Here is a 55,171-nt window from a genome sequence, read left to right as displayed (position 1 = left end):
CGGGGGCGGTGGGCCGGGCGGGCTGCACGCCGCGTTCGATCAGCGGTTCGTAGAAGCGCTGCATCAGGGCGAGCACGGCCTCCACCGTATCCGTGCGGTTCACTTCCGCCCGGAACTCAGCCGAACCCGGCAGGCCCTTGGAATACCAGGAGACATGCTTGCGCGCGAGGCGCATGCCGGGATCCCTGCCATGATGCTCCAGCATCGCCGCGTAATGCGCGAGAAGCGTTGCATATTGCTCGGCCAGGGAGGGGTCGGGCCGCAGCACGCCGGTGGCCAGGTAGTCCGCCACCTGCTTCGGCAGCCAGGGCCGGCCGTAGCAGCCGCGGCCGATCATCACGCCATCGGCGTTGGACTGGCGCAGCGCCTCCGCCGCGTGTTCCGGCGTCAGGATATCGCCATTGACGATGACGGGGATGGAGACGGCGGCCTTCACCGTGGCGACGAAGGCCCAGTCCGCGGTGCCGTTGTAGAACATCTGCCGGGTGCGGCCATGCACCGTGACCAGGCGGATCCCGCATTCCTCCGCGATCCGGGCCAGCTTCGGGGCATTGAGGGAGTTGTGGTCCCAGCCCATGCGCATCTTGAGCGTGACGGGCACCGGGACCGCCTTCACCACCGCTTCCAGGATGCGGGCGGCGCCGATCTCGTCCTTCATCAGGGCGGAGCCGGCGGATTGGCCGAGCGCCACCTTCTTCACCGGGCAGCCGAAATTGATGTCCACGATCGCGGCGCCATGGCCGACGACGAGCTTCGCGGCTTCCGCCATCACGGCGGGGTCGCAGCCCGCGAGCTGGACGGAGGAGGGGCCGCCGAAGCCATCGACCTCCACCATCTTCAGGGTGGTCCGGTTCTCCCGCACCATGGCGTTGGAGGCGATCATCTCGCTGACCACCAGGCCGGTGCCCTGGGCACGGGCCAGGCGGCGGAAGGGCAGGTCCGTGACGCCGGACATGGGGGCGAGGACGACCGGCACATCGATGACGGCGCCGCCGAGGTCGATCGGGCGCAGCATCGGGCCGGTCCAGGCCCCCTGGGAAGCGGTGTGCATGCTCATGATTTGGGCAGGGTATCGTTAGATTGACCCTTGGGCAATGCGCAGAGCGGCCTGGCGGGGGTTCCTGCTGAAAAATCCAGCAATGGCGATGGGTTGGGGGGTCGGCTGGGCGGCGCCCCGGGGCTGGGCTAGACCTTGCGCATGCGATGCGTGGCGCTGCTGATGGCAGCGGGCAGCGGCAGCCGCTTCGGCGCGCCGCTTCCCAAGCAATACTCGATCCTGGCGGGCAGGCCCGTCATCCGCCATGCGGCGGAGGCCCTGCTGCGGGAGGGCGGCATCGATGCGCTGCTGCCGGTCTGCGCCCCCGACATGATGGCGACGGTGGCGGCGGCGCTGGAGGGCCTGCCCTGCCTGCCGCCCGTGGCCGGCGGCGCGACCCGCCAGGCCAGCGTGCGGGCGGGGCTGGAGGCGCTGGCCGCCGATCCGCCGGGCCTCGTCATGGTGCATGACGCGGCCCGGCCCGTGGTGCCCCCGGGTACCGTGGCGGCGCTGCGGGCGGCGCTGGCGGCCCATCCCGGCGCCATCCCGGCCCAGCCGGTGAGCGACACGCTGAAGCGCGGCGAGGCGGGGCGGATCCTGGAGACGGTGCCGCGCGCCGGGCTGTTCCGCGCCCAGACGCCCCAGGCCTTCCGCTTCGGCGCGCTGCTGGCGGCGCATCGGGACGCGGCGGCGGAGGCGACGGATGACGCGCAACTGCTGGAGGCCGCGGGGCTGGCGGTGGCGCTGGTGCCGGGGCACGAGTCGAATGTGAAGATCACCTGGCCGGAGGACCTGGCCCGGATGGAGGCGATGATGAACGCCACGATGATCCCGCGCGTCGGCACGGGCTTCGACGTGCACCGGATCGTGGAAGGCCGGCCCATGGTGCTGTGCGGCGTGGTGGTGCCGGGGCCGCTGGGGCTGGACGGGCATTCGGACGCCGATGTCGGCATCCACGCGCTCTGCGACGCCATCTATGGCGCGCTGGCGGAGGGCGATATCGGGCGGTGGTTCCCGCCTTCCGACAACCAGTACAAGGACGCCGACAGCGCGCGCTTCCTGGTGCATGCCGCCGGGCGGATCGCGGCGCGGGGCGGCGTGCTGGCCAATGCCGATGTCACGCTGATCTGCGAACGGCCGAAGATCACCCCCCATGCGACGGCGATGCGGGAGCGGCTGGCCGGGCTGCTGGGCGTGCCGGTGGACCGGGTTTCCGTGAAGGCGACGACGACGGAGCGGCTGGGCTTCGCGGGGCGCGGCGAGGGCATCGCGGCGCAGGCGGCGGTTTCGGTGCTGGTGCCGGGCTGAGGCGGGCCGGCCCGGATCACTGCCGCGTGAGCGGGCATTCCCGCATGTGCTTCGCATAGTGGTTCGCATTTTGGGAATCCCGGGGCGGGCGCCGAAAAGGCGGGCAGGGCCGCGGCGGGTGCCTCGGGCGGGGTTTTCGGCGACTGGCCCAGCGATTTCGCGCGGAACGGGCCGGAAAGGCGGGCCAGTTGGCCGCCCGGGCGCGGGCCAAAAAAAATGGGCCGGTCCTTTCGGACCAGCCCAAGGCAAGGTTGAGGAAGGCTAAGCTGCCAGGGCGGACAGGGCCGCCACATGACGAGGGGGATAGAGCAACCCCCGTGCCAGAGCCTGGCAGCCATCGCCCAGGCGGCAGGGCGAGCGGCCCGGGAGGGGTGGCTAGACCCGTTCCAGGATGGAGCAGTAGTTCGCCACCGCCGCGCCGCCCATGTTGAAGACGCCGGCGCGATCCGCCTTGGGCAGCTGCATGTCGCCGGCCTGGCCGGTGAGCTGCATGGCCGCCAGGACGTGCATCGAGACCCCGGTGGCACCAATGGGGTGGCCCTTGGACTTGAGGCCGCCGGAGGGGTTCACGGGCAGGCGGCCATCCTTGGCGGTCCAGCCCTCCAGCGCCGCGCGCGCCCCCTGCCCTTCCGGCGCCAGGCCCATCGCCTCGTATTCGATGAGCTCGGCGACCGTGAAGCAGTCATGCGTCTCGACGAAGTTGAGGTCGGAGAGGCTGAGCTGCGCGTCCGCCAGCGCGCGGGACCAGGCGGCGCGGGCGCCCTCGAAGCGGATGATGTCGCGGGATGCGATGGGCATCATGTCGGTGGCGTGGACGGCGGCGCGGAAGCGGACGGCCTTCTGCATGGACCGCGCAGTTTCCTCGTCGGTCAGGATCAGGGCGGCGGCGCCGTCGCTGACCAGGCTGCAATCGGTGCGCTTCAGCGGCGGCGCGACGAAGGGGTTCTTCTCCGACTCAGCGCGGCAGAAGGCGAAGCCGAGGTCCTTGCGCATCTGGGCATAGGGGTTGGCGACGCCGTTCCGGTGGTTCTTGGCGGCGATGGCGGCCAGCGCGTCGGACTGGTCGCCATGGCGCTGGAAATAGGCCTCCGCGATGCGGCCGAAGACGCCGGCGAAGCCCGCGGGGATGTCGCCTTCGGTGCGGCGGTGGGAGGCGCTGAGCAGGATCTCGCCCACCTGGGCGCCGGGGGTGGCCGTCATCTTCTCCGCCCCCACCACCAGGGCGAAGCGGCCGCGCTTCGCGGCGAGGAAGTCCATGGCGCCATGGATCGCGGCGGTGCCGGTGGCGCAGGCGTTCTCGTAGCGCGTCGTCGGCTTGAAGCGGAGTTCGGGGATGGTCTGGAGCAGGAGGGAGGCGAAGAAATCCTGCTTGGTGAAGCCGCCATTGAAGACGCCGACGAAGGCGCCGTCCACGTCATCGGCCTCGATGCCCGCATCCTCGATCGCCGCGCGGGCGACGCGGCCGAAGAGGCTTTCGATGTCGGGGTCTTCCAGCTTGCCGAATTGGGTATGGGCCCAGCCGACGATGCAGGCGGTCATGGCGGTGTCTCCTCGATGGGGGCCAGTATAACGCCGGTCAGGCGGCGGGGGACCAGGAGGGCTTGCGGCGTTCCTTGAAGCTGGCGATCCCCTCCTTCGCCTCGGGATCGGCGGCGCGGCGGGCGAAGGCCTGGGCGCCGGCCTCGGCATAGGCCTCCGTCGCCACGGGGCCGAGGGCGGCGAGCAGGGCCTTGGTTTCCGCGAGCGCGCCGGGGGCGCCTTCGAGGATGTCGGCGATCACGCGGGAAAGCTCCGCTTCCAGCGCGGCGGCGTCGGGGAGGACCTGGTGGACCAGGCCGGTGCGCGCGGCCTCCGCGGCGTCCAGCACATGGCCCTGCAGGCAGATGCGCGTCGCCTCGCTGCGGCCCATGCGGCGGACCAGCCAGGGGAGGATCTGGGCGGGCACCAGGCCGCGACGGACCTCGGGGGCGGAGAAGCGGGCATCCGCGGAGGCGAGGGCGATATCGGCGGCGGTGACCAGGCCGAGGCCGCCCGCGAAGGCGGAGCCCTGGATGGCGGCGATGACGACCTGCGGCAATTCGGAGATGGCGGCGAAGCGCTGGCCGGTGGCGCGGTTGCGGGCCTGCTGGCGGGCGAGCTTGGTGGCGGGGTCCTCCGGCGCGCCGACCTCCGTCAAATCGAGCCCCGCGCAGAAATGGCCGCCGGCGCCGGTGAGGACCACGACGCGGATGGCGGTGTCGGCGCGGAGTTCGGCGAGCAGTTCATCGAGGCGCGCGACCAGCGCCTCGCTCATCGCGTTGCGGCGATGCGGGCGGTTGAGGGTGATGCGCATCACGGGCCCGTCGCGGGTGGCCAGGACGGGGGTCTCGTCAGTCACAGGGCAGTCTCCGTGCCGAGGTGGAAGAGGCAATCGCCGCGGGCCGTCATGCCGGGCCAGCGCTTCACCAGGACGACGCCGTCGATGGCGAAATGGACGGGCGTGGGGTCGCGCCAGGGCGTCTCGGTGTGGTGGATGAGGCCGGCGATTTGGCCCCGCGCGACGGTGTCGCCGGGCTCGGCGAGGGGCTGGAAGACGCCGGGGTCGGGCGCGAAGACGTAGTAGTCGGGCCCGCCGAGGTCGAGGATGCGGGTCGGCGGGCGGGGCGGGCCGGCGTCCCAGTCGAGGTCGCAGACACCGAGATGGCGGAGGGCGCCGGCGACGCCGCGCTCGGCCACGCGGATCGCCGCTGGCCCCGCATGGCCGCCGCCGCCGAGTTCGGTACCGAGATGCAGCACGCCGGCGCGATAGGCGGTGTCGGAGAGGGTGCGGCCGCCATTGGTGCCGGGCTGCACGATGTAGGAGAGCGGCGCGCCGAAGGCTTTCAATAGCGCCAGCGCTTGCGCGAACCGCGCGGGGTCGTCGCCGCGGCGGATGAGGGCGGAGGGCGCGTAGATCAGCGAGGATCCGCCGGAATGGAGGTCCAGCACGGCGTCGCAGCGGGGCAGCAGGTCCTCCGTGATGTGGAAGGCGATCTGCTGCGTGATGGTGCCGAGCGGGTCGCCGGGGAAGAGGCGGTTGAGGTTGCCGCCATCGATGGGGCTGGTGCGCAGCCCCGCGTGGGCGGCGGGGAAGTTGGCGGCGGGGAGGATGATGAGGCGGCCCGTCACCTGGCTCGGCGCGACCTCCCGCAGCAGGCGGCCGGCGACGATCTGGCCTTCGTATTCATCGCCATGGTTGCCGGCGACGATCATCACCGTAGGGCCGGGGGCGCCCACGATCACGCCGATCGGGATGGGGATGAAGCCATAGGCGCTGGCATGGGTGGAATGCGGCAGGCGGAGGAAGCCGTGGCGCTTGCCGGGGGCGTCGAGGTCGATCTCGCAGGACAGGGTGCTGCGCGTGGTCATTGGTTCCCCTTGGCGGTTTCCCCCGTGCCGGCGCAGGGTCGGGCGGGCGGGCGATGGGGTCAAGCCGGGGGAATGGGCCTGGACAGAGCGGGGGAAAAACGATGCCATCACGGGGTCAGGTCCCTGCCCCTCCCCATGCGGATCCATCCCAGGAGTGGTCGCCCATGCCGTTCATCGCCACCGGCTACACGAAGAACCTGAACGCCCCGGTGGGGAAGTGGGTCTGCACGCGGACCTCGCCCCTCAAGCCCTATGACACGGTGCCGCCGCTGGCGAAGCGGAGCGGGCCGGATTTCTGCGGGCAATGCGTGTCCTTCGTGACGCGCGCCTGCTCCACCCTGCCGGTCAGCACGGCGCAGTGGAAGAAGGGCGCGCTGGTGAAGGAGGCGACGGAGATCGCGGACGGAACCGTGATCGCGACCTTCAACGCGCAGGGCCGCTACGAAGGGCACGCCGCCATCTTCGTGAAGAAGGACACCCAGGGCATCCATGTCTATGACCAGTGGGTCACCGGGACGAACCCCAAGGCGATCGGCCCGCGCCTCATCCGCTGGACCGGGACCGGCGTGTCCAACCGCGGGGATGGCTTCCATGTCGTGGAGCCGCTGTAGGCGCCTGGCCGCCGCGCTGCCGCTGGCGGCGTCGCTGGCCGCGCCGGCCGTGGCGCAGGCCCCCTCCGCCTGCCCGGCCCGCGCGGGCGATCCGGTGCAGGCCATCGACGTCTTCGATGGGCCGCCGGCCGACCTGGCCTATCTGATGCCGGATGGCAGGCGGGCGGGGGCGAGCGTCTTCACCCTCGGCCCGATCTATGCCGAGGGGCGCACCGTCACCATCCGCTGCAAGTACCGCAGCGGGGCGGCCACGGATGTCGAACTCGCCGCGCGGGTGGAGGCCTGCACGGCGCGGCAGGAGCCTTCCGGCAACGTCGCGGTGGCCTGCCGGTAGCGCGCCTCGCCCGCCGGCGCCCTCCCGCTTTGGCCGCGGTGAACCGGCGCCGTGCCGGGCCGTTGCGGCCCCCGGGTGGCGCGGGGGAGCGGCGGGGTGACGGCGGCGCGGTTGCGGCAAGGGTGGGCGGATCTCCGCGCCGCCTTCTGGCTTCGCCCCGCGGTGATGACCGCGTCGGCCATCCTGCTGGCGCAGGCGCTGGTGCGGCTGGAGGGCGCGGTCACCCTGCCCGCCGGGCTCGATGACCTGGTCTATGGCGGCGCCGCGGCGGGGGCGCGGGACGTGCTGGGGGTGCTGGCGAGCGCGACCATCGGGGTGGCGGGGACCACCTTCTCCATCACCGTGGCGGCGCTGACGCTGGCGTCGAACCAGATGGGGCCGCGGCTGCTGCGCAACTTCACCAGCGATGCGGGCAACCAGTATGCGCTGGGCGCGCTGGTCGCGACCTTCGCCTTTTCGCTGGTGGCGCTGCGGTCGGTGCATGAGGGGGATGGCGGCGGCTTCGTGCCGCAGCTCGCCGTCTCCGTCGGGCTGCTGATGGGGTTCGGCTGCATCGGCGTGCTGATCTGGTTCCTGCACCATGTCGCGGCCTCCATCAGCGTGGACCGGGTGGTGGCGCTGGTGGCGGCGGAGCTTGACCAGGCCCTGGACAAGGCCTGCGGGGATGGGGCGGGCCCCGGGGCGGCGCCCGGGCCCGCGCCCGATGCCGCGCCGCTGCGCGCGCCGGGCAGCGGCTACCTGCGGGTGCTGGACGATGCGTCCCTGGCGGATTGGGCCGCGGGCTGCGGGGCTGTGCTGCACCTCGACGTGCGGGCGGGCGGGTTCGTGCTGCCGGGCAGCGTCGTGGGGCGGGTCAGCCCGCCGGGGATACGGGAGGAGGCGCAGGCGGCGCTGGCGGAGGCGATGGTGCTCGGCCAGGCCCGGAGCGTGGAGCAGGACCTGGAATACGCCGTGCGGCAGCTGGTGGAAATCGCGTTGCGCGCGCTGTCACCGGGCATCAACGATCCCTTCACCGCCATCGGCGTGCTGGACCGGCTGGGCGCGACGCTGGCCGGGCTGGCGGGGCGGCACCTGCCCGATGGGGTATTCCCGCGCGACGGCACCGTGCGGCTGGTGCGGCCGGCGACGGATTACGCGGGCCTGGCCGATGCGATGTTCCACATGCTGCGCCAGGCTGCCTCGGGCCAGCCCGCGGTGATGATCCGGATGCTGGAGGTGCTGGCGGCGGTGGCAGCGGTGGAGCCGGATTCCGGGCGCCGCGCGGTGCTGGCGCGGCATGCCGATCTGGCCGCGGCCGCGGCACTGCGCGGCACGCGGGATGCTTCCGCGCGGCGCGCCATTCGGGATCGACTGGCAAGTGTGATAAGGGACTGACGCTTTCGCGCGCGCTTGCGTGACGTGTGCAGGGCGGCGGTGTCCGCTCGCATCGGATGCGGGCCGCGTGGACGATCGCATGGAGCGACGCAGCGAAACGCTCGATGATCGGCCAAGCCTCGGGAATGTGGGTCACCGCCTCGTCGCCAGCAATCGGCAACAGCGACAGGGGACGTCGCGTGATGGTCAGCCTCAGAACGTCGTCGTGGAGGGGTCTCGCCAACGCAATCGTCGCGACAGTCGCTGCTTCCGGTAGGCCTTGAACACGACATCAGACACGAAGATCGAGTAACGCTCGACGTGATCCCTGAATATGCGCGCCGTCGCGGGGATATCCTTGCGCAGGATGTACGGACGCCGGATGTCGGGTTGATACCGTCGGGAGCCCGGCAGGCCGGCGATTGTGACGACTGTGAGGTTCATGGCCTCCGCGTCGATGGCGGGTGCCCGCAGGGTGGCATCGACGAAGGCGTATTCACCCGCCGGCACGATGTGACCGCCCTTCAACTCGACCTCGATCGGCAAGATGTCGATCCCATCGGGCTGCCATTCGCGCAGGAACTCCGCCAGCGACCGCGAGCAGATGATCCAGCTTGGGCCAGCGAAGTAGGTCGCTTGGCCGAGCTTGGAGGCCTCGGTATACGCCACGCGAAAGCGTGGCGGCGGGCGGCCCTTGAAATAGCCGAAGCCCCTGCCGGCGCCGTAGAGACTCCCGACGTCAGGAGTCACGCCGGACACCGGGTCCATGACCTGCTCATGTTGGGGGTCATTCACCCAATCGATGCCTCGCCAGCGGTAGTTGGCACTGGCATTCAGCACCCAGTACCCACATTGCGTGATGTTCCTTGCGCGCCGCACCTGCGCGAGCCAATCGCGACCTGGGTCGGCTGGCCGGCGCTGATCGATCATGCGGCTCCCATCGGCATCATGGTCTCGGTGCTGGTCATGTTACTTCTCAATGGCTGGCGGTCCAGGGTCCCCTTGGACCCTGGCGAGGGGGTAAAGGGGGAGCAGAGCTCCCCCTTTGAGCCACTACACCCCCTCCCGCTGCGCGTTCCTCAACGCGCCGAGTTCCGCGCGCAGCAGCGCGATTTCCGCCCGCATGGCCGCGAGCTGTTCGCCCACGGGGTCCTCATCCGCCGTGCCGAGGCCGTAGCCGATGGAGGGGTCCTGGCAGGGCTGGCCGCGGGGCGGGCGGGCGGGGATGCCGACGACGGTGCAGCCCGGCGTCACATCCGCCACGACCACGGCATTGGCGCCGACGCGGGCGCCGCGGCCGATGCGGATCGGGCCCAGCACCTGCGCGCCGGCGCCGATCGTCACCTTGTCCCCGATCGTCGGGTGCCGCTTGCCGGGCTGGCCGGACAGGCCGCCGAGCGTCACGGAGTGGTAGATCAGCACGTCGTCGCCGACCTCCGCCGTCTCCCCGATCACCACGCCCATGCCGTGGTCGATGAAGAGGCGGCGGCCGATGGTGGCGCCGGGATGGATCTCGATGCCCGTCAGGAAGCGAGCGATGTGGGAGGAGAGCCGCGCGACGCCGCGCAGCCCCATCCGCCACAGCGCATGGGACAGGCGGTGCCACAGCACGGCGTGCAGGCCGGCATAGCAGAGCATCGCCTCCAGCCATCCCGGCCGCGCGGGATCGCGTTCGCGGATGGTGCGGGCGAGTTCGACGATTTCGAGCGCCATGGCCGCGCTACTCCAGCCAGGACGGCACGGGCAGGCCGCGTTCGCGCAGGAAGTCCGGGTTGAAGAGCTTCGACTGGTAGCGCGCGGCGCCGTCGCAAAGGATGGTCACCACCGTGTGGCCCGGGCCGAGGTCGCGGGCCACCTTGATGGCGGCGGCGACGTTGAGGCCGGCGCTGCCGCCGACGGAAATGCCTTCATGCATCTGCAGGTCGAAGACCTCCGCCAGCGCCTCCGCATCGCTGACATTCACGGCGTCATCGATGAAGTCCCGCGCGGCGGCGAGGTTGCCGGGGGCGCGGGCGGCCTGGCCGATGCCTTCCGTGATCGAATTGCCTTCCGCCTTGAAGGTGCCGGTGCGGACCCAGGAGGCGAGCGCGCTGCCATCCGGATCGGCCAGGGTGATGCGGAGCTTCGCGTTGCGCGCCTTCAGCGCGCGGGCCACGCCGGCCAGCGTGCCGCCGGTGCCGCAGGCGCAGGTGAAGGCATCGATGCGGCCGCCGGTCTGGTCCCAGATCTCCGGCCCCGTGGTCGCCTCATGCGCCGCCGCGTTCGCCTGGTTGTCGAACTGGTTGGCCCAGACCGCACCCATCTCCTCCGCCAGGCGCTTCGAGACATGGACGTAGTTGCCGGGATCGCTGAAGGGCTTGGGGGCGACCAGGCGGAGGTCGGCGCCGATCATGCGGAGGTAGTCGAGCTTCTCCCTCGACTGCGTCTCCGGCACCACGATCACGCTGCGCCAGCCCATGGCATTGGCGGCGAGTGCGATGCCGATGCCGGTATTGCCGGCCGTGCCTTCCACGATCGTGCCGGGCTGGCCGGGCACCAGCTGGCCGCGCGCCACGGCATCCTGCAGGATGCCGAGCGCCGCGCGGTCCTTCACGCTGCCGCCCGGGTTCATGAATTCCGCCTTGCCGAGGATCTCGCACCCCGTGGCGGCGGAGGCGCGCTTCAGGCGGATCAGGGGCGTGCGGCCGACCGCGCCCCAGAAGCCGTCAGCCACGCCGGTTTGCGCTGCGCCCCCGTCCATGACCGGTCCCCTTCCCTACTTCACATCCACCCAACGCAGATAGGGGCGGTCCGTCTTCCAGCCCTGCGGGAAAAGGCCCTTGGCCTGTTCGTCGCTGATGGCGGGCGGGATGATGGCCTTGCCGCCCGGCCGCCAGTTCACCGGCGTCGCCACCTTGGCGCGGTCGGTCAGCTGCAGGCTGTCGATCACGCGGATGATCTCGTCGAAGTTCCGGCCCGTGCTGGGCGGATAGACCATGAACAGCCGCACCTTCTTGTTCGGATCGATGACGAAGACGGTGCGGACGGTGATGGCGGGATCGGCTTCCGGATGCACCATGCCGTAGAGCGCGGCGACCTTCTTCTCGGGATCCGCGATCATGGGGAAGTTGACCGCGGTGCCCTGCGTATCCGCGATATCGGCGTCCCAGCCCGCATGGCGGTCGAGCGTATCGACGGACAGGCCGATGACCTTCACGCCGCGGGCATCGAATTCCGGCTTCAGGCGCGCCGTCTCCCCGAGTTCGGTGGTGCAGACCGGGGTGAAGTCCTTCGGGTGGCTGAACAGCACGCCCCAGGAGGAGCCGAGCCATTCATGGAAGCGGATCGTGCCCTGGGTGGTCTCAGCCTCGAAATCCGGGGCGACCTGGCCGAGCTGGATGGTCATGCGACTGCGTCTCCTGCGCGGGCAAGGGCCCGCCTTGTGGCCTGCGGGCACGGGCCCGTCTTGTGGCAGGATAAGGGCATTGCGGGGGGCTGTTCCAACGGGGGAGTTGGGGCGGTTCCGGCTGCGCGCGGGATCGTGCATGCTTCCCACGCATGGCCACGCCGCTTGCGTTCCACGGGCGAGGCCCACAGGAGATGATGATGGCATCCGACGCCGCTGACGGGGCAGGAATTTTTATCGAGCAGAATGTGGTCTGGCTCTACACGGAGAACCTGGACCGGCTGGCCGCCTTCTACCGCGACGTGATCGGGCTGAAGCAGGTGCTGGACCAGGGAATCTGCCGGGTGTTCCAGGTGAGCCCGACGGGGTTCCTCGGCGTCTGCAACAAGCCCGGCCGGCCGCTCGGCACCAAGGGGATGGTGTTCACCTTCCTGGTCGAGGATGTCGAGCGCGCCTACGAACACTACAAGGCGCGGGGCATCGAGTTCGACGGGCCGCCGCATGTCTCCGGCGGCAAGACCGTCTATTCCTGCTTCTTCCGCGACCCCGAGGGCTATCTGCTGGAGTTCCAGGAATTCAACGACCCGCGCTGGCCCTATCCGGAGGGGCGTGGGCCGCGCCGTGGCTGAGCGGCTGGACGAGGCGCTGGCGGAGCGCCTGGCGCGGATCGCGCTGGGCCATGTGGGCCAGGAATGGCCGCAGAAGCTGGACCATGTGCTGACGGGGCCGGCGGACCTGGTCGCGCCTTCCGTCCTGCATCCGGTGTTCCATGGCAGCTTCGACTGGCATTCCTGCGTGCATGCGCATTGGATGCTGGCGCGGCTGCTGCGGCGCTTTCCTCGGCTGCCGAGCGCGGGGGCGATCGCGGCGCGCTTCGACGCGGCCTTCACGGAGGCGGGGGTGGCGGCGGAATGCGCCTACCTCGCCCGGCCCTCCTCGCGGGGCTTCGAGCGGCCCTATGGCTGGGCCTGGCTGCTGAAGCTGCAGGCGGAGCTGGATGCGCTGCCGAACCCCGTCTGGGGCGCCAGGCTGGCGCCGCTGGCGGACATCTTCGCGGCGCGGTTCCGGTCGCACCTGCCGATGGCGGACTATCCCTCCCGCGCCGGCATGCACACCAACACCGCCTTCGCGCTGATGCTGGCCGCCGATTGGGCGGAGGCGCAGGACCCGGCGCTGCTGGCGCTGATGCGGGAGACGGCCTGGCGCTGGCATGGGGAGGACCGGGATGCGCAGGCCTGGGAGCCTTCCGGCGAGGATTTCCTCTCGCCCACGCTGATGGAGGCGGCTTGCCTGGCGCGGCTGCTGCCGCCGGACCGCTTCGCGCCCTGGTTCGACCGCTTCCTGCCCTGGATCGGCGCGCGGAAGCCGGCCGCGCTGTTCACGCCAGCCCGCGTCAGCGACCGCACGGATGGGCGGATCGCGCATCTGGACGGGCTGAACCTGTCCCGCGCCTGGTGCTGGCGCATCCTGGCGGGGACGCTGCGCGGCGCGGATATGCGCCGCGCGGTGATGGAGGAGACGGCGCAAGCGCACCTGGCCGCGTCCATGCCGCATCTCGACGACCACTACATGGGCGGGCACTGGCTGGCGAGTTTCTGCCTGTTGGCGCTGGATGAGGTGAGGGAAACCACGGCATGAGCGAGCGGTTCAGGATCCTCTTCGTCATCTATCCCGGGATGACGCAGCTGGACTTCACCGGGCCGCACCAGTTCCTGAGCCGCCTGCCGGGCGGCGAGGTGCTGGTGGCGAGCCCGGCCGGCGGCGCGGTGCCGGCGGATGGCCTCGTCTTCGGGGACACGCTGCCCATCGCCTCGGTCGATCGCTGCGACCTGATCTGCATCCCGGGCGGCGGCGGCGCGACGGTGGTGGCGCAGGACCAGGATTTCCTGGCCGAGGTGCGGCGGCTGGCGGCGGGGGCGCGCTACGTCACCTCCGTCTGCACGGGCGCCTTCGTGCTGGGGGCGGCGGGGCTGCTGAAGGGGAAGCGCGCCACCACCCATTGGGCCTGGCATGATCTGCTGCCGCTGTTCGGCGCGATCCCCGTCGCGGAGCGCGTGGTGCGGGACGGCAACCTCATCACCGGGGGCGGCGTGACGGCGGGGATCGACTTCGCGCTGACCGTGCTGGCGGAGATCGCGGGGGAGGAAGCGGCGCAGGCCGTGCAGCTCGGCCTGGAATACGCGCCGGCGCCGCCCTTCCAGGCCGGGAGTGCGGCGACCGCGCCCGCCGCGGTGCTGGCGCGGGTACAGGCGGTGAATGCGCGGATGGCGCCGAAGCGCCGGGCGGAAGCGGAAGAAGCCGCCGCCCGGCTGGGGTAGCCCTGCCCGGTTGGATGCCGATGGCGGGGGTGTGAGCCGCTACCAGATGACAAGGAACAGGGGTGCTTCCCTGAACTGCAGGATCAGGTCGGCCACGGCGTCGCCATCCAGGTCCAGGCTCCAGGTCAGGGAGTCGCGCGGGGCAACGGCTTCGCCCGGCGTTCCGGTCAGGGCATCGACCTCCCTGAAGTTGTCGTCCTCCGCGGTCAGGGGATTGGCATCGATGCCCGAGAGATCGAGGCCGTCGCCAAAGCTGCCGGTCGCGTCCAGCAGGATGGTGGCGGCCGAGGGCGCCAGCGGGTCCCAGGCGAAGTCGATGACGTAGCTGTTGGCGCCATCCCCACCATCCAGCGTGTCGCCGGCGCCACCCACCAGCGTGTCGAAGCCGTCGCCACCGATGAGCAGGTCGGCGCCGTCGCCGCCCACCAGGCTGTTGCTGCCGCCATGGCCGCGCAGGGTGTCGTTCCCGCCGTCACCCTCGATCGTGTCGTTCGCGGTGCCGCCGATGAGGGAATCGTCATCGTCACCGCCCGAGAACACCGCGCTGCCAGTGCCGGCGATGAGGGTGTCCGCCCCCTCCTGCCCCTGGATCGTCGCGGCCTGGGCACCGAGCAGGATACGGTCATCCTGTGATGACAGCGTCGCGTCCACGCTCTCGATCCCCAGGATGCGGCCACCGATGCCGTCCACCTGGAAGGCGCCGCTGGGCTGACGGAGATCGGCCCGGACGGCCGCCTCGCCCATGTCGAGCACCAGCAGGTCGTTGCCGTCGCCACCATCGACGCGCGCGGCGAAGCCGTGCACTTCGATGGTGTCGGCACCCTCCCCGCCCATCGCGGTATCGACGCCGCCTGTCAGGGTCGGCGCGCCTTCGTAATAGCCGCCGACATCGGCATCGACGATGAGGAGGTCGTCTCCCGCCCCGCCGATCAAGCGGTCCGCGCCATCGCCGCCCAGCAGCGTATCCGCGCCTTCGCCACCATCCAGCCGGTCCGCGCCGAGTTCGCCGCGCAGTTCATCGGCATCGTCGCCACCGCGCAGCGTGTCGGAGCCCTCATGGCCGAGCAGGGTATCCTGGCCAGTGTCGCCGGAGAGCACATCCCCGGCCAGGCCTGCCTGGATCGAGTCATCGCCACCGCGGCCGGACAGCGTCTGCGCCAGCGTGCCGCCACTGCCGAACACGGTGTCGGCGCCCGCACCGCCGATGACGGTATCGGAACCCCTCCGCGTGTTGACCGCGAGGCCGATATCGCCCAGCAGCACGCGGTCATTGCCGTCGCTGGTGCGGATGGTGAAGTCCTCGAACCCGCGGATCACGCCGCCGATGCCGCCGGCGCTGTAGGTGCCGCCACCGGTGGTCGCGATGGAGCGCAGGTTCAGCACCACGCCGCCCTCCATGCGGCGCAGATCGAGGTCGAGACTGTCGAATCCCGCACCTGCATCAAGAAGACCGACGAGATTGTTCACGACGAAGGTGTCGTCGCCGGTCTCGCCACGCGCCGTCACGGTGCTGGCGCTGGTGTTCCTGGTGGAGCCGAGGACGAAGACGTCATTCCCCTGGCCCCCGCGCAACAGGTCATGGCTGCCGGCAATCGTCTCCCCGGCTTCTGTCAGGGTGTCGGCGCCCTCATAGGCCAGCAGCGTGTCGCTGCCGGCGCCGCCATTCATGCTGTCGTTCCAGCCCGTGCCGGCGGTGGTGTCACGGCCGCCCTTGATGAGGTCGTTCCCCTCCTGCCCGAAGATGTGCGTGCCGGCGGTGTCGCCCGTCAGGATGGTGTCAGCGCCCTGGCCGGCCTGGATGCTCAGGATGCCTTCGAAATTGTCGAAGGTGCTGGTGACGCCGCGCTGCCGGATGATGCCGGTACCGCCCTGCCAGGCCTGCCGCAGGTCGATCCAGAGGTTGTCCAGCACGCCGGGGAACAGGATGTGGACGAGGTCGAACCCCGCGCCGCCATCGGCCTCGGCCTGCGTGATCGGGTTCCAGCCCCCAAGGGTCGAGGAGACCGATTGCAGCAGGATCTGGTCATCCCCCTCCCCGCCCATCAGCGTGTCCCGGCCCGCGCTGCCCTGGCCGCCGGGTTCGTGCCGGGCCTCCAGGATGTCATCGCCCAGGCCACCGATCAGGCTGTCGCTGCCCCATTCGCCGCGCAACACGTCGTCGCCATCGCCGCCATCCAGCGTGTCGTCGCCCGCATCGCCAGAGATGATGCCGATGCGGTGGTCGCCGGCGATGTCGTCGCGGCCGTCACCACCCTCGATCGAATCATTGCCGCCATAGCCGCTGAGCAGGTCGTTGCCGTCCCCGCCCTGGATCAGGTCGCCATCGGGGCTGCCGATGATGTTATCGTCATCGGGCGATCCCGAAATCAGCGTGAAGGACATCCGTGAGGCACTCCGCGGGGCGCGCGAAGCGGATCATGGATGGGGCGGATGCAACAATGCGGTGGGCGGTGCCCTACCGAAAATTAACTTTGTTCGCGGGCCGATGGAGCGGGGGGAGCGTGTGCCCCCCCCCCCCCGCCGAGCGTCTCAGCCCTCCGCGATCACCTTCAGCAGGCCCGGCACGGCCAGGGCGGCGAAGTGCTGGGCCAGCGCGACATGGCCGCGGCCATACCAGCCGCGTTCATGCAGCAGGTTGATGGTGCCGATGCTGGTGCCGTTCCAGCGGACGGGGACGTTCAGCACGCTCTCGCAGCCCAGGCTGCGGATGAGTTCGTGGTCGAAGAAGACGTCGCTGATATCGGCGTAGTTGTAGCCGATATAGGGCACGCCCTCCCCCAGCACCGTGTTGAACCAATGCGTCGGGTTGATCGGCTTGCGGCCGCCGATCGGGTAGGCGTCCGGCATGTTGGAATAGTAGCGCTGGCTTTCCTTCGCGCCGGGATGGATGACCAGGATGGTGAAGAGCTTGTGGCCGATGGTGGCGCCCATCGCCTGGTCCAGCGCGGCGAAGAGCGCCTGGGGCTGGCCAGGCGCCGCGGTGGCGGCGACGACGGAGGCGAGGGCTTCGGTGGCGGTGGTCATGCCTTGGTTCTCGTTCTTTCGGGGATCAGTCCCTGCGGCCGGAAGCGCAGCAGCAGGATGAGCGTCAGCGCGATGGCGCCTTCGCGAAGGGCGGCCTTCTGCACGGGCGTGACACCCGGGATCTCGGCCGCGATGAAGCGCGTGCCCTCGATCAGGGCGATCAGGAAGATCGCGCCGATGATGGCGCCGCGCATGGAGCCGACGCCACCGGCGGTGAGTGCCAGGACGATGTAGATGGTCAGCAGCGGCGCGAAGCTCTCCGGCGCGATGAAGGCGTTGTAGTGGGCGTAGAGCGCGCCGGCCGCGCCCAGCACCGCGGCGCCGGTGACGAAGGCGCGGACCTTGAACCACAGCACCGGCTTGCCGGCGACGGCGGCGACATCCTCATCCTCCCGGATCGCGCGCAGCACGCGGCCGAAGGGGGAATGGGAGGCGCGGGAGAGGAGGTAGAAGCCCACCGCCACGGCGGTCCAGACGATGCCGAGGAAGATCAGGTTGAACTGCTGCGGCGTGACCAGGCCGCGCCAGGGGCCGGGGATGCCGCTGATGCCATCCGTGCCGTTGGTCAGCCAGATCTCGTTGGAGGCGACCAGGCGGATGACCTCCGCGAAGCCAAGGGTCACGATGGCGAGGTAGTCGCCCCGCAGCCGCGCCACGATCAACGCCATGATGCCGCCGGCGATGGCGGCGATGGTGGCGCCGGACAGCCAGCCGAGCGGCATGGGCAGCCCGGCCTTGGTGGTCAGCAGGGCGGAGGCATAGGCGCCGAGGCCGAAGAAGCCGACCAGGCCCAGATTGACCATGCCGGTCAGGCCCCAGATCACGTTCAGCCCCAGCGCCATCAGCGCGTAGAAGCCGGCGAAGACCAGCATGGCGACGAGGTAGGCTTCCATCAGTTGCGCCCCCCGAGAATCCCCTGCGGTCGGAAGGTCAGCACCAGCAGGATGGCGAGGAAGGCGGTGACGGTGCGGTAGGCCGGTTCCAGCACGACGCCGGCCAGTTCCTCGCCCACGCCGACCACCATCGCACCCAGCGCCGCGCCGGGGATGGAGCCGAGGCCGCCGACCACGGCGGCGGCGAAGACGGAGAGCACGACGCGGAAGCCGGTCAGCGGGTCGATCGAGGTGTCGATGCCGATCAGCATGCCGCCCACCCCCGCCAGCCCCGCGCCGATGAAGACGGCGACGCGCGCGATGCGGTTGGGATCGACGCCCTTGATGTCCGCCAGCACGGGATTGTCGGCCACCGCGCGCATGGCGCGGCCGAGCCGCGTGAAGGCGAGCAGGGTGAAGAGGCTGCCGGCGGCGATGATGGCGTAGCCGGTGTTCTGCAGCTGCTGCGGGTTCACGCGAATGCCGTCGAAGCGCCAGTCGCGCAGGATCGCCAGGTCATAGCCGCGCAGGCTGTTGCCGAAGGCGAAGCGGATGATGTTCTCCAGCAATATGGTGATGGCGACGGAGGCGATGGCGACCGTCAGCGGCCCCGCCGGGCGCAGCGGCTTCAGGGCCACCTCCTCCGACAGCAGCCCGACCGCCGCCGCGGCCAGGAAGGCGATGGGCAGCGCGGCCACGACCGGCAGGCCGAATTGCACATTGGCGATCCAGCCCGCGAAGGCGCCGAAGGTGCAGAAGCCCGCCACCGCGAAGTTGGGGTAGCGCAGTACGGCGAAGATGCAGTTGAAGCCGATGGCGGGCAGCATCAGCACGCTGCCCGCCATGACGCCGTTGAGAAGGACCTGGGCGAGGTCGCGCCAATCCTCCATCAGACCAGTTCGAGCAGCCGGAAGCGCCCGTTCTCCGCGACCTCGTAGCGGAACTTGGTGCCCTGGATGTCGCCACGCTCGTCGAAGGAGACGGGGCCGGAGGCGCCTTCGTAGTTCACCGCGCCGCCGGCGGCGATCAGGCGGAGGCCGTCGGTGACGTTGTCCACCTTCTCCCCATCGCCCTGGCTGATGCGGCGGACATTGTCGCGGATGGCGGTGCCCGTCGCCTCCCCCGCCTGCGCGGCGGCGAGGATGGCGAGCGTCGCGTGGTCGTTGGTCTGGGCGGAGTAGGGATCGACCTCGACATTGCCGAAGCGGTTCTTCAGGCGGTTGAAGGCGCCGCTGTCGAGGTCCGGGCTTGGCTGGAAGGTGATGAGGCCGTTCGTCACCTCGTTCGGCAGGGACTGGAAGGTGGTGGCGTTGGCGGCATAGGCGAAGGTGAAGCGCCGGCCCTCGAAGCCCGCGCGGAAGAGTTCGCGCAGCAGGATCGTCACGTCCGGCAGGTAGCCGTTCAGCATGACGGTGTCGGAGCGGCTGCGCATGATCTGGTCCACCTCCGACCGGAAGGCGGTCTTGTCACGCTCATAGACGATGTAGCCGGAGACGGCGCCGCCGGCGGCGCGGAACTTCTCCGCCATCACGTCCTGGCTGGACTGCGCGAAGGGGGATTGCGCCGCCAGGTGGAAGACGCGGCGGGCACCCTTGCCCAGCAGGTAGTCGCAGGCGGTGCTGATCTGCAGCCGGCTGTTGGGCTGGGTGCGGAAGATGTAGCCCTGGTGCGGCAGCAGGGTGATGCTGTCGGCGCCGGAGACGGTGAAGAGGCTGACGCGGTTCTCCCAGCACAGCGGGGCCACGGCCGTGGTGCTGGCGCTGGCCCAGGTGCCGATGATGCAGGAGGCGCGGTCGACGTCGATCAGCTTGCGGGCGCCGCGGACGGCGGCATCCGGGTTGGTCTGGTCGTCTTCCGCCACCACGCGGATCTGGCGGCCGCGGATGCCGCCGGCGGCGTTCGCTTCCTCCACCACGCCCTGCACGGCGCGCAGCATGGCGGGGCCATAGGGGCCGCCCGCGCCGGTCAGCGGCGGCAGCACGCCGAAGGTGACGGGCGCGCCTTGCGCCGCCAGCTTGCCGCCGATGGCGAAGGAGGAGAGCGCGCCGGCGGTGCCGAGCAGCGCGGCGCGGCGGTTGAGGCTGAAAATCGTCATCCCAGTCTTTCCCCTGTTGTTGGTTGCGTGGTTCAGCCGCCCAGGAACAGGCGGCGCACTTCCGGATCGGCGGCCAGCGCCGCGGCTTCGCCCGTGCGGGCGACGCGGCCATCCACCAGCACGATGCCTTCCTCCGCGATGGCGAGTGCCTCCAGCGCGTTCTGCTCCACCATCAGGATGGCGGTGCCTTCCTGGTGGATGGCGGCGATGCCGTCGAAGAGCGATTCGGCCGCCTTGGGCGAGAGGCCGGCGGAGGGTTCGTCCAGCAGCAGCAGCTTCGGCTCCACCATCAGCGCCATGCCCATGGCGAGGATCTGGCGCTGGCCGCCCGACAGCGTCCGCGCGGCGCGGCGGCGCTTCTCCGCCAGGATGGGGAAGCGGGTGAACAGCGCCTCGACCCGCCGCGCGACGGTGGCGCGGGGCTCCAGGTAGCCGCCCATCTCCAGGTTCTCCCGCACCGAGAGGCTGCCGAAGACGTTGGATTCCTGGGGCACGAAGGCGATGCCGCGGGCGGCGACGCCGCGGGGCGGCAGGCCGGTCAGCACCTCGCCGGCCAGGCGCACCTGCCCGGCCTTGAGCTTCACCAGCCCCGCGATGGCCTTGAGGAAGGTGGATTTGCCCGCGCCGTTGGGGCCGACGATCGCGGCCATGCGGCGCGGCGCCAGGCTGACGGTGATGCCCTTCAGGATCTCATCGGCCGCGCCATAGCCGCCGACGACGCCCTCGGCTTCCAGCAGCGCCGTCACGCGTGCACCGCCCTTCGGCCCATATAGGCTTCCTGCACGCGCGGGTCGTTGGCCACCTGCTCGAAGCTGCCCTCCATCAGCGGGCGGCCTTCCGCCATGACGATGACGGGGTCGCAGAGGCTGGCGACGAAATCCATGTGGTGCTCGACGATCAGCACCGTCATGCCCTCATCGCGGAGGTGCGCGATATGGGTCGCGATCTCGGCGGAGAGGGTCGGGTTCACGCCGGCCACGGGTTCATCCAGCAGCAGCAGCCGGGGCTGGGCCATCAGGGCGCGGCCGATCTCCATCAGCTTCTTCTGGCCGCCGGAGAGCGCGGCGGCCGGATTGTCCAGCACCCGCGCCAGGTTGAGGCGGGCGGCGACGCTGCGCGCCTTCTCCCGCAGCTCCTCCTCCCGCCGCTTCTGCGCGGGGGTCGCCAGGAAGGCGGTCAGCACCGATTCGCCGGGCTGGGCCTGGCCGTAGAGAAGAAGATTTTCCAGCACCGTCAGGCGCGGGATGCCGCGGGCGATCTGGAAGCTGCGGACCAGGCCCGCGCCCGTGATGCGGTCCGGCCGCCAGCCCGTGATGTCCTGGCCGTTGAAGCGCACCGTGCCGGAATCGGGCCTGATGACGCCCGAGATGCACTGGAAGGCGGTGGATTTGCCGGCGCCGTTGGGGCCGATCAGCGCCGTGACGGTGCCTTCCCGCACCGTCAGGTCCAGCCCGGCCAGCGCCACCACGCCGCCGAAGCGGCGCGCCAGGCCGCGCACCTCGAGGATCGATCCCGTCATGGCGGCGGACGCTACACGGGCGATTTACAAACAGAAAGCCGGTCATTTACGCGCCATGATGCAGTGCGGCATCATCGGCAGGGCCGATGCAGGAGAGCCCCATGGAAAGTCGGTTGACAGCAGACCCCCGCCTGGCGGCGATCGAGACGATGCTGGAGCAGCGGGCCGACGGCAATTACGGCCTGCATGAGATCACGCAGAAGCAGCACGCGCTGCAGGCCGCCATGTTCGCGGAACAGCGCGGCTGTCCCGAGGCCCTGGTGGTGGCGGCCCTGCTGCATGATGTCGGCCACCTCGTGCATGACCTCGGCGAGAATCCCGCCGAGCAGGGCATCGATGACCGGCATGAGGAGCTGGGCGCCGCCTGGCTGGCCCGGCATTTCGGGCCGGAGGTGGCGGAGCCGGTGCGGCTGCATGTCGCCGCCAAGCGCTTCCTCTGCGCGACGGAGGCCGACTATTTCGGCAAGCTGTCCCCGGACAGCGTGCTGAGCCTGTCGCTGCAGGGCGGGCCCATGTCCGCCGAGGAAGTCGCGGCGTTCCGCGCCAACCCGCAGCACGAAGCGGCGGTGGTGCTGCGCCGCTTCGACGAGGAAGCCAAGGTCACGGGGCTGGCGACGCCGCCCGTGGCGCATTTCCTGCCGATGGTGGCGCGGCAGCTGCGGCCGGGGCCGGCATAGGCCGGGCCTCCGCCGAGGGCCGGTGCAGCGCCATTTCCGCCGCCGCCTGGGCCATCACCGCGCTGCGCAACAGGCCCGAGGCGAGCAGGCGCTCACGCCGGAAATCCTGTTCAGTCATACCCGTCTTCCTTCTCAACCCCGGGGCTTCCTGCCCCGTCCCGCCCCGACTCCCGGGGCGGGCCCGCAACGCTTCTGCCGGGCTTTCGTGTCATCCCCTCGGCAAGCGGTTGACGTAAGGGTGACATGGGAAGCGCTTACGAAGTGTTTAAGGGCGGCGGCTATTCTTCCCAGCCCGGCGCCTCCCCCGCCAGCCAGCGGCGCCCGGCGGCATAGAGGGCCTGGACGCGGTCGCCCTTCAGCCCGGGCATGTCCGTCTTCACCTCATAGCCGATCTGGGTCTGGAGATAGGCGAGGTGGCGGTAGCCCTCCGGGAAGCGGGCCAGCAGGGCGGGGTCCAGGCTGAGCTTCGCCGCCGGGTCCACCGGGTCCATCCGGTCCTTCTCGTAGATGGGCTGGCGCAAGACGATTCCCCATTTGCCATCCCGCTCCTCGATGAAGTCGTGGAAGCGGCCGGTGCAGACGACATCGACCAGCACGCCATGCACCTCCGCCCGCTGGCTGATGGTCATCTTGGTCTGGGCGATGGCGCGGTGGCCGTTCAGATCGACCGAGCAGCCGCCGAGGAAATGCAGGATCGAGACGCCCTTGGCCCAGCCGGCCTTGGACGCCTCGATGAACTGGGCGGCGGGGGCCTGGCACCAGGTGGCGAACATGCGGCCGTCATCGTGCCAGCAGGTGGCGAAGCGGTCCCAATCCCCGGCATCGCGCCAGACGGCCCAGTTCTGCACGAGTTCGGCGACCTGGAGGCGGCGGAGGAGAAGCGCGTCTGACATCGGGGTGGGCTCCGTGGTGGGGCGGACGGGATGTTTCGGCCTTGACGGGCCTGCCCCGTACCGTAGGAGGACGCTTAACAAACGATTGCACGCCACTTGGCAAGGAGGTTCCGCCATGGTCCACCCCGCGCGCCTTTCCCGCCGCGCCCTGATGGCGGCGGGCGCCACGCTGGCCGCGGCCCCTGCCCTGGCCCAGCCCCGCTGGCCGGACCGGCCGGTGCGCTTCCTGCAGGGTTTCGCGGCCGGCGGGACGACGGACATCGTGGCGCGGCTGATCGCCCCTTCCATGGCGGCCGCCTTCGGCCAGCCGGTGGTGGTGGAGAATCGCGCGGGCGCGGGCGGGACCCTGGCGGCGGAGGCGCTGGCGCGGTCCACCGACGGCCACACCCTGATGCTGCTGAACAACGGCTTCGCCGTTTCCGCCGCGCTGTACCGCCGCCTGCCCTATGACCCGCGGGCGGATATCGAACCCATCGCCATGGTCGCCTCCATCGGCCTGGTGCTGCTGGCCGGTACCGGGCCGGAGGCGCCGGCGGACCTGGCCGACCTGGTGCGGCGGGCGAAGGCGCGGCCGGAGCAGATCAACGTCGCGACCGTCGGCGTCGGCAGCACGCAGCATTTCGTGGCGGAAGCCATCCAGGCGGCCGGCGATTTCCGGCTGATGCACATCCCCTATCGCGGCACGCCCGCCGCCATCGTGGCGCTGCGCAACAACGAGGTGCAGGTGGTGAGCGAGACGGCCTCCGCCGTGCTCGGCCAGATCCGGGGCGGCGAGGTGCGCGCGCTGGCCATCACGTCGCGCACCCGGTCGCCCCTGCTGCCGGAGGTGCCGACGGTGGCGGAGGCGCTGGGTCGTCCTGACTTCGATATCGAGACATGGTATGCCCTTGGTGCACCAGCACGAACGCCTCCCAGCGTGGTGGAGCGCATCACCGAGGTCGCGCGCGGCATGCATGCCGACGCCACGCTGCGGGCCAGGCTCGGTGAGCTGGGGCTGGCGGCGCGGGAGCCGGGAACCCCGGCCGAGACCCGCGCCACGGTGCATGCCGAAATCGCACGCTGGGCCGAGGTGATCGAGCGGACCCGCATGGAACGACAGTAAGGAACCCTCCCCATGTCCGATCGCAACGCGCCTGCCGCGCACCCCATCCATCCGCTGATCGCCACGCGGCACAGCCCGCGCGCCTACACCGACGCGCCGGTGACGGCGGAGCAGCTGGCCTCCATCCTGGAAGCCGGCCGCTGGGCGGCGTCCTGCTTCAACGAGCAGCCCTGGAACTTCGTCGTGGCGCGCCGCGACGCGGATCCGGAGGCCTTCGCGACGCTGCTCGGCCTGCTGGGGCCGTTCAACCAGGTCTGGGCGAAATATGCCGGCGCGCTGGTGATCACGGTGGCCCGCAAGGTCTTCACCGGCAACGGCAACCCGAATGCGGTCGCCTATTACGACCTGGGCCAGGCGGCGGCGAACATGGTGCTGCAGGCGGCCTCCATGGGCCTCGCTTCCCGCCAGATGCGCGGCTTCGACGTGGAGCGGGCGCGGGTGGAGCTGGGCGTTCCCGCCGATAACGACCCCGTCTCCGCCATCGCCTTCGGCGTGCCGGGGGATGCGGCCACGATCCTGCCGCCGGATGTGGCGGCGAAGGAAGGGCTGCCGCGGGTGCGCAAGCCGATCGGCGAGTTCTCGCATGTCGGCAAGTTCGGGGTGAGCTTCGGGGGCTGAGGCCACCGCTCCCTCCCCCGCGCTTGCGGGGGAGGGTTGGGGTGGGGGTCCTCAGCCCACCGCCGCGCGGATCAGGTCGGCGCGGATCTCGAAAAGGTCGTCCATGGCGGCGAGGAAGCCGGCGCGCTCCCCGGCGCCGACCGCCAGCGACAGGGCGATCATGCCGCGGCGGGCGATGTAGAAGCCGCGATCCAGCAAATCGAGGAACAGCAATTCCTTCAGCGGCTGGTTCATCGCATTGGCCTCCGCCGCGTTGCGGGGCACGGCATGGCCGAAATGGAAGGCCATCATGCTGCCGCGGCCCGTGACCAGCATGGGCACGCCATGCTTCGCGGCCAGCGCGTTCAGCGCATCCCGCAGCGCATCGCCATTCGCGTTGTGCGTGACGGCGACATCGGGCGTGTAGATCTCCGACAGCGCGGCGATGCCGGCGGACATGGTCAGGGTGTTGTTGTTGAAGGTGCCGGCATGGGGGATCGCATCCGGCCGGCGCGGATCGAAGATCGCCATCAGCGACTCGCGCCCACCGAAGGCGCCGAAGGACATGCCGCCGCCGATGTATTTCCCCAGTGTCGTCATGTCCGGCATCACGCCGGTGGCGTCCTGCAGGCCGCCGGGGGCGAGGCGGCTGGTCATCACCTCGTCGAAGATCAGCACGGCGCCGGTCTCGGTCGCGACATCGCGGAGCGCCTGGAGGAAGGCGGGGGTCGCGGGGATGCAGCCGCCGCCGCCCAGCATCGGCTCCAGGATGATGGCGGCGAGGTCGGGGGCGTTGGCGCGGGCCATGGCGAGCGCGGCGTCCACGTCATTGTAGGGGGCGACGACCGTCTTGTGCGGCACGTTGATCGGGTTGCCGCCGCCGGCGAAGGTCATCAAGCCGCCATGGTAGCCGCCATCGAAGCCCATGATGGTCTTGCGGCCTGTGGCGATGGTGGCGGTGGCCAGCGCCAGCAGATTGGCTTCCGTGCCGGAATTGGTGAAGCGCACCCGCTCCACCGAGGGGAAGCGGGCGCAGACGAGTTCGGCGAAGCGGCCCTCGAAGCGGTTATGCGCCGTCAGGTTCACGCCGCCATCCAGCGCGCGCAGCACGGCGGCGCGGATGGCGGGATGGGAATGGCCGAAGAGGCCGGCGGTGAATTCGCCGATCATGCTGACGACGCGATGGCCGTCGATATCCGTCAGCAGGCAGCCCTCCCCCTTCTCCGCCGTGAAGGGAAAGGGGCCGTGGAACAGGACGGATCGCGTGTTGCCGCCGGGCATGACGGCCAGGCTGTCCCGGTGCTGCGCCGCGCTGGCGGGGCGCGCGGCCGCATACTGCTCCCGCGCCTCGACCAGCGCGTCTTCGAGCATGGCATTGCGGCCGGACATGGCGGGCTCCTCGTCGATTCGAGAAAACCTATTCCGCGGCGGCGCGGGCCGGAAGGGTGGCGCGGATGGCGGCACCGTGTTCGTCGAGCCTCGGCGCCGCGGCGCGGACCGCGGGTGGCGTGGCGGAGAGGTGGAAGGGCGTGGCGAGCGTCGCGCGGATGCCCTCCGCGGCGCCCGGGATCGGCGCCAGCACGCCGATGGCCTGCGCCTGGGGGTGGGCCAGCGCCTCGTCGTAGGACAGCACCGGCTCGGCCGGGATGCCGGCTTCCTCCAGCGCGGCCAGCCAATGGGCGCGCGGCTTCTCCGCCAGGCGCCCGGCGATGATGGCGACCAGCGCGGCGTTGTTGGCGACGCGGTCGGCATTGGTGGCGAAGCGCGGATCGGCGGGCAGGTCCGGCGCGCCGATGATGGCGCAGAAACGCGGCCAGAAATTGGGCTGGGAGGCGCCGATCGTCATCCAGCCATCGGAGGCCTGGAAGGCGCGGTAGGGCGAGGTGCCGCGATGGGACTGGCCGAGGCGTTCGGGCCTGGTGCCCAGCGCCAGCACATGCGCGGCCTCATAGACGCCGAGCGAGAGGGCGGAGGCGAAGAGGCAGGCTTCCACCCGCTGCCCCTGCCCCGTCGCGTGGCGGGCATTGAGGGCGGCGAGGATGGCGATGGCGCAGTGCTGCCCCGCCGTCAGGTCGCTGATGGCGATGGGCAGGCGGTGGGGCTCGCCCTCCGCCGGGCCGTTGCCGGCCATGAGGCCCGCCATGCCCTGCGTCATCAGGTCGAAGCCGCCATGGCCGGCCCAGGGGCCGGTCTGCCCGAAGCCGGAGATGGAGGCGAGGATGAGGCGGGGATGCGCGGCGTGCAGCGCCTCCCACCCCAGGCCCATGCGGTCCAGCGTGCCGGGGCGCATGTTCTCCACCAGCACATCGGCGCGCGCGATCAGGGCGCGCAGCGTCTCCGCTTCCTTCTTCGCATCCAGCACGATGCTGCGCTTGTTGCGGTTCCAGATGTCGAAGGGGGCCGAGCGCCCATCGACGAAGGGCGGCATGCCCCGCGCATCGTCGCCGCCCGGCCGCTCCACCTTGATGATGTCGGCGCCGAGGTCGCCGAGCAGCATGGTGCAGTAGGGGCCGGAGAGATGCGTCGAGAGATCGACGACCGTGATGCCGGCAAGCGCGGTCATCGCGTCAGACCTTCACGATCAGCTCTCTCGGACAATCCTTCGTCCAGTGGTCGTTGGCGGTCGCGCCGACATGGAAGGTTTCCTCCGTGTGGTGGCGGACGCCGTCGCAATAGTAGCTGTATTCGACGCAGAGGACGCTGTCGGGCTCCACCACCGTGCGGTTCACGGCGTTCATGCGCGGCTGCTCGTGGCTGCCGAGGCCGATGCCGTGGCCGAGGAATTCGCGCGGGAATTTCTCGACATGCTTGCTGATGTGCTTGTAGCCGCGGTCGAAGATCTCGCCACCCGTGACGCCGGGGCGGATCCAGGCGCAGAGTTCCAGCTGCACCTCGTTCAGCCATTTCCAGATGTCCTGCTGGCGCTGGCTGGCGGTGCCGATGAAGTAGCTGCGGACGAAATCGGCGGAGTAGCCGAGCACCTGCGCGCCCATGTCCACCTTTACGAAATCCCCGTGCCGCAGCGTATAGCCGCGGGGGAACGGGTCATGCGCCGCGAAGGAATTGGCGGGGCCGGCGCCGATATTGATGAAGTTCACCGCCGTGGCGCCTTCCTGCAGCATCGTCAGGCAGGCGGCGCGATGGAGGTCGTTGTCGGTGGCGCCGGGGCGGATGGCGGCGCGGAAGGCGGCGTGGGCCTTGACCGTGATCTCGGTGGCCAGCTTCAGGCGGCGGATCTCCTCCGGCGTCTTCACCATGCGGACCATCTCCATGTCGAAGGAGATGTCCTCGATCGTGTTGCCGGCGAGGATGCCGTCGAGCAGGGTGCGGAAGCCGCTGGTGAGGTTGTCGCCCTCCGTGCCGACGCGCATGCCTGTCACGCCGCGCTCGGCCAGGATGGCCTTCGCCGCGCCGGCGAAGTCCTCGTAGAAATGCGTGTCCACATCTGTAAAGAATTCCGCCATGGCGTAGGCGCGGACATCCTCGATCCAGGTCAGCGTCATCGCCAAATGGAGGTCCACGGCGGGGACGACGAAGGCGGGCTTCTTCGCGGGATCGCGGAAGTAGAAGACGCAGAAGGGGCGATAGCCGAGGTTGCCGCCATTGTGGAAGAACTCGCTGATGTAGCGCGAATTCTCCACGCCCCGCACGATGACGAGGTCGAGGCCCTTGCGGTCCATCATGGCGCGCATCCGCGCCTCGTTGAAGATGGTGGGGGTGCGCGGCATTCTCGGTTCCGTTTCCTGGGTGATGGTCAGTCGAGGCGAAGGCCGGTCTGTTCCACCACGCGGCGCCATTTCGGCACCTCCGCGCGGATCAGGGCGCCCAGTTCCTCCGGCGTGCCGGGGGCGGGTTCGAAGGCCTGGCGCTTGAGGAACTCATCCACCTCCGGCAGGCGGATGACGGCGGTGATTTCCGTGTGCAGGCGGCGCAGCACCTCCGGCGGCACGCCGGCGGGCAGCAGCAGGGCCTGCCAGCTATCCACCACGACATCGGGCAGCAGCTCCGCCATCGCGGGCACATCGGGCGCGAAGGGGGACCGGCGGGCGGAGGTGACGGCCAGCGCCCTCACCTGCCCCGACTGCATGAAGGGGAGTGCGGCCGGCAGCGTCATGATGCCGCCCTGGATGTTGCCCGCGACCGTGTCCTGCACCGCGGGGCCGCCGCCGCGATAGGGGACATGGGTCAGCGGCACGCGGGCATGGACGAGCTGCGCGACGGCCATGTGGCCGGGGGATGCGGTGCCGGCGGAGCCGATGTTGATCTCCGGCCCGCCGGAACGGGCCAGGGCTACGAATTCCGCGAAGCTGCGCGCGGGGACGGAGGGGTGGACGACCAGCACCTGCGACAGCGTCGCGATCATGGTCAGCGGCTGGAAGTCGCGCAGCGGGTCGAAGGGCAGCGTGCGGAAGAGGCTGGGGTTCACCGTCAGCGGTTCGGAGGCGATCAGCACGGTGTAGCCATCCGGCCTGGCCTTCGCGACGGCGTCGAAGCCGATATTGCCGCCGCCGCCGCTGCGGTTTTCCACCGGCACCTGCCAGCCCAGGCGTTCGCCGAGATGCCGCGCGATCAGCCGGGCCAGGATGTCGAGGCTGCCGCCCGGCGCCGAGGGCACGATGACCCGGATGGGCCGGTTGGGGAAATCCGATTGCGCCAGCGCGGGATGCGCGAGGGCGGTGATGCTGGCGGCAAGGGCCGCGCGGCGCGTCAGGCGCATCCGGTCTCTCCTCAATCCACGATGAACAGGGTGGCGCCCGTCTCCGTCTGGCTGCGGTGCGGCTCGGCATTCTCGGCGACCTGGTAGGAGACGCCGGGCTTCATGACGAAGACACGCCCATCGGCGAGCTCGGTGGTCAGCTCACCCTTCATGACCAGCAGCACATGGCCGCGGGAACACCAGTGGTCCGCCTTGTAGCCCGGCGAATACTCCACCATGCGGACGCGGATGTTCCCGACCTCCAGCGTCCGCCAGGTGGCGTGGCCGGTCTCGCCCTTGTGGTGCGTCTCCGGCCAGGCGGACCAGTCCACCGTCTGGAAGGGGACGCCTTCGATGATCATGGCTTGCCTGCTGAATTGAACACAGGATGAATACAAGTCTGTTGACGCCGATGCCGCAAGCGGAAAATCTATCTCGGCGCGATGCCCTTCAGGCATCGGGGCGGGAGAACAACGACCATGATGCCACCCGGCTTGCGCTGCTTCCTGGCCGTGGCCCAGGCGGGCTCGATGCGGGAGGCCGCGCTGCGCCTGCGGCTCGCGCAATCCGCCATCAGCCGCCGCATCCAGCAGCTGGAGGAGGAGCTGGGCGTCCAGCTTCTGGAACGCGGCGCGCGCGGCGTGGCGCTGACGCCGGCGGGCGAGATCCTGCTGCATCATGGGCGGGAGGCGACGCAGCTGACGGAGCGGCTGCGCGCGGACCTCGATGCGCTGCGCGGCGTGCGGCGCGGGCATGTGGTGGTGCGGCTGGTGGAGAGCTTCGCGGCCTCCGGCCTTTCGGCGGCGCTGGCGTCCTTCCGCGCGGCCTATCCGGCGGTCACGCTCGACATCGCGGTGGTGGGGTCGGAGGCGATCCTGGCGGCGCTGCGGGACCGGACCTGCCATCTGGGGATCGCGTTCAATCCCTCCGCCGATCCGGAGGTGGAGGTGCTGGCTTCCGCCGCCGAGCCGCTGGCGGTGATGGTGGCGCCGGGCCATGCGCTGGCGGGGGCGGAGAAGCTGACGCTGGCGGAGCTGGCGGGGCTGCCGGTGGTGGCGCCGTCCTACCTCGGATCCTCGCGCGCGCTGTTCGACACGGCCTGCCGCGCGGCGCGGGCGCCGATCCGGCCGGTGCTGGAGACCAATTCGCCGCATGTGGCCGCGGCCTTCATCGCCGATGGGCGCGGGGTGGCGGTGATGGTGCCGCGGGTGCTGGCGCTGCATGCGGCGCTGGGGCGGGTGAAGGCGATTCCGCTGGTGGACCCGCTGCTGAATGGCGGGCGGATCGCGCTGCTGGCGCGGCGCGGGCGGCGGCTGCCGGCGGCGGCGGAGGCGATGAGCGCGTCGCTGGCGCGGGTGCTGGAACAGCAGGCGGGCTAGCTGGCGACGGTCCAGGGGCGGTTCGCCCCCCCTGGTCCCTTTGGGCGGATGGGGGATGGGGAAGGCAGAGCCTTCCCCATCGACCGGCCTACGCCGCGTGGACCTCGTTCACGTCGCTGCCGAAGCGGTCATAGCCGACGCCGTAGCAGTGGATGGAAATCGCCGTCCGGCAGGACAGGTTGGCGATGCGGTGGATCAGGCGCGGATCGGCCGGGCCGTGGTTGGCGTCGCCGGGGCGGAGCAGCCGCGTCCCGGTCGGCACCGGGTGTTCCTCGCCGGGCTCGTAATAGGTTTCGGTCAGCGTGCCCTGGTGGACGGCGAAGGCGCACCAGGTGCGGTGGCCATGCACGGGTGACATCTGGCCGGGGCGCCAGACCAGCGCCACCACGGCGTAGCCGCCGGCCTCATCCGCGCCCAGCAGGTGGCGCACATAGCGATCGGGGCAGCAGGGGCAATCGACCTCCGCCAGCAGGGTGGGATCCGCGGCGAAGGCCGCGATGGCGGCGGCGACCGCGCCCGGGCGCTCCGCCAAGGGCTGCCGCGCGGCGGCGGCGATGCCGGCCAGCATGGTGTCGAGCGGCGGGCGGGTGCGGATGTACGTCATCGGGGCATCTGTCCTCTGCCACCCCAGGATAACAGCGTCTTTTTTCTCCGCGCAACCGGGAAAGGGATGGTTATTCCATTTCCTGTTAGCCGGATGGCAAGGTCGTCTCCCGTCCGGGCTGCGCGGAGAACGGAAGCGGCGGCGGCGCCGGGCCATGACCGCCGCTGCCGGGCGCGGTATGCTGGTGGCATCCCAGGATGAGGATCCCCCGATGCGCCGCCGCACCCTGCTCTCCGCGCCCCTGGCTGGCCTGCTGGCCACCCCGGCCCTGGCCCAGACCGGGCGGCGCCCGCTGCGCCTGGTGGTCCCCTTCCCCGCCGGCGGCACGGCGGATCTGCTCGGGCGGCTGGCGGCGCGGGAGATCGAGGCCGCGATGGGCATGCCGGTGGTGGTGGAGAATCGCGCGGGCGCGGGCGGGGCCATCGGGTCCGATGCCGTCGCCAAGGGCCCGAACGATGGCAGCGCGATCGTGTTGTCCAACATCGCCTCCCAGGCCATCGGCCCGGCGGTGTCGCGCAACGTGCCCTATGACCCCGTGCGGGATTTTCTCCACATTGCGCTGGTCGCCGCGGTGCCGTCGGCGATCGCGGTCAGCGCCAGCGGGCCGATCAGGACGATGGCCGAGCTGGTGGAACGGGCAAAGGCATCGCCCGGCGCGGTGCGGTTCGGGTCGAACGGCATCGGGACCTCGAGCCATGTGAAGCTGGAACTGCTGAACCGCGCGGCGGGGGTGGAGATCACCCATGTGCCCTATCGCGGCAGCGCGCCGGCGGTGACGGATGTGATCGGCGGCCAGGTGGAGGGGCTGATCGCGGCGGTGCCGGATATCGGCCGGAACGACCGGCTGCGCCTGCTGGCCATCACCCTGCCGGAGCGCGCGGCGCGCTGGCCGGAGGTGCCGACGGTGGCGGAGGCCGGCTTCCCGAGCCTGGTCGCCACCAACTGGTTCGGCCTCTCGGGCCCCGCGGGGATGCCGGCGGAGATCGCGCAGCGGATCAACGAGGCGGTGGTGGCGGGGCTGAACACGCCGGCCATGGTGGACCGCCTGGCGGAGCTCGGCGCGCCGCCCAACCGGATGAGCGTGGCGGAATACACGGCCATGGTCGCGGCCGAGGTGCCGCGCTGGGCGGCCGTGGCGCAGGCCGCGAATATCCGCGCGGAATAGCGCGATGCGCAGCGCGCTGATGGTGCTGGGGATGCATCGCTCCGGCACCTCCGCGCTGACCCGCGTGCTGTCCCTGCACGGGCCGGCGCTGCCGGCGGACCTGATGGCGGGGCGGGCGGATAATCCGCGCGGTTTCTTCGAGTCGCGCGGCATGGTGGCGCTGGATGATGCGATGCTGGCGGCGCTCGGCAGCGGCTGGGACGATGCGCGGCCCTTCGCCCCCGATGCCGCGGCGGTGCTGGCGGGCTTCGTGCCGGAGTGTGTGGCGCTGCTGCGGGCGCAGGTGCCGGAAGGGGCCGCCTTCATCCTGAAGGACCCGCGCGCCTGCCGGCTGCTGCCGGCCTGGCTGCCGGCCCTGGCGGCGGTGGGCGCCCGGCCCTTCGCGGTGCTGGCGGTGCGCAACCCGCTGGAGGTCGCGGCCTCCCTCGCCGCGCGGGACGGGATGGCGAAGCGGGACGCGCTGCGGCTGTGGCTGGCCCATGTGGTGGCGGCGGAGCACGACACGCGCGGGCTGGACCGCGTGGTGGTGCATTACGACGACCTGCTGCGGGACTGGCGCGGCGTGGTGGCGCGGGTGGGGCTGCGCCTGCGGGGCGAGGCTTCCGCCGCGACCGAGGGCTTCCTGGCCGGGGCGCTGCGGCACCACGGGCGCACCACCGACGCGCTGCTGCGCGATGCCGCGGTGCCGGCGGTGGTGAAGCGCGCCTATGCGGAATTGCGCCGCGCGCCGGGGGAGGAAGGGCTGGATCCCGCCATCTTCGAGGCGGCGGCGGGGTCGATTTTCCTCCGGGGCTGATCCCCTTGCCGAAGGGGCATCGCTGCCCGCATGCTCCGCCCCTGGAAAGAGCGCCAGGCAAGGCGCACCACCTTGGGAGGGGATCCGGATGTCGATCGTGATGAGCCGCCGGGGCGCGCTGCTGGCCGGCGCGGGCCTGCTGGCGCTGCCGCATGTGGCGAAGGCGCAGGCCGCCTACAAATCCGAATACAAGCTGACCGTCGTCGGCAACCGGCCGATCCCGCTCTCGGAAGGCGCCTTCCAGTGGGCGGATATGGTGACGCAGCGCTCCGGCGGGCGGATCACGGTGAAGGTCTATCCGGGCAGCCAGCTGGTCGGCGGCGACCAGACGCGGGAGCTGGTGGCGATGCGCCAGGGCGTGGTCGATTTCGGCGTCTTCTCGACCATCAACATCTCCCCCCAGATCCGGGAGATGAACGTCTTCTCCCTCCCCTTCCTGCTGAATGACCACAAGGGCTTCGACGCCATCATCAACGGCCCGGTGGGCGAGGAGCTGTTCCGCACCCTGTCGTCCCGCGACGTGGTGCCGGTGGCCTGGGGCGAGAACGGGTTCCGCGAGATCTCCAACAGCCGCCGCGCGATCCGGGAGCCCGGCGACCTGCGCGGCATGAAGATCCGCTTCGCCGCCGGCGCCATCTTCAGCGAGATCTTCACGGCGCTCGGCGCCAATCCCGTGCAGATGTCCTTCGCGGATCTGCAGCCCGCGCTCTCCACCGGCGCGGTGGATGGGCAGGAGAATCCGATCAACCTCTACCTGGCGTTCCGCATGGACACGCTGGCGCAGCGGCACCTGACGGTGTGGAACTATGTCGCGGATGCGGGGGTCTTCGTCGTCTCCAAGCAGGTGATGGACAGCTTCGCGCCGGCCGACCGGCAGCTGGTGCAGGAATGCGCGCGGGATGCCGCGAAGGCGCAGATCGAGGCGAGCCGCAAGGGCATCGGCGTGGATGCCGACCGGTCGAGCCTGGAGGAGCTGGCGCGGCGCGGCGTGACGGTGACGACGCTGTCGGACGCGGAGAAGCAGGCCTTCGCCCGCGCCACGCGGCCCGTCTATGACAAATGGGCGCAGACCGTGGGGCCGGACCTGGTGCGCCGCGCGGAAGCGGCGATCCGCGGCGCGCGGGCCTGAACCGCTTCGGCTGACAGGCCGTGCGGCCCGCCGGGATGCCCCCGGCGGGCCGTTTTCCATTCTCCCCTGACAAGCGATTGACCGACCATGGCTGCCGAGCCCGATCCCAGCGCCTTCCGAGAGAATCCGCCGACCCGCATCACGCTGAAGATCGAGGAGGCGCTGGTGGCCGCGGCCATGGCGGCGATGGCGCTGATCACCGCCGCCAATGTCGCGACCCGCTACCTGACGGACATCAGCATCAGCTTCACGGAGGAATACTCCGTGGTGCTGATGGTGCTGGTGGCGCTGCTCGGCACGGCCATCGCGACCGCATCGGGCCGCCACATCAAGATCGGCTACTTCACCGACATGCTGTCCCCGCAAGGGCAGCGGGTGGCGGAGATGGTGGCGATGGCGCTGACCATGCTGTGCTTCGGGCTGCTGGTCTGGCATGGCTGGCGCCTCGCTTATGACGAATACCGGTTCGAGGTGCTGTCCTCGGGCCTCGGCCATCCGAACTGGTGGTACACGGGCTGGCTGCCGGTGCTCTCCGCCGTGGTGGTGCTGCGCGCGGCCGGGCGGTTCATCCGCCTGGCGCGGGGCGGGGAAGGCTGAGGCGATGATCGGCGCGATCCTCTTCCTGACCTTCCTGGTGCTGCTGCTGGGCGGCATCCCGATCGGCGTGGCGCTCGGCCTGGCCGGCGCGCTGGCGATCCTGCTGGCGGACCAGTCCATCCTGGCCATGCCGACCAATGTCTATGCGGGCATCGCCAAGTACCCGCTGATCGCCATCCCGATGTTCGTGCTGGTGGGCAGCGTCTTCGACCGCACGGGGGTGGCGCTGCGCCTGGTGCGCTTCGCGACCGCGATCGTGGGGGCGGGGCGCGGGGCGCTCGCTTCCGTCTCCGTGCTCGTCGCCATGGTGATCGGCGGCATCAGCGGGTCCGGGCCCGCGACATCGGCGGCCGTGGGCCAGGTGGTGACGCGGAGCATGGTGGCGGATGGCTATCCCCGCCCCTTCATCGCGGCGACGGTGGCGGCGGCGGCGGCGACGGACATCCTGATCCCGCCCTCCATCGCCTTCATCATCTATGCCGTGCTGGTGCCGGGCGTGTCGGTGCCCGCGATCTTCATGGCGGGGATGTTCCCGGGGATCCTGGCGGGCTGCGCCATCATCGTGGCCGTGCTGGCGCTGTCCTTCGTCCATGATTTCGGCGGCAAGGCGCGGGCGGAGGAGCGGCTGCTGGTCTGGCAGACCTTCAAGGAGGCGATCTGGGGGCTGATGGCGCCCGTCGTCATCCTGGGCGGCATGCGGATCGGCGCCTTCACGCCGACCGAGGCCGCCGTCATGGCGGTGTTCTACGGGCTGTTCGTCGGCGCCGTGATCTACCGCACGCTGAGCTGGCGCGACCTCTACGAGATGCTGGTGGAGGCGGGGGAATTGTCCGCCGTCATCCTGATCGTGGTGGCGCTGGCCAGCGTCTTCGCCTGGTCCACCTCCACGCTCGGCATCGTGCAGCCGGTCGCGGCCTGGATCGTGGGGCTGGGACTCGGCGAATACGGGACCATCGCGCTGCTGATGATCGTGCTGATCTTCATCGGCATGTTCCTGGACGGCGTCTCCACCTTCCTGATCCTGCTGCCGGTGCTGATCCCGATCGCCAATGCCTTCCACTGGGACCTGACCTGGTTCGGCGTGATCCTGACGATGAAGATCGCGATCGGGCAGTTCACGCCGCCCATGGCGGTCAACCTGATGGTGTCCTGCCGCATCGCCGGCGTCTCCATGGAAACGACCATCCCCTGGGTGCTGTGGATGATCCTGGCGATGTTCGTCTCGCTGGCCCTGGTCGTGGTGTTCCCGGACATCGCGCTGTGGCTGCCGCGGGTGCTGGGGACGATGTAGCGGGCGGCGGACCGCCCGCCATCCGCGTGCTGGTGCCGGCGGCTGCAACCGTTGCGGTTCAGCAAGCCAATCAATTAACTATTTTTTATCCGGATACACTCTGCGGTTGATCCGGTGCGCATGTTACTCAAGCGGCATGCGCCCCGATGATTGTATAACGCGTGCCGATCGAAGGTCGCATGGGGCGCTCCCGCCCAGGGCGATTGCCGCATGGCGGGGGTGCCGGGGCCGGGGGATGCGCGGCATGCGCGCCACCATGAAACGGGAGACAACCCCGGATTGTCGGGGTCCCTCCGGCCGCAGTCAGGAAATGTCGGCTTCGTTTAGATTTGCACCGGAAGTGGATGGTACCGAAGCCGCCGCGACTGAAGAGCGCCTGGACCGAGTCACGATGACCCATAGGCTCCCCCCTGCCGCGCCGACCCGCAGGCCTGTTGCGCCGGGCCATCGGCGATGACCACCTTCTCCGCGCTGGCACCGCAGGATGGCACGGCGCGGGGCCCGGGGGCGGGCGGCGCCCCGCTGCTTCTGCTGCGTCGCGCGGCCGTCGGCATGGTGGTGGCGGCCAGCATCGCGGGCGCCTGGTGGCTGGCCGCGCGGGTGACGGATGATGCCGCGCAGACCGAAGCCGCGCGCGTCTTCGCGCGGGCGGAGCTGGATGCGCTGGCGGCGGATGGGATGCTGCGCCGGATCGCGGAGGATGGGCGCGCGCTGCGCAGCCTGGCGCAGCGCTGGCTGCAGGCGGAGGGGCCGGAGGCGGAGACGCGGCGGGAGGAGATCGAGCTGTCGCTGCGCGACCTGCTGACGCTGCGCAGCCTGCCGGTCTTCCACCTGATCATCACCGGCACGGATGGCGTCAGCCTGTGGCAGAGCGGCCCCGGCCTGCCGGCCGTGAACCTGGCGGACCGCCCGCATGTGCAGGTGCATCGCGGCGGCGCGCCCTCCCCCTGGTTCGGCCAGCCTGTCGCCTCCCGCGCCACGGGGCAGCTGGTGGTGCCCGTGACGATGCGGCTGGAGGACCAGGGCGGGCGCTTCGCCGGCGTGCTGGTGATGCATTACCGCCCCGCCGACCTCGGCCGCGCGCTGGCGATGCGGGGGAGCGGCAGCGACACGGCGCTCGGCCTGATGCGCACCGATGGCGTGCTGCTGGCCCATAGCAGCATGGCGCCGGAGATGGTGGGCCGCCGCATCCTGCCCGAGGCGGTGCGCCAGGTGAGCGAGGGCGCGCGCGTGCTGCACCACCGCACCGCCACCACGGCGGAGCAGGAGGTGATGCTGGTGGTGCTGCGGGCCTCCGACCAGGCGAACATCATCGCGGTGGCGGGGCAGACGGCGGCCGGCGCGCTGGCGCCGGTGGTGCGGGTGCGCAACCTGTCGCTGGCCACGGCGGGCGGCTATTCGCTGGCGGCGCTGCTGATGCTGGCCTTCGGCTACGGCGCGGTGCGCCAGCGGCGGCTGCGGCGGGAAGCGGCGATGCTGCGCGCCGGGCGGGCGGAGGTGGAGCGCCTGCAGGGCAAGCTGCCTGTCGTGATCTTCCTGCGGAAGGTCTTCCCCGACGGATCGTCCCGCATCCTGTACCGCACCGGCGACATCGCCGGCGTGACGGGGTGGACCAACGGGGCGCTGGATGGGCTCGGCCCCTGGGACGAGTATGTGGAGGAATCCTCGCTGTCCCGCGCCGAGAGCAACGCGCTGGTGCTGCGGGACGGCTTCGCGCAGGCGACCTGGAAGCTGCGCCAGCCCGATGGCAGCGCGCGACGGATGCTGACGCAGATGGAGCGGCTTTCGGTGAACCCCGCGGGCGGGGGGGAGATCGTCGGCTATGTCCGCGACCTGACGGCCGAGCACAGCGCAATGGAGCGCGAGGCGGCGGCGCGGCAGGAGCTGGACGATACGCTGGCGCTGGCGCCCGTCATCGTCTTCCGCGCCATGCTGGCCGCCGGGGCGCGGGCGATGATCGAGCAGGGAAGGCCCTGGTACCGGGAGCTGTTCGTGAGCCGCAGCGTGGAACCCGTCTCCGGCTGGACGCCAGAGGCGCTGGCCGCGGAGGGCGGGCTGCCGGGGGTGCTGGAGCCCTGGGACAGCCTGGTGGACGGGATCGAGGCGCTGCGGCGCGACGGCGCCTGGGCGGCGGATCTCGGCCTGCGGCATGCGCGGGGCGGCAGCATCGTGGTGCGCATGACGGTGCGGCTGGTCGCGGTGGAGGGGGAGGCGCTGTCCGTCGTCGGCTACATCGCGGATGTGACGGCGGAGCGCGATGCCAAGGCGCGCGCGATCGGCAGCGCGCGGCTTGCCTCGCTGGGGGAGCTGGCGGCGGGGCTGGCGCATGAGCTGAAGCAGCCGCTGCAGGCGATCGAGCTGGCGGTGAGCAACGCGCATAGCGCGCAGAAGCGCGGCAACATGGCGGCCATCGGCCAGCGGCTGGACCGCATCACCACCTATACGCGGCGCGCCAACCAGGTGATCGAGCATCTGCGCCGCCTGGCGCGCGGGACGGATGACACGACGCCGGCCGAGGCGATCCATATCGAGGAAGCGCTGGCGGGCGTGCTGGCGCTGATGGCGGGGCCGCTGCGCGATGGCGGCGTGGTGACGCGGGTGGAGCTGACGGACCCGCCGCCGCGGGCGCTGGGGCACAATGTGGCGCTGGAGCAGGTGCTGGTGAACCTGCTGGCCAATGCCCGGGATGCGATGCAGGCACTGCCGCCGGAAGAGCAGCGGCTGGTGACGCTGAAGGCGGAGACGCTGGCGGAGGAGAGGGTGCTGATCACCGTCTCCGACACCGGCGGCGGCATCCCGCCCCAGGTGATGGCGCGGCTCTTCGAGCCCTTCGTCACGACCAAGGGGCTGGAGCGCGGCACGGGGCTCGGCCTGTCCATCTGCCAGGGGCTGATCCGGCGGATGGGCGGCACGATCACGGCGACGAATGAGGGGCCGGGGGCGGTGTTCCGCATCGTCCTGCCCGCCGCGCCGGCGGCGGAAGCGGCGGAACCGGCGCGGGACAGCCAGGCGGCGGCGTGAGGCCCGGGCCGGGAGGCCCCCTCACCCGACCCTCTCCCCCGGTGGGGGGAGAGGGCTTTCCGGTGGCTACAGGCTCATGTCCAGCGCCGGGGTGGCGTCGGGCGGGAGCGGGCTTTCATAGGGCTTGCCGCCGGTGCGCTTGCGGTGGTCGGCCTTGGCTTCCGCGATGATCGCCGGGTTCAGCAGCGCATCCACCGCCGTGCCGGCCATCACCTTCGCCACATGGACCATGCCCTTGTGGGCCGCCGGCAGCTTGCCCTGGCCGGTCAGCTGCCAGGAATGGAAGGGCGTGCCGATGGCGCAGGTGGCGCCCCGGGCCTGCACGGTCGGCACCTTCCAGGAGACGTCGCCGACATCGGTCGAGCCGATCATCGGCACGCCCTTGGCGCCTTCCGGCACCACCTGCTCGCACAGCACCTCGCCCGGGCGGGGCTCCACGCCGACGCGGCGCCAGGCGGAGGCGATGTCCTCCTCCGACAGGGTGGCCTGGAAGGCGGCGGCGGTCTTGCGGTCCTCATCGTCCCAGACGGGGGCGCCGAGGCGCGCCAGGTTGGCGTGCATCGCCTTTTCCAGCGCCGTGTTGCCGACGAGTTCGGAGACGGCGGAGACGACGCGGGTGGAGACGGTGCATTCCGTCATCAGCGCGGCGCCATCGGCGATCTTGCGGACGCGGGTGACGAGCTGCTTGAGCTCCGCGACGTTGCGGGCGCGGATGAGGTAGCGGACCTTGGCCGTGGCCTGCACCACATTCGGCGCGATGCCGCCGGCATCGAGATAGGCGTAGTGGATGCGGGCGTCGCTCGGCATGTGCTCCCGCATGTAGTTCACGCCGACATTCATCAGTTCGACGGCATCGAGCGCGGAGCGGCCGAGATGCGGCGCGGCGGCGGCGTGGGAGGCGCGGCCGGTGAAGGAGAAGTCGATGCGGGTGTTCGCCAGGCTGATCGCGTCATCGACGCCGGCGAAGTTCGACGGGTGCCAGGTGATGGCGATGTCCACGTCGTCGAAGGCGCCGTCGCGCACCATGAAACCCTTGGCGGCGCCGCCTTCCTCCGCCGGGCAGCCGTAGTAGCGCACCCGTCCCGGCAGGTTGTTGGCGCTGAGGAAATCCTTGACGGCGGCGGCGGCCATCAGGCTGGCGGAGCCGAGCAGGTTATGGCCGCAGCCATGGCCGCGGCTCTCGCCCGGCACGGGGCGGGGCTCCGGGACGCCGGCTTCCTGGGACAGGCCGGGCAGCGCGTCATATTCGCCGAGGATGGCGATGACGGGCCCGCCCTCCCCGAATTCGCCCATCACGGCGGTCGGGATGCCGGCGACGTTGGTGGTGACCTTGAAGCCCTCGGCCTCCAGCATCGCGCGGTGTTCGGCGCTGCTGCGGTGTTCGTCGTAGCAGAGTTCCGGCATGCCCCAGATGCGGTCGGAGAGTTCGACATAGGGCTCGCGGCGCTGGTCGACCAGGCGCCAGATCTGTTCTTCGTTGGCCATCGGGCAACTCCTTCAGGATGGCCCATTCTCGCCCGGATCGGGCGGGCGGGCCAGAAGGGGTCGAGCGCTCGCGACAGGTTCAAGGGGGAGCTTGCGGCCGGCGAAGCCGGCCGAGGCCGCGACGGGTGCCCATCTGCGTTGCGTTGCAACGCTGATGGGGTCCCGGAATGCGGCCCGCCGCCTGTGCGGCGAAGCCAAGCGCGCGGAGCGCGCGCCCGTCACGCCGCAGGCGTGCCTTCGGCACGACGATTGAGGGCATGACATATGTCATTGGTGGACGCCCCGCGGGTCTGGGACAGTGGCGGCATGACGATCCCCCTCATCATCGATGGCCACGCGATCGAGGCGCCCGAGGGCGCCTCCCTCATCCAGGCCTGGATCGCCGCCGGGCTGCCCCTGACGGAGAATGTCGGCTGCATGGGCCAGGGGGTCTGCGGGGCCTGCCGGGTGCTGGTGCGGCGGCCGGGGGAGCGGATCGCGGCCGCCGCCCTGGCCTGCGAGACGCGGGCGGAGGCCGGGATGCAGGTGGCCTTCATCGACCATTTCCCGGCAAGGCGGCCGCATGCCTATGAGCTTGATGCCATGGGGGATAGCTGGACGGCGCTCGGCCAGGTGGATGCGGTCTTCCCGGAGGCGAAGCATTGCCGCCATTGCGGCGGCTGCGACGCCGCCTGCCCCAAGGGGATCGAGGTGCAGAAGGCGGTCAACCTGGCGGTGGAGGGCCGGGCGCTGGCGGCGGGGGCCCTCTTCGACCATTGCGTCATGTGCAACCTCTGCGTGGCCGCCTGCCCGGAGCACATCGCGCCGTCGCATCTCGGCCAGTTCCTGCGGCGGATGGCGAACAGCCTGACCTTGCGGCCGGGCGACCTGATCGAGCGCCTCCGTCAGGTGGAGGGCGGCGGCCAGGCGATCGACCTCGATTCGCCGGGGAGCCGGCCATGATCGGCTGGGAGGCCGCGCTGGCGGCGCCGCGCGATCCCGCGCCGCCGCCGGCCATCGACCGCGATGCGCTGCTGCGGGGCTTCCACCCGGACCAGGCGCCGGGGGCGATGGTGCCGCTGCGGGTCGGCGTCTCGGCCGGCGCCCCCTGCCCCGCCGCGCTGGCGGACCTGCTGCACTCCAACGCGCTGGTGGAGGATGTGGACATCGCCGGCCGCGCGATGCGGGAGGCGGAGGTGCTGGTGCTGGGTGCGGGCGGCGCCGGCTGCATCGCCGCGCTGACCGCGGCGCGGGCGGGCGCGCGGGTGCTGATGCTGACCAAGCTCCGCATGGGCGACGGCAACACGGTGATGGCGGAGGGCGGCATCCAGGCCGCGGTGGGGGCCGAGGATTCGCTGCAACGGCACTACGAGGACACGCTCCGCGCCGGGCATTTCCGCGCCGACCGGGCGCTGGTGGCGGCCATGGTGCGGGATGGGCCGGAGGCGATCCGCTGGCTGATCCAGCAGGGCATGGGCTTCGACCTGGCGGAGGGCGAGGACCGCATCGGCGGCCACCTGCTGCGCAAGAAGCCGGGCGGGGCGACGGCGGCGCGGCTGCTCTCCTTCCGCGACTATACCGGGCTGGAGCTGATGCGCGTGATCCGGGAGGCGGTGCTGCTGACGCCGGGGATCACGGTGCTGGAACGCCACCCGGCGGTGGAGCTGCTGACGGACCCGCATGGGCGCTGCGCCGGCGCCGTGGCGCTGGATCTGGAGCGGCGGGAGCTGGTGCTGGCCCGCGCCGGCGCGGTGGTGCTGGCGACGGGCGGCGCGGGGCGGCTGCATCTCGGCGGCTTTCCGACCAGCAACCATTACGGCGCGACGGCGGATGGGCTGGTGCTGGCCTATCGGCTCGGCGCCGGGCTGCGGGAGGTGGAGAGCTTCCAGTACCACCCGACCGGCATCGCCTGGCCGCCGCACCTGGCCGGGACGCTGATCAGCGAGGCCGCGCGGGCGGCGGGGGGGTTGCTGTTCAACGGGCTCGGCCAGCGCTTCGTGGATGAGCTGGCGCCGCGGGACGTGGTGGCCGCCGCCATCCTGCGGGAGATCGCGGAAGGCCGCGCGGTGGAGCGCGAGGGCTGCGCGGGCGTGCTGCTCGACACGCCGGGGCTGGAGGCCGCGAATCCCGGCATCCTGGCGAAGCGGCTGGTGACGCTGTCGCACCTGGCGCATCGCGCGGGCTTCGACCCGGCGCGGGAGCCCTTCCTGATCCGCCCCACGCTGCACTACCAGAATGGCGGCATCGCCATCGATGCGGAGGGGCGCACGGCGGTGCCGGGGCTGTTCTGCGCCGGCGAGGCCTCCGGCGGGTTGCACGGGCTGAACCGGCTGATGGGCAATGCGCTGCTGGAGCTGGTGGCCTTCGGGCGGCGCGCCGGGGCGGCGGCGGCGGAAGCGGTGCGGGAGGACCGGCCGCGCGGCGTCGGGCTGACGCATCTCGCGGATTGGGAACGGGGGCTGGTGGCGGCGGGGCTGCCGCTGGACCGGCGGGCGCCGATGGTCTTCCCGGCCTATGGCAATGTGGACCTGGCGGCGATGCTGCGGAAGCGGGTGGCGGCATGAGGGTGCTGACGGACCCGGCGCTGCGGGTTGCCGCGCTGGATGCCCATCTGGCCGTGGCGGGGCATGGGCTGCGGGCGGCGCTGCGCGATCCCGCCGCCATCATCCCGGTGATCGAGGAAGCGGGGCTGCGCGGCCTGGGCGGTGCGGGCTTCCCGGCGCACCGGAAATGGGCGGCGGTGGCGGCGGAGCCCGGGCCGGGCAAGTGGATCATCGCCAATGGCAACGAGGATGAGCCCGGCACCTTCAAGGACCGCTTCCTGCTGGCGGAGACGCCGCACCAGGTGATCGAGGGTGCGCTGGTCGCGGCGCTGGCCGTGCGGGCGGCGCGGGTGGCGCTGTATGTGAACCCGCGGGAGGGCGCGACCGTCGCCGGGCTGCGCGACGCCGCGGCGCAATGGATGGCGCATCCGCTGCTGGCCGAGGTCTCGGCGGCGGTGGGAGAGGCGGTGGCGCTGCGGGTGGTGGAGAGCAGCGGGCTCTACATCGGGGGGGAGGAGACGGCGGCGGTGGCTTCCGTGCAGGGCGGCTTCCCCTTCCCCGCGCTGAAACCCCCCTTCCCCGCGAGCCACGGCGTCGGCGGTGCGCCCACGCTGGTCAACAATGTGGAGACGCTGGCGCAGGCCGGGCACATCCTGGCGAAGGGGGCGGGCTGGTATCGCGGCCTCGGCATCGGGGATGCGGCGGGGACGAAGCTGTTCTCGCTCTCGGGCGACGTGCTGCGGCCGGGGCTGCATGAGCTGCCGATGGGGACCAGCCTGCGGGCGCTGGTCTTCGAGCATGGCGGGGGGATGCTGGGCGGGCGGGGCTTCAAGGCGGTGTTCACGGGCGGGCCCTCCAACACGCTGCTGACGGCCGCCGACCTGGACGTCGCGATGGATTTCGACAGCCTGCGGGCGCGGGGCTCTCGGCTCGGCACCGGGGCGATGATCGTGGTGGGGGATGGCACCTCCATCCTGCGCAAGACGGCGGAATATGTGGGGTTCTTCGCGGCATCGAGCTGCGGGCAATGCCCGCCCTGCAAGGTCGGCACCTTCCAGGTGGCGCGGCTGCTGGAGCGGCTGGAGGCGGGGAATGGCCGGCCGGGGGACCTGGAGGCGCTGCGCAACCTGGCCGCGCTGCTGCCGGGCAGCGGGCGCTGCGGGCTGGTGGATGGCGCGGCGACGGTGCTGGCGAGTTCGCTGGCGACCTTCCCGGCGGAATACGAGCGGGCGCTGCGCTGACAACCCTCGGCGCTTCCGGGCGTTGCCCCCCCAAGCAACCGGGAGAATGCGCATGCTGGTCCAGGTCAACACGGACAACGACACCAATGGCAGCGCCGCGCTGGTGGAGCGGGTGCAGGAGAAGGTGGAAGGGCAGCTCGGCCGCTTCGCCCAGCACCTGACCCGCGTCGAGGTCCACATCAACGACGTGAACGCGGAGAAGGGCGGCACCGACAAGCGCTGCATGATCGAGGCGCGGCCCGCCAACGCCAGGCCGATGGCGGTGACGCATGAGGCCGATACGGTGAAGCAGGCGCTGGTGGGCGCGCTGCAGAAGGCGTCCCGCCAGCTGGACACCACGCTCGGCCGGCGGATGGACCACAAGGGCGCGGAGAGCATCCGCACGGCCGACCCCGGCTGAGACGCGCGGGTCAGCCCCCGCGGCGCCACGGCGGGGGCCGCATCCGGCCCTGGCGGATGGCCAGGGCCAGCAGCACCACGCCCGTCGCGGTGCAGAGCAGGAAGGCGACCAGCGACGCCTCCAGGCCGAAGCTGCCGCCCGTCAGCGCCACCGGCCCCTCGATGCGCGGGCGGATGAGGCCGGGGGCGGTGACGCCGCCGGAGACGACGCCCGAGAAGATGGCGGATTGCGTGTAGTTCCACGCCATGTGGAAGCCGATGCCGAGCCAGAGGCGGCGCGTGAGCACATAGGCGGCGGCCAGCAGCAGCCCGGCCTCGATGCTGATGAACAGCGCGCCGAGCACCGTGGCCGCGGGGTTCAGCAGGTGCATGAAGCCGAAGACGAGGGAGGAGAGGATGAGGGCGATCCAGCTGCCGGCCATCTCCTCCAGGATGCGGAACAGCGCGCCGCGGAAGAGCAGCTCCTCGAAGATGCCGGAGCTGATCGCCATGGCGATCGCGGGCAGCAGGAAGGCCCAGGGGTTCAGGCCCTCGACCTGGTAGATGCCGGGCAGCATCAGGATCAGCACGCAGGCGGCGTAGAGCCCGGCGCCGATCGCGAGGCCGACCGGCAGGTCCCGGCGCAGCGGCGGCAGGGCGAGTTCGCTCACGCCGCGACCCTCGATGAAGCGGACGAAGGCGGCATAGGCAGCGAGGCCGAGCGCCCCCATGCCGGCGGCGGCCGCGGCCGCGCGGATCGGCTGGCCCGCGAAGGCCAGCATGACGTCGTTGCTCATCACCAGCATGGCAAAGAGCAGCCCGCCCAGCAGCACCAGGCGGACCGGCGGAAGGCGGAGCACGCGGAGCCAGGGGGCGGGCTTCGGGGTGGAGGGATCGGTCATGCGGGCAGCCCGGCGGAGCCCGCCGAGGCTAGGCCCCCCTGGCCGATCCGGCCAAGGGATTCGGTCGGGCTAGCGGATCAGCATGATCCAGGGGATGCCCACCACCAGGAAGACGACCAGGAACAGCGCCCCGAAGACGGCGCCGAGCCGCCAGTAGTCGCGGGACGGCAGGTAGCCGCTGCCGTAATAGACCGGGCTCGGCCCCGTCGCGTAGGGCGTCAGGATTCCCATGATGCCGAGGGTGAGCACGAGGGCCAGCGTCAGCGCCTTCAGGTCCATCCCCGGCACGGCGGCGCCCACCGTCAGCATCACCGGCAGCAGCGCCGTGACATGGGCGGTGACGGAGGCGAAGGCGTAGTGGGCCAGGTAGAAGACGACCACCAGCGCCACCAGCGCGACCATGGGGGAGACGCCGGCGACGGCGCCGCCCACCTTGCCCGCGAACCAGGTCACGAAGCCCACCTGCGCCAGCCCGCCGGCCAGCGCCACCAGCGTCGCGAACCAGGTCAGCGTGTTCCAGGCCTGCCTGTTGGCCAGCACGTCGTCCCAGCTGGCGATGCCGGTCAGCACGATGGCGGCGAAGACCGCCAGGCCCACGGTGGTGCCGTTGAAGGCCGGCTCGCCGAAGACCCAGAGGGCGAGCGCCGCCACGACGAGGAGGCCGAGCGTGACCTCCTTCCGCGTCAGGCCGCCCATGCGGCGCAGCTCCTCCCCGGCCCAGGCCACGACCTCCTGCCCCTCCGTCACCTCGGGCGGGTAGAGCTTCCAGGCCAGCGCCGGCACGGCCAGCAGCAGCACCAGGCCCACCGGGGCGAAGGCCAGGAACCATTCGAACCAGGTGATGGTCACGCGCGCGGTGCGGCTGGCCAGTTCCACCGCCAGCAGGTTCGGCGCCAGCGCGGTGAGGAACATGGAGGAGGTGACGCAGGTGGCGGCGATGGCCGTCCACATGACATAGCCGCCGACCCGCCGCGCGGAGGGATCGTTGGGCAGGCTGCCATAGAGCGGCGGCAGGTTGCGGATGACCGGATAGATGGTGCCGCCGGAGCGTGCCGTGTTGCTCGGCGTGAAGGGCGACAGCGCCAGGTCCGCGAAGGCGATGGCGTAGCCCAGCGTCAGCGTCCGCCGGCCCATGGCGCGCACCAGCAGCAGCGCGATGCGCCGGCCGAGGCCCGATTTCTCGTAGCCCAGCGCGAACATGAAGGCGGCGAAGATCAGCCAGACCGTGGCGTTGCTGAAGCCCGACAGCGCCCAGGTGAGCGAGGCGGTGGCGGGGCGGAAGCCCGGCCGCGCCAGCTCCGCGGGCCCGTAGAGCACCCAGGGGGCGAGCAGCGCGATGAGCGTCACGCCCGTCAGCCCGATCAGCGCGCCGGGGATGGGTTCCAGCACCAGCGCCAGCACCACGCCGGCGAAGATCGCGAAGTAGAGCCAGGCATGCGGCGCCAGGCCCGCCGGCGCCGGCAGCAGCGCCAGCGCCACCGCCAGCAGCACCGGCGCCGCCATCCTCATCCAGCCCTGCATCGCCATTCCCCCGTTTCCTGACGGGTGGCAGCCTGGACCGGGCGGGACGCCGCCGCCTTGATGCAGGACAAGACACGCGAACGTCATGCATGCGCCGCATTCGCGGCCGATGATATCGGGCACAGGTGGAGTCGAATCCCCGGAGGTTGCCGCATGCCCGAGATACCGCTCGCCACCATCATCCTCGTCATCATCCTCGTCCTGGCCGTCGTCACCGTGGCGAAGGGCGTCCGCACCGTGCCGCAGGGGGAGGTCTGGTCGGTGGAGCGCTTCGGCGCCTTCACGCGGCTGCTGCAGCCGGGCCTCAACCTCATCATCCCCTATGTCGATGGCATCGGGCGGAAGCTGAACGTGCAGGAAGTGGTGCTCGACATCCCGGAGCAGTCCGTCATCACCAAGGACAATGCCTCCGTCGCCGTGGACGGCATCGTCTATTACCGCGTCATGGACCCGGCCAAGGCGGCCTATGCGGTGCAGGACCTGAAGCAGGCGCTGGTGGCGATGGCCATGACCAACATCCGCGCCGTGATCGGCGAGATGGACCTGGACCAGACGCTGTCGTCGCGCGACCGGATCAACACCTCGCTGCTCAGCATCCTCGATGGCGCGACGGAGGCCTGGGGCGCCAAGGTCAGCCGCGTCGAGATCCGCAAGATCGAGCCGCCGGAGAACCTGATCCGCGCCATGAACCTGCAGATGACGGCGGAGCGCGAGCGCCGCGCCAGCGTGGCGAAGGCGGAGGGCGACAAGCAGGCGCTGGTGCTGCAGGCCGAGGGGCGGCGCGACGCCGCGCTGCGCGACGCGGAGGCGCGGGAGGCGCTGGCCCAGGCGGAAGCCAACGCCACGCGCATGGTGGCGGAAGCGGCGGCCGGCGCGGGGTCCGACGCGCTGCGCTACTTCATCGCCCAGCAATATGTGAAGGCCTTCGAATCGCTGGCGGGCAACCCGGCCTCCAAGCTCGTGGTGGTGCCGATGGAAAGCGCCTCCCTGGCCGGGGGCATCACCCAGGCGATGGAGCTGCTGCGCGCCGGGCCGCCGCCCGCGGGCTCCCCGCCGCCCGCCGCGCCGACGGTGCCGGGGGTGAGCCCGTGGAACCGGGGCTGATCTGGATCCTGGCCGGGCTCGTCGGGCTCGGCGCCGAATTGCTGCTGCCGGGGGTCTGGTTCCTCTGGGCCGGGATCGCGGCCATCGGCACGGGGCTGGTCGTGCTGCTGCGCGACCCCGGCTTCGCGGCGGAGGTCGCGATCTTCCTGCTGCTGCTGGCGGGGGGCGTGTTGCTTTCGCTGCGCTTCAAGCGGCGGGCGGAGGGCACGGCGCATCGCGTGAACGCGCCGGAGGCCGGGCTGGTCGGGCGGCACGCCACCGTCATCCAGGCCGATGAGCATGCGCTGCGCGTCCGGCTCGGCGACAGCGACTGGGCGGCGCGGCTGCCGCGCGACGCGGCGGCTCCCGCGGTCGGGGAGAGCGTGCGGGTCGAGGGCGTGGACGGGACGCTGCTGATCGTGAGGCCCGCCGCCGCCCCGCGCGCTTGATGCGGCGGCGGTATCGCGCATAGCCTTCCCGCAAGCGCGCCGGGTCATCGGCAGCGCAACGGGAGGAAAGCACGATGATCCGCGTGAACCGCCGCACCCTGCTGGCCGCGTCCGGCCTTGGCGCCGCCGGCCTGGCCCTGCCGGCCCTGGCGCAGCCGCGCTGGCCGAACCGGCCCATCCAGATGATCGTCCCCTGGGGCGCCGGCGGCGGCACGGACGCCACCGCGCGCATCGTGGGCAGCCTGCTGGAACGCGACCTCGGCCAGCCCGTGAACGTGGTGAACCGCACCGGCGGTTCGGGCGTGGTGGGCCACAGCGCCATCGCGACGGCCGCCCCCGATGGCTACACGATCGGGATGATCACGGTCGAGATCGCCATGATGCACTGGCAGGGCCTGACGGAGCTGAAGCCCAGCAGCTACACGCCGCTCGCCCTGCTGAACGAGGATCCGCCGGGCGTGCAGGTGGCGCAGAATTCGCCCCATGCCGACATCAAGGCGCTGGCGGATGCCATCAAGGCCGCGCCCGCCGGGCGCTTCCGCGCCAGCGGCACGGGCCAGGGCGGCATCTGGCACCTGGCGCTGGTGGGCTGGCTGCAGGCGATGGGGCTGCGCGGCGACCATGTGCGCTGGGTGCCCTCCAACGGCGCGGCGCCGGCGATGCAGGAACTGGCGGCGGGCGGCGTGGACATCGTCACCTGCTCCGTCCCCGAGGCGCGGGCGATGATCGATGCGGGGCGCGCCAAGTCGCTGGCCATCATGGCGCCGCAGCGGAACCCGATGTTCGCGCAGGTGCCGACGCTGAACGAGACGCTCGGCATCAACTACTCCACCGGCGCCTGGCGCGGCATCGCGGGGCCGCGGAACATGCCGCAGGACGTCCAGCAGCGGCTGATCGAGAGCCTGAAGAAGGCCTATGACAGCAACGAATACAAGGAGTTCATGGCGAGCCGCGGCTTCGGCGTGGTGTGGGGCGACCAGGCGCATTTCACCAGCTTCATGGCGGAAGCCGACAAGGCGATGGGCGACGCCATGCGCGCCGCCGGCCTGGCCCGCGGCTGAGCGGGCCGGCGCCGAGGGGCCGATGCCATGCGACTGAACGATGCCCTTCTCGGCGCCATCCTGCTGGGCTTCGCGGGGTGGGTCTGGTGGCTGACCACCTTCTTCCCCGCCTTCCCGGGCCAGGATTACGGCCCCAACCTGTTCCCGCGCATCCTGGCCGTCGGCATCGCCGTCTGCGCCGCCCTGCTGGTGCTGCGCGGCATCCGGGCGCGGGGCGGGCTGGTGGTGGCGGAGGCCTGGGTGCGGGAGCCCGCGCGCCTGGTCTCCTTCCTCGCCATCCCCGCCGCCGCCCTGTTCTACATCCTGGCGAGTGACCCGCTGGGCTTCATCCCGACGGCCTTCCTGCTGCTGATGGCGCTGTTCCTGTGGTTCCGGGCGCGGCCGGTGGTGGCGCTGCCCGTCGCGGCGGGCATGACGCTGCTGGTGCACTGGTTCTTCGCGGTGATGATGCGCGTGCCCCTGCCCCGTGGCCTGATGGACCCCTTCCTCTGATGGACCCGCTGATCCAGGCCATCGGCCTCGTCCTCGATCCCTTCGTGCTGGCGGTCATCGCGGCCTCCGCGGTGTTCGGCATGTTCGTCGGCGCCATGCCGGGGCTGACCGCCACCATGGCGACGGCGCTGCTGGTGCCCGTCACCTTCTTCATGTCGCCGGTGCCGGCGCTGGGTGCCATCGTCACCGCGACGGCCATGGCGATCTTCGCGGGCGACATCCCGGCGGCGATGCTGCGCATGCCGGGCACGCCGGCTTCCGCCGCCTATACCGACGAATCCTATGCGATGACGCAGAAGGGGCAGCTCAACCTCAATCTCGGGGTGAACCTGGTCTTCTCCGTCGCCGGCGGGCTGGTCGGCGTCGCGGTGCTGATCGCCTGCGCGCCGCTGCTGGCCGAGGTCGCCATCAACTTCTCCTCCTACGAGTATTTCTGGCTCGCCTGCCTCGGCCTGACCTGCGCGGTGTTCATGACGAATGCCGATCCGGTGAAGGGTTTTCTCTCGCTGTTCATCGGGCTGCTGCTGGCGACCGTCGGCATCGACCCCGCCGCCGGCTATCCGCGCTTCACCTTCGGCGACGTGGACCTGATGTCCGGCATCAACTTCGTGCCCACGCTGATCGGCATGTTCGCGGTGAGCGAGCTGATGCGCGGCGCCGTCAGCATCGATGCCGCGGGGCGGATGGTGGCGCAGGAGGTGGGGAACATCTTCCGCGGCGTCGGCGCCGTCTTCCGTCGCTACTGGTTCAACTTCCTCCGCGGCAGCCTGCTCGGCACCGCGATCGGCGCGCTGCCGGGCGCGGGGGCGGATATCGCGGCCTGGATCAGCTACGCCGTCTCCAAGCGCTTCTCGAAGGAGCCGGAGAAGTTCGGCACCGGGCATGTCGAGGGCATCGTGGACAGCACCTCCGCCAACAACTCGGCGCTGGGCGGTGCCTGGATTCCCGCGCTGGTCTTCGGCATCCCGGGGGACAGCATCACGGCCATCGTCATCGGCGTGCTCTACATGAAGGGGATGAACCCGGGCCCGACCGTGTTCCAGGAGAATCCGCAGCTGATCTACGCGGTGTTCCTGATCTTCATCCTGGCCAACATCATCATGCTCCCGCTCGGCTGGGCGGCCATCAAGTCGGCGCGGCAGATCCTGCGGGTGCCGAAGAACCTGCTGCTGCCGATCATCCTGCTCTTCTGCCTGGTCGGCAGCTTCGCCATGACCAACAGCCTCTATGGCGTGGCGCTGATGCTGGTGATGGGCCTGTTCGGCTGGTTCCTGGAGGAGCATGGCATCCCCGTGGCGCCACTGATCCTGGGCCTGGTGCTGGGGGAGATGCTGGAACAGACCTTCGTCCAGTCCATGATCAAGGCGGATGGCGCGGCGATCGAGTTCTTCATGCGCCCGATCGCGGGCGTGCTGGGCGTCGCCACCATCGTGATCTGGCTGGTGATGATCGGCCGCGCGGTGCAGCGGGGCATGCGGCCGCGGGCGGCGTGACAAGGGGGCGGGGAGCCCCCTACCCTGCGCCCCCATGGAACCGCTGAATTCGCTCGATGAGCTGACGCCCGGCCAGGAATTCGACCTCGGCCGCTACGCCCTGCCGCGGCAGGAGGTGCTGGACTTCGCCGGGAAGTACGACCCGCAATACTTCCACCTGGATGAGGAAGCGGCGAAGACGTCGATCTTCGGCGGGCTGGTGGCGTCCGGGCTGCACACCCTGTCCTCCGCCATCGGGCACCTGGTGCGGAGCGGGCTGATCGGCCGGATCAACCTGGCCGGCGGGGGCATGGAGCTGGCCTGGCCGGCGCCGCTGCCGCCGGACACGGAGGTGTCCTTCACGCTGTCGGTCGTGGAGATCCGGCCCTCCCGCAGCAAGCCGGAGATGGGGATCGCGAAGCTGCGCTACCTGCTGCGGCGCGTGGACAATGGCGCGGTGGTGCTGGACGCGGTGGCGACGCACTTCATGAAGCGGTAGGCGACCGGCTGCATAACGCAATTACTACACTGTGACTAATCTGGGCGTCTTGCGGCCAAATTCGCCAAGCACTGCTTGGAAAACAGTATTAACTGTGCTACGTCTTCAAAGATTGTAGGATAAATTGTCATCGCCGGCTCGTTAGGGTGATGAACAAAAAGGCTTGGAAACCGACCGACCCGATCGCGCGCACTTTGCAGCCGCGCAATCTCTTCAAGTAGCTGACCGTGTATCCTCGTCGCCGAAGCCGTAGTTTCCGCGATGTCACTGCTTTTCGTCTCTTCCGACAATAGCGGTGTTATTTCAATCCAGCGCTCTTTGAGCAAGCTCTCATATCGAGCATACTCGGCTGTCGCGCCGACATCCAACACCGCAGGCACCACAGACAAAGGGATCCGGTGGGCGCTAGGATCGCGAAGCAGCTTAACTGCACGATACCAAGCCTTGAATGGCTCACATGCGGCGTACAGACTGCGCGCTGGAATAGCTGCCTGGAACGCGGCGTTAAAAATATCGATCGATTGCAGCTTCAATTCCCTACCAGGCACAGCACCAAACGCATTTGCGACCGCCCAGGAAAAATTATCAACCACACCCCTTACATTGATATAAATCACGTTGAGGTCGACCGAGAGGTCTTCGACTTCGTTGGTATCAAGCGGACGCTCTCGTTGCGGTGGTGCTGTGTAATAAATTCGCCGAAGCGCATGCCAGATAAACTTAAGGCGCCGCCCTACGCCATGCCTGAGGTAGAAGGCGGCTTCAGTTGCATCGATCGTCGCCGATAAAGCAACCGCGTCATGGACAAGCCTCAACGTCGCATCGATTACCAAAAGCGCCTGCATTTCCTCTGCGTTCTGATAGATCCAGCGGTCGCGATCCTTATCATCCGTCAAGAAAGCGTGGAGATTTTCAGACGCCAAAATAGCATCGAATTGCAGACGCTGATCTGAGCTCATCTCCGCCTCGCGACTGATGAATCTACAAAACTTTCAGGAGAACGCGGTTGTATTTAAGCGGCGCTATGGCGCCTTCAGCAGCTGCAACTGCTTTGATGACTATGACCAAAGCAGGTGCAAACGCAAAACGGCGCGGGGGTTGCCCCCCCGCGCCGCCCGCGGCACGCCGATCCGGGTGGATCAGGCGGACTTCTTCATGATCTCGTCGGCGACGTTGCGCGGCACCGGATCATAGTGGTGGAACTGCATCGAGAAGCTCGCGCGGCCCTTGGTCATGCCGCGGAGGTTCGAGATGTAGCCGAACATCTCCTTCAGCGGCACATGGGCGCGCACGATGACGGAGGTGCCGGCCATGTCCTGCGACTGGATCACGCCGCGGCGGCGGTTCAGGTCGCCGACGACGTCGCCGACATGGTCCTGCGGCGTGGTGACTTCCACGTCCATGATCGGCTCGAGGATGACCGGGCTAGCCTTCTTCATGCCTTCGCGGAAGCAGGCCTTGGCGGCGATTTCGAACGCCAGGGCGCTCGAGTCGACGTCGTGGTACTTGCCGTCCACCAGGGAGTACTTGAAGTCCACCGTGGGGAAGCCGGCCAGCACGCCGGTGTCGGCCTGGACCTTGATGCCCTTCTCGACCGCCGGGATGTATTCCTTCGGCACCGCGCCGCCGACGACGGCGTTGACGAACTCGATGCCCTCGTTCCGCTCCTTCGGCTCGAAGACGATCTTCACCTCGGCGTACTGGCCCGAGCCACCCGACTGCTTCTTGTGGGTGTAGGTCTCGGTATGCGCCTTGGTGATCGTCTCGCGGTAGGCCACCTGCGGGGCGCCGATGTTGCACTCCACGTTGTATTCGCGGCGGAGGCGATCGACGATGATCTCGAGGTGCAGCTCGCCCATCCCGGACAGGATGGTCTGGCCGCTTTCCTGGTCGGTCTTGACGCGGAGCGAGGGGTCTTCGCCCGCCAGCTTGCCGAGGCCGATCTGCATCTTCTCCACCGCGTCCTTCGTCTTCGGCTCGACGGAGATGTCGATGACGGGGACCGGGAAGGCCATGCGCTCCAGCACCACGGGGTCGGCCTGATCGGCCAGCGTGTCACCCGTGCCGGTGTCCTTCAGGCCGACGAAGGCGGCGATGTCGCCGGCGGAGACTTCCTTGATCTCCTCCCGCTTGTCGGCGTGCATCTGGAACATGCGGCCGATGCGCTCGCGCTGGCCCTTCGTGGTGTTCATCACCATGTCGCCCTGCTTGAGGACGCCGCGGTAGACGCGCACGAAGGTCAGGTTGCCGTACTTGTCGTTGATGATCTTGAAGGCGAGGCCGGCGAAGGGCGCGTTCTCGTCGGCCGGGATCACGCGGCGGTCGGCCGTCTCGTCCTGGCCTTCCTCCGGCGCCACCTTGATGCCCTCGATGTCCACCGGGCTCGGCAGGTAGTCCACGACGGCGTCGAGCAGGGGCTGCACGCCCTTGTTCTTGAAGGCGGTGCCGCAGAGCACGGGGCGGAACTCGCCGGTGATCGTGCCCTTCTTGATGCACTTCTTCAGCGTCTCGACGGAGACGTCGCCCTTGTCGAAGTATTCCTCCATCGCCGCCTCATCGACGCCGACGCAGGTGTCGATCAGCTTCTGGCGGTATTCGGCGGCCTTGTCGGCCAGGTCGGCCGGGATCGGCGCGTCCTCGTACTTCGCGCCGAGCTCGTCGCCCTTCCAGATGATCGCCTTCATCTCGACCAGGTCGACGACGCCCACGAAGGTGTCCTCGATGCCGATCGGCAGCTGCAGCGTCACCCAGTTGATGCCGAGCTTCTCGGTCAGGGTGGCGGCGGCGCGGTAGAAGTCGGCGCCGGTGCGGTCCAGCTTGTTGATGAAGATGATGCGCGGGACGTTGTAGCGGTCCGCCAGGCGCCAGTTGGTCTCG

The 55,171-nt window shown here is 70.6% G+C and carries 54 protein-coding genes (2 of these 54 cut by a window edge); 27 read left to right on the top strand and 27 right to left on the bottom strand.

Annotated elements, in window-relative coordinates; genetic code table 11:
- Positions 1-1,051: the 5' portion of a tRNA dihydrouridine synthase DusB gene (gene dusB, locus JJI54_RS26175; RefSeq protein ID WP_203076381.1), read on the bottom strand. 23 nt of this gene lie to the left of the window's left edge; 1,051 of the gene's 1,074 nt are visible here — the first part of the coding sequence; the start codon lies at positions 1,049-1,051; its stop codon lies off the left edge, out of view.
- 147 nt (positions 1,052-1,198) lie between these two features.
- Here dusB and JJI54_RS26170 point away from each other — a divergent pair, with 147 nt between their 5' ends.
- A complete protein-coding gene (locus JJI54_RS26170; RefSeq protein WP_203076380.1) occupies positions 1,199-2,344 on the top strand; it encodes a bifunctional 2-C-methyl-D-erythritol 4-phosphate cytidylyltransferase/2-C-methyl-D-erythritol 2,4-cyclodiphosphate synthase in 1,146 nt (381 codons plus the stop codon).
- A gap of 375 nt (positions 2,345-2,719) precedes the next feature.
- Here JJI54_RS26170 and JJI54_RS26165 read toward each other — a convergent pair whose 3' ends face one another.
- From JJI54_RS26165 to JJI54_RS26155, 3 genes are read right to left on the bottom strand one after another with little or no spacing between them, the layout of a single operon-like run.
- Entirely contained in the window at positions 2,720-3,883 is a 1,164-nt protein-coding gene (locus JJI54_RS26165) for an acetyl-CoA acetyltransferase (RefSeq protein ID WP_203076353.1), read from the bottom strand.
- A 37-nt stretch (positions 3,884-3,920) separates the two neighbouring features.
- On the bottom strand, positions 3,921-4,721 hold the full coding sequence (locus tag JJI54_RS26160; protein WP_203076352.1) for an enoyl-CoA hydratase/isomerase family protein: 801 nt from the start codon (positions 4,719-4,721) through the stop codon (positions 3,921-3,923).
- On the bottom strand, positions 4,718-5,731 hold the full coding sequence (locus JJI54_RS26155) for a succinylglutamate desuccinylase/aspartoacylase family protein (RefSeq protein ID WP_203076351.1): 1,014 nt from the start codon (positions 5,729-5,731) through the stop codon (positions 4,718-4,720). Before JJI54_RS26155 ends, JJI54_RS26160 begins: the two co-directional genes overlap by 4 nt.
- Before the next feature lie 164 nt (positions 5,732-5,895).
- On the opposite strand from JJI54_RS26155, the gene JJI54_RS26150 reads away from it, so the two are divergent.
- Genes JJI54_RS26150 through JJI54_RS26140 form a run of 3 tightly spaced genes read left to right on the top strand, consistent with a single transcriptional unit; the run spans position 5,896 to position 8,050 of the window.
- Entirely contained in the window at positions 5,896-6,342 is a 447-nt protein-coding gene (locus JJI54_RS26150) for a BPSL0067 family protein (RefSeq protein ID WP_203076350.1), read from the top strand.
- Positions 6,323-6,676 carry an STY0301 family protein gene (locus tag JJI54_RS26145; protein WP_203076349.1) on the top strand — a complete coding sequence of 118 codons (354 nt, stop codon included), beginning with the start codon at positions 6,323-6,325 and terminating at the stop codon, positions 6,674-6,676. The genes JJI54_RS26150 and JJI54_RS26145 overlap by 20 nt, the downstream gene beginning before the upstream one ends.
- A gap of 51 nt (positions 6,677-6,727) precedes the next feature.
- On the top strand, positions 6,728-8,050 hold the full coding sequence (locus tag JJI54_RS26140; RefSeq protein ID WP_318987587.1) for a DUF2254 domain-containing protein: 1,323 nt from the start codon (positions 6,728-6,730) through the stop codon (positions 8,048-8,050).
- 192 nt (positions 8,051-8,242) lie between these two features.
- Here the strand turns inward: JJI54_RS26140 and JJI54_RS26135 are convergent, their stop codons facing one another.
- The 4 genes from JJI54_RS26135 to JJI54_RS26120 all read right to left on the bottom strand — a co-directional run bounded on the left by JJI54_RS26135 (position 8,243) and on the right by JJI54_RS26120 (position 11,414).
- Positions 8,243-8,959, bottom strand: a complete 717-nt coding sequence (locus tag JJI54_RS26135) for an imm11 family protein (RefSeq protein ID WP_203076347.1) — start codon at positions 8,957-8,959, stop codon at positions 8,243-8,245.
- A 123-nt stretch (positions 8,960-9,082) separates the two neighbouring features.
- The gene (gene cysE / locus JJI54_RS26130) at positions 9,083-9,742 is read right to left on the bottom strand and encodes a serine O-acetyltransferase (RefSeq protein WP_203076346.1); all 660 of its coding nucleotides are present in this window, start codon (positions 9,740-9,742) and stop codon (positions 9,083-9,085) included.
- Positions 9,743-9,749: 7 nt separating this feature from the next.
- Positions 9,750-10,769 (bottom strand): cysteine synthase A, encoded by a 1,020-nt coding sequence (locus JJI54_RS26125; RefSeq protein ID WP_203076345.1) that lies wholly within the window; start codon positions 10,767-10,769, stop codon positions 9,750-9,752.
- 15 nt (positions 10,770-10,784) lie between these two features.
- Complete coding sequence (locus JJI54_RS26120; protein ID WP_203076344.1) at positions 10,785-11,414, bottom strand: peroxiredoxin; 630 nt, start codon at positions 11,412-11,414, stop codon at positions 10,785-10,787.
- A gap of 200 nt (positions 11,415-11,614) precedes the next feature.
- Here JJI54_RS26120 and JJI54_RS32455 point away from each other — a divergent pair, with 200 nt between their 5' ends.
- From JJI54_RS32455 to JJI54_RS26110, 3 genes are read left to right on the top strand one after another with little or no spacing between them, the layout of a single operon-like run.
- On the top strand, positions 11,615-12,043 hold the full coding sequence (locus JJI54_RS32455) for a VOC family protein (RefSeq protein WP_226382119.1): 429 nt from the start codon (positions 11,615-11,617) through the stop codon (positions 12,041-12,043).
- The gene (locus JJI54_RS26115; protein WP_318987586.1) at positions 12,036-13,052 is read left to right on the top strand and encodes a DUF2891 domain-containing protein; all 1,017 of its coding nucleotides are present in this window, start codon (positions 12,036-12,038) and stop codon (positions 13,050-13,052) included. Before JJI54_RS32455 ends, JJI54_RS26115 begins: the two co-directional genes overlap by 8 nt.
- The gene (locus JJI54_RS26110; RefSeq protein ID WP_203076342.1) at positions 13,049-13,732 is read left to right on the top strand and encodes a DJ-1/PfpI family protein; all 684 of its coding nucleotides are present in this window, start codon (positions 13,049-13,051) and stop codon (positions 13,730-13,732) included. Before JJI54_RS26115 ends, JJI54_RS26110 begins: the two co-directional genes overlap by 4 nt.
- A 39-nt stretch (positions 13,733-13,771) precedes the next feature.
- Here the strand turns inward: JJI54_RS26110 and JJI54_RS26105 are convergent, their stop codons facing one another.
- From JJI54_RS26105 to JJI54_RS26075, 7 genes are all read right to left on the bottom strand, one after another.
- A complete protein-coding gene (locus JJI54_RS26105; protein ID WP_203076341.1) occupies positions 13,772-16,114 on the bottom strand; it encodes a calcium-binding protein in 2,343 nt (780 codons plus the stop codon).
- 147 nt (positions 16,115-16,261) lie between these two features.
- Positions 16,262-16,756: a GAF domain-containing protein gene (locus tag JJI54_RS26100; RefSeq protein ID WP_203076340.1), complete on the bottom strand. Its 495-nt coding sequence runs from the start codon at positions 16,754-16,756 to the stop codon at positions 16,262-16,264.
- On the bottom strand, positions 16,753-17,649 hold the full coding sequence (locus tag JJI54_RS26095; RefSeq protein WP_203076339.1) for a branched-chain amino acid ABC transporter permease: 897 nt from the start codon (positions 17,647-17,649) through the stop codon (positions 16,753-16,755). Before JJI54_RS26095 ends, JJI54_RS26100 begins: the two co-directional genes overlap by 4 nt.
- Positions 17,649-18,518: a branched-chain amino acid ABC transporter permease gene (locus tag JJI54_RS26090; protein WP_203076338.1), complete on the bottom strand. Its 870-nt coding sequence runs from the start codon at positions 18,516-18,518 to the stop codon at positions 17,649-17,651. The genes JJI54_RS26095 and JJI54_RS26090 overlap by 1 nt, the downstream gene beginning before the upstream one ends.
- Positions 18,518-19,723, bottom strand: a complete 1,206-nt coding sequence (locus tag JJI54_RS26085) for an ABC transporter substrate-binding protein (RefSeq protein ID WP_203076337.1) — start codon at positions 19,721-19,723, stop codon at positions 18,518-18,520. Before JJI54_RS26085 ends, JJI54_RS26090 begins: the two co-directional genes overlap by 1 nt.
- Positions 19,724-19,755: 32 nt before the next feature.
- Positions 19,756-20,469, bottom strand: a complete 714-nt coding sequence (locus JJI54_RS26080) for an ABC transporter ATP-binding protein (protein WP_203076336.1) — start codon at positions 20,467-20,469, stop codon at positions 19,756-19,758.
- Complete coding sequence (locus JJI54_RS26075) at positions 20,466-21,242, bottom strand: ABC transporter ATP-binding protein (RefSeq protein ID WP_203076335.1); 777 nt, start codon at positions 21,240-21,242, stop codon at positions 20,466-20,468. Before JJI54_RS26075 ends, JJI54_RS26080 begins: the two co-directional genes overlap by 4 nt.
- A gap of 101 nt (positions 21,243-21,343) precedes the next feature.
- Here JJI54_RS26075 and JJI54_RS26070 point away from each other — a divergent pair, with 101 nt between their 5' ends.
- On the top strand, positions 21,344-21,919 hold the full coding sequence (locus JJI54_RS26070) for a phosphonate degradation HD-domain oxygenase (RefSeq protein WP_203076334.1): 576 nt from the start codon (positions 21,344-21,346) through the stop codon (positions 21,917-21,919).
- A gap of 278 nt (positions 21,920-22,197) precedes the next feature.
- Here the strand turns inward: JJI54_RS26070 and JJI54_RS26065 are convergent, their stop codons facing one another.
- A complete protein-coding gene (locus JJI54_RS26065; RefSeq protein ID WP_203076333.1) occupies positions 22,198-22,812 on the bottom strand; it encodes a nuclear transport factor 2 family protein in 615 nt (204 codons plus the stop codon).
- A 115-nt stretch (positions 22,813-22,927) separates the two neighbouring features.
- On the opposite strand from JJI54_RS26065, the gene JJI54_RS26060 reads away from it, so the two are divergent.
- Positions 22,928-23,914 carry a tripartite tricarboxylate transporter substrate-binding protein gene (locus tag JJI54_RS26060; protein WP_203076332.1) on the top strand — a complete coding sequence of 329 codons (987 nt, stop codon included), beginning with the start codon at positions 22,928-22,930 and terminating at the stop codon, positions 23,912-23,914.
- A gap of 12 nt (positions 23,915-23,926) precedes the next feature.
- Positions 23,927-24,532 (top strand): nitroreductase family protein, encoded by a 606-nt coding sequence (locus JJI54_RS26055; protein WP_203076331.1) that lies wholly within the window; start codon positions 23,927-23,929, stop codon positions 24,530-24,532.
- Positions 24,533-24,583: 51 nt separating this feature from the next.
- Here JJI54_RS26055 and JJI54_RS26050 read toward each other — a convergent pair whose 3' ends face one another.
- From JJI54_RS26050 to JJI54_RS26030, 5 genes are read right to left on the bottom strand one after another with little or no spacing between them, the layout of a single operon-like run.
- Entirely contained in the window at positions 24,584-25,900 is a 1,317-nt protein-coding gene (locus JJI54_RS26050) for an aspartate aminotransferase family protein (RefSeq protein WP_203076330.1), read from the bottom strand.
- A gap of 28 nt (positions 25,901-25,928) precedes the next feature.
- Positions 25,929-27,074 carry a CaiB/BaiF CoA transferase family protein gene (locus JJI54_RS26045; RefSeq protein WP_203076329.1) on the bottom strand — a complete coding sequence of 382 codons (1,146 nt, stop codon included), beginning with the start codon at positions 27,072-27,074 and terminating at the stop codon, positions 25,929-25,931.
- Positions 27,075-27,078: 4 nt separating this feature from the next.
- On the bottom strand, positions 27,079-28,239 hold the full coding sequence (locus JJI54_RS26040) for a M24 family metallopeptidase (RefSeq protein ID WP_203076328.1): 1,161 nt from the start codon (positions 28,237-28,239) through the stop codon (positions 27,079-27,081).
- 26 nt (positions 28,240-28,265) lie between these two features.
- Positions 28,266-29,228, bottom strand: a complete 963-nt coding sequence (locus JJI54_RS26035) for a Bug family tripartite tricarboxylate transporter substrate binding protein (protein WP_203076327.1) — start codon at positions 29,226-29,228, stop codon at positions 28,266-28,268.
- Positions 29,229-29,239: 11 nt separating this feature from the next.
- Positions 29,240-29,569, bottom strand: coding sequence for a DHCW motif cupin fold protein (locus tag JJI54_RS26030; RefSeq protein ID WP_203076326.1), 330 nt, complete (start codon positions 29,567-29,569; stop codon positions 29,240-29,242).
- A gap of 117 nt (positions 29,570-29,686) precedes the next feature.
- Here JJI54_RS26030 and JJI54_RS26025 point away from each other — a divergent pair, with 117 nt between their 5' ends.
- Positions 29,687-30,586 carry a LysR family transcriptional regulator gene (locus JJI54_RS26025; protein ID WP_203076325.1) on the top strand — a complete coding sequence of 300 codons (900 nt, stop codon included), beginning with the start codon at positions 29,687-29,689 and terminating at the stop codon, positions 30,584-30,586.
- Positions 30,587-30,674: 88 nt separating this feature from the next.
- Here JJI54_RS26025 and JJI54_RS26020 read toward each other — a convergent pair whose 3' ends face one another.
- Complete coding sequence (locus tag JJI54_RS26020; RefSeq protein ID WP_203076324.1) at positions 30,675-31,190, bottom strand: cysteine dioxygenase family protein; 516 nt, start codon at positions 31,188-31,190, stop codon at positions 30,675-30,677.
- A gap of 211 nt (positions 31,191-31,401) precedes the next feature.
- Between JJI54_RS26020 and JJI54_RS26015 the strand changes: the two genes are divergently transcribed.
- The 6 genes from JJI54_RS26015 (at position 31,402) to JJI54_RS25990 (ending at position 39,189) form a co-directional block, all read left to right on the top strand.
- Positions 31,402-32,355, top strand: coding sequence for a Bug family tripartite tricarboxylate transporter substrate binding protein (locus JJI54_RS26015; RefSeq protein WP_203076323.1), 954 nt, complete (start codon positions 31,402-31,404; stop codon positions 32,353-32,355).
- 4 nt (positions 32,356-32,359) lie between these two features.
- Positions 32,360-33,151, top strand: a complete 792-nt coding sequence (locus tag JJI54_RS26010; RefSeq protein ID WP_203076322.1) for a sulfotransferase family protein — start codon at positions 32,360-32,362, stop codon at positions 33,149-33,151.
- A 100-nt stretch (positions 33,152-33,251) separates the two neighbouring features.
- A complete protein-coding gene (gene dctP / locus JJI54_RS26005; protein WP_226382118.1) occupies positions 33,252-34,280 on the top strand; it encodes a TRAP transporter substrate-binding protein DctP in 1,029 nt (342 codons plus the stop codon).
- A gap of 87 nt (positions 34,281-34,367) precedes the next feature.
- Positions 34,368-34,877, top strand: coding sequence for a TRAP transporter small permease (locus JJI54_RS26000; RefSeq protein WP_203076320.1), 510 nt, complete (start codon positions 34,368-34,370; stop codon positions 34,875-34,877).
- A 4-nt stretch (positions 34,878-34,881) separates the two neighbouring features.
- Positions 34,882-36,168 (top strand): TRAP transporter large permease, encoded by a 1,287-nt coding sequence (locus tag JJI54_RS25995; RefSeq protein WP_203076319.1) that lies wholly within the window; start codon positions 34,882-34,884, stop codon positions 36,166-36,168.
- 453 nt (positions 36,169-36,621) lie between these two features.
- Entirely contained in the window at positions 36,622-39,189 is a 2,568-nt protein-coding gene (locus tag JJI54_RS25990; protein ID WP_203076318.1) for an ATP-binding protein, read from the top strand.
- Positions 39,190-39,255: 66 nt separating this feature from the next.
- Here JJI54_RS25990 and JJI54_RS25985 read toward each other — a convergent pair whose 3' ends face one another.
- Positions 39,256-40,674: a M20 family metallopeptidase gene (locus tag JJI54_RS25985; RefSeq protein WP_203076317.1), complete on the bottom strand. Its 1,419-nt coding sequence runs from the start codon at positions 40,672-40,674 to the stop codon at positions 39,256-39,258.
- 306 nt (positions 40,675-40,980) lie between these two features.
- Here JJI54_RS25985 and JJI54_RS25980 point away from each other — a divergent pair, with 306 nt between their 5' ends.
- From JJI54_RS25980 to JJI54_RS25965, 4 genes are read left to right on the top strand one after another with little or no spacing between them, the layout of a single operon-like run.
- Complete coding sequence (locus JJI54_RS25980) at positions 40,981-41,616, top strand: 4Fe-4S dicluster domain-containing protein (protein WP_226382117.1); 636 nt, start codon at positions 40,981-40,983, stop codon at positions 41,614-41,616.
- Positions 41,613-43,217, top strand: a complete 1,605-nt coding sequence (locus JJI54_RS25975) for an FAD-binding protein (RefSeq protein ID WP_203076315.1) — start codon at positions 41,613-41,615, stop codon at positions 43,215-43,217. Before JJI54_RS25980 ends, JJI54_RS25975 begins: the two co-directional genes overlap by 4 nt.
- Positions 43,214-44,437 carry an NADH-ubiquinone oxidoreductase-F iron-sulfur binding region domain-containing protein gene (locus tag JJI54_RS25970; protein WP_203076314.1) on the top strand — a complete coding sequence of 408 codons (1,224 nt, stop codon included), beginning with the start codon at positions 43,214-43,216 and terminating at the stop codon, positions 44,435-44,437. Before JJI54_RS25975 ends, JJI54_RS25970 begins: the two co-directional genes overlap by 4 nt.
- 52 nt (positions 44,438-44,489) lie before the next feature.
- Positions 44,490-44,837, top strand: a complete 348-nt coding sequence (locus JJI54_RS25965) for an HPF/RaiA family ribosome-associated protein (RefSeq protein ID WP_203076313.1) — start codon at positions 44,490-44,492, stop codon at positions 44,835-44,837.
- Between the two features lie 10 nt (positions 44,838-44,847).
- Here the strand turns inward: JJI54_RS25965 and JJI54_RS25960 are convergent, their stop codons facing one another.
- Together JJI54_RS25960 and JJI54_RS25955 are read right to left on the bottom strand one after the other, a co-directional pair.
- Entirely contained in the window at positions 44,848-45,717 is an 870-nt protein-coding gene (locus tag JJI54_RS25960) for a CPBP family intramembrane glutamic endopeptidase (protein ID WP_203076312.1), read from the bottom strand.
- A 69-nt stretch (positions 45,718-45,786) separates the two neighbouring features.
- Positions 45,787-47,244, bottom strand: a complete 1,458-nt coding sequence (locus JJI54_RS25955) for an anion permease (RefSeq protein ID WP_203076311.1) — start codon at positions 47,242-47,244, stop codon at positions 45,787-45,789.
- A 147-nt stretch (positions 47,245-47,391) separates the two neighbouring features.
- Between JJI54_RS25955 and JJI54_RS25950 the strand changes: the two genes are divergently transcribed.
- From JJI54_RS25950 to JJI54_RS25925, 6 genes are all read left to right on the top strand, one after another.
- Positions 47,392-48,342: an SPFH domain-containing protein gene (locus JJI54_RS25950; protein ID WP_203076310.1), complete on the top strand. Its 951-nt coding sequence runs from the start codon at positions 47,392-47,394 to the stop codon at positions 48,340-48,342.
- On the top strand, positions 48,327-48,770 hold the full coding sequence (locus tag JJI54_RS25945) for an NfeD family protein (RefSeq protein WP_203076309.1): 444 nt from the start codon (positions 48,327-48,329) through the stop codon (positions 48,768-48,770). The genes JJI54_RS25950 and JJI54_RS25945 overlap by 16 nt, the downstream gene beginning before the upstream one ends.
- Positions 48,771-48,844: 74 nt before the next feature.
- Positions 48,845-49,831 (top strand): tripartite tricarboxylate transporter substrate binding protein, encoded by a 987-nt coding sequence (locus tag JJI54_RS25940; protein ID WP_203076308.1) that lies wholly within the window; start codon positions 48,845-48,847, stop codon positions 49,829-49,831.
- A 27-nt stretch (positions 49,832-49,858) separates the two neighbouring features.
- Complete coding sequence (locus tag JJI54_RS25935; RefSeq protein WP_203076307.1) at positions 49,859-50,323, top strand: tripartite tricarboxylate transporter TctB family protein; 465 nt, start codon at positions 49,859-49,861, stop codon at positions 50,321-50,323.
- Positions 50,323-51,816 carry a tripartite tricarboxylate transporter permease gene (locus JJI54_RS25930; protein WP_226382116.1) on the top strand — a complete coding sequence of 498 codons (1,494 nt, stop codon included), beginning with the start codon at positions 50,323-50,325 and terminating at the stop codon, positions 51,814-51,816. The genes JJI54_RS25935 and JJI54_RS25930 overlap by 1 nt, the downstream gene beginning before the upstream one ends.
- 34 nt (positions 51,817-51,850) lie before the next feature.
- On the top strand, positions 51,851-52,294 hold the full coding sequence (locus JJI54_RS25925; RefSeq protein WP_203076306.1) for a MaoC/PaaZ C-terminal domain-containing protein: 444 nt from the start codon (positions 51,851-51,853) through the stop codon (positions 52,292-52,294).
- 35 nt (positions 52,295-52,329) lie between these two features.
- Here JJI54_RS25925 and JJI54_RS25920 read toward each other — a convergent pair whose 3' ends face one another.
- Both JJI54_RS25920 and fusA read right to left on the bottom strand, forming a co-directional pair.
- Positions 52,330-53,253 (bottom strand): hypothetical protein, encoded by a 924-nt coding sequence (locus tag JJI54_RS25920; RefSeq protein ID WP_203076305.1) that lies wholly within the window; start codon positions 53,251-53,253, stop codon positions 52,330-52,332.
- Positions 53,254-53,433: 180 nt separating this feature from the next.
- Positions 53,434-55,171, bottom strand: partial view of an elongation factor G gene (fusA, locus tag JJI54_RS25915; RefSeq protein ID WP_203076304.1) — the 3' portion only. It continues 344 nt past the right edge of the window; only the last 1,738 of its 2,082 coding nucleotides appear in the window; its start codon lies beyond the right edge, outside the window; the stop codon is at positions 53,434-53,436.

It is taken from the genome of Falsiroseomonas ponticola, from assembly GCF_016805305.1.
Classification (GTDB): Bacteria; Pseudomonadota; Alphaproteobacteria; order Acetobacterales; family Acetobacteraceae; genus Falsiroseomonas; species Falsiroseomonas ponticola.
The sequence above is the reverse complement of the archived record's forward strand: the minus strand, read 5'-3'. Positions and strand labels throughout refer to the sequence as shown.

Coding starts and splice junctions, on each gene's coding strand:
- JJI54_RS26170 (WP_203076380.1), top strand. CDS start 1,199: ATGCGATGCGTGGCGCTGCTGATGGCAGCGGGCAGCGGCAGCCGCTTC.
- JJI54_RS26165 (WP_203076353.1), bottom strand. CDS start 3,883: ATGACCGCCTGCATCGTCGGCTGGGCCCATACCCAATTCGGCAAGCTG.
- JJI54_RS26155 (WP_203076351.1), bottom strand. CDS start 5,731: ATGACCACGCGCAGCACCCTGTCCTGCGAGATCGACCTCGACGCCCCC.
- JJI54_RS26150 (WP_203076350.1), top strand. CDS start 5,896: ATGCCGTTCATCGCCACCGGCTACACGAAGAACCTGAACGCCCCGGTG.
- JJI54_RS26145 (WP_203076349.1), top strand. CDS start 6,323: ATGTCGTGGAGCCGCTGTAGGCGCCTGGCCGCCGCGCTGCCGCTGGCG.
- JJI54_RS26135 (WP_203076347.1), bottom strand. CDS start 8,959: ATGATCGATCAGCGCCGGCCAGCCGACCCAGGTCGCGATTGGCTCGCG.
- cysE (WP_203076346.1), bottom strand. CDS start 9,742: ATGGCGCTCGAAATCGTCGAACTCGCCCGCACCATCCGCGAACGCGAT.
- JJI54_RS26125 (WP_203076345.1), bottom strand. CDS start 10,769: ATGGACGGGGGCGCAGCGCAAACCGGCGTGGCTGACGGCTTCTGGGGC.
- JJI54_RS26120 (WP_203076344.1), bottom strand. CDS start 11,414: ATGACCATCCAGCTCGGCCAGGTCGCCCCGGATTTCGAGGCTGAGACC.
- JJI54_RS32455 (WP_226382119.1), top strand. CDS start 11,615: ATGGCATCCGACGCCGCTGACGGGGCAGGAATTTTTATCGAGCAGAAT.
- JJI54_RS26110 (WP_203076342.1), top strand. CDS start 13,049: ATGAGCGAGCGGTTCAGGATCCTCTTCGTCATCTATCCCGGGATGACG.
- JJI54_RS26105 (WP_203076341.1), bottom strand. CDS start 16,114: ATGTCCTTCACGCTGATTTCGGGATCGCCCGATGACGATAACATCATC.
- JJI54_RS26100 (WP_203076340.1), bottom strand. CDS start 16,756: ATGACCACCGCCACCGAAGCCCTCGCCTCCGTCGTCGCCGCCACCGCG.
- JJI54_RS26095 (WP_203076339.1), bottom strand. CDS start 17,649: ATGGAAGCCTACCTCGTCGCCATGCTGGTCTTCGCCGGCTTCTACGCG.
- JJI54_RS26090 (WP_203076338.1), bottom strand. CDS start 18,518: ATGGAGGATTGGCGCGACCTCGCCCAGGTCCTTCTCAACGGCGTCATG.
- JJI54_RS26085 (WP_203076337.1), bottom strand. CDS start 19,723: ATGACGATTTTCAGCCTCAACCGCCGCGCCGCGCTGCTCGGCACCGCC.
- JJI54_RS26075 (WP_203076335.1), bottom strand. CDS start 21,242: ATGACGGGATCGATCCTCGAGGTGCGCGGCCTGGCGCGCCGCTTCGGC.
- JJI54_RS26070 (WP_203076334.1), top strand. CDS start 21,344: ATGGAAAGTCGGTTGACAGCAGACCCCCGCCTGGCGGCGATCGAGACG.
- JJI54_RS26065 (WP_203076333.1), bottom strand. CDS start 22,812: ATGTCAGACGCGCTTCTCCTCCGCCGCCTCCAGGTCGCCGAACTCGTG.
- JJI54_RS26060 (WP_203076332.1), top strand. CDS start 22,928: ATGGTCCACCCCGCGCGCCTTTCCCGCCGCGCCCTGATGGCGGCGGGC.
- JJI54_RS26055 (WP_203076331.1), top strand. CDS start 23,927: ATGTCCGATCGCAACGCGCCTGCCGCGCACCCCATCCATCCGCTGATC.
- JJI54_RS26050 (WP_203076330.1), bottom strand. CDS start 25,900: ATGTCCGGCCGCAATGCCATGCTCGAAGACGCGCTGGTCGAGGCGCGG.
- JJI54_RS26045 (WP_203076329.1), bottom strand. CDS start 27,074: ATGACCGCGCTTGCCGGCATCACGGTCGTCGATCTCTCGACGCATCTC.
- JJI54_RS26040 (WP_203076328.1), bottom strand. CDS start 28,239: ATGCCGCGCACCCCCACCATCTTCAACGAGGCGCGGATGCGCGCCATG.
- JJI54_RS26035 (WP_203076327.1), bottom strand. CDS start 29,228: ATGCGCCTGACGCGCCGCGCGGCCCTTGCCGCCAGCATCACCGCCCTC.
- JJI54_RS26030 (WP_203076326.1), bottom strand. CDS start 29,569: ATGATCATCGAAGGCGTCCCCTTCCAGACGGTGGACTGGTCCGCCTGG.
- JJI54_RS26025 (WP_203076325.1), top strand. CDS start 29,687: ATGATGCCACCCGGCTTGCGCTGCTTCCTGGCCGTGGCCCAGGCGGGC.
- JJI54_RS26020 (WP_203076324.1), bottom strand. CDS start 31,190: ATGACGTACATCCGCACCCGCCCGCCGCTCGACACCATGCTGGCCGGC.
- JJI54_RS26015 (WP_203076323.1), top strand. CDS start 31,402: ATGCGCCGCCGCACCCTGCTCTCCGCGCCCCTGGCTGGCCTGCTGGCC.
- JJI54_RS26010 (WP_203076322.1), top strand. CDS start 32,360: ATGCGCAGCGCGCTGATGGTGCTGGGGATGCATCGCTCCGGCACCTCC.
- dctP (WP_226382118.1), top strand. CDS start 33,252: ATGAGCCGCCGGGGCGCGCTGCTGGCCGGCGCGGGCCTGCTGGCGCTG.
- JJI54_RS26000 (WP_203076320.1), top strand. CDS start 34,368: ATGGCTGCCGAGCCCGATCCCAGCGCCTTCCGAGAGAATCCGCCGACC.
- JJI54_RS25995 (WP_203076319.1), top strand. CDS start 34,882: ATGATCGGCGCGATCCTCTTCCTGACCTTCCTGGTGCTGCTGCTGGGC.
- JJI54_RS25990 (WP_203076318.1), top strand. CDS start 36,622: ATGACCACCTTCTCCGCGCTGGCACCGCAGGATGGCACGGCGCGGGGC.
- JJI54_RS25985 (WP_203076317.1), bottom strand. CDS start 40,674: ATGGCCAACGAAGAACAGATCTGGCGCCTGGTCGACCAGCGCCGCGAG.
- JJI54_RS25980 (WP_226382117.1), top strand. CDS start 40,981: ATGACGATCCCCCTCATCATCGATGGCCACGCGATCGAGGCGCCCGAG.
- JJI54_RS25975 (WP_203076315.1), top strand. CDS start 41,613: ATGATCGGCTGGGAGGCCGCGCTGGCGGCGCCGCGCGATCCCGCGCCG.
- JJI54_RS25970 (WP_203076314.1), top strand. CDS start 43,214: ATGAGGGTGCTGACGGACCCGGCGCTGCGGGTTGCCGCGCTGGATGCC.
- JJI54_RS25965 (WP_203076313.1), top strand. CDS start 44,490: ATGCTGGTCCAGGTCAACACGGACAACGACACCAATGGCAGCGCCGCG.
- JJI54_RS25960 (WP_203076312.1), bottom strand. CDS start 45,717: ATGACCGATCCCTCCACCCCGAAGCCCGCCCCCTGGCTCCGCGTGCTC.
- JJI54_RS25955 (WP_203076311.1), bottom strand. CDS start 47,244: ATGGCGATGCAGGGCTGGATGAGGATGGCGGCGCCGGTGCTGCTGGCG.
- JJI54_RS25950 (WP_203076310.1), top strand. CDS start 47,392: ATGCCCGAGATACCGCTCGCCACCATCATCCTCGTCATCATCCTCGTC.
- JJI54_RS25940 (WP_203076308.1), top strand. CDS start 48,845: ATGATCCGCGTGAACCGCCGCACCCTGCTGGCCGCGTCCGGCCTTGGC.
- JJI54_RS25935 (WP_203076307.1), top strand. CDS start 49,859: ATGCGACTGAACGATGCCCTTCTCGGCGCCATCCTGCTGGGCTTCGCG.
- JJI54_RS25930 (WP_226382116.1), top strand. CDS start 50,323: ATGGACCCGCTGATCCAGGCCATCGGCCTCGTCCTCGATCCCTTCGTG.
- JJI54_RS25925 (WP_203076306.1), top strand. CDS start 51,851: ATGGAACCGCTGAATTCGCTCGATGAGCTGACGCCCGGCCAGGAATTC.
- JJI54_RS25920 (WP_203076305.1), bottom strand. CDS start 53,253: ATGAGCTCAGATCAGCGTCTGCAATTCGATGCTATTTTGGCGTCTGAA.